38 protein-coding genes are annotated in these 48897 nt (G+C 44.0%); 29 read left to right on the forward strand and 9 right to left on the reverse strand.

The features are described 5' to 3' along the window. Window positions 1-238: 238 nt before the first annotated feature. Entirely contained in the window at window positions 239-595 is a 357-nt protein-coding gene (locus tag AB4135_RS20070) for a TraR/DksA C4-type zinc finger protein (protein WP_371995203.1), read from the reverse strand. Window positions 596-710: 115 nt separating this feature from the next. Beyond that, the gene (locus AB4135_RS20075; RefSeq protein ID WP_371995204.1) at window positions 711-1667 is read right to left on the reverse strand and encodes a tRNA-dihydrouridine synthase; all 957 of its coding nucleotides are present in this window, start codon (window positions 1665-1667) and stop codon (window positions 711-713) included. 382 nt (window positions 1668-2049) lie between these two features. Here AB4135_RS20075 and AB4135_RS20080 point away from each other — a divergent pair, with 382 nt between their 5' ends. The 14 genes from AB4135_RS20080 to AB4135_RS20145 all read left to right on the forward strand — a co-directional run bounded on the left by AB4135_RS20080 (window position 2050) and on the right by AB4135_RS20145 (window position 16404). Next, the gene (locus AB4135_RS20080; RefSeq protein ID WP_371995205.1) at window positions 2050-2487 is read left to right on the forward strand and encodes a hypothetical protein; all 438 of its coding nucleotides are present in this window, start codon (window positions 2050-2052) and stop codon (window positions 2485-2487) included. A gap of 79 nt (window positions 2488-2566) precedes the next feature. Further along, the gene (locus AB4135_RS20085; protein ID WP_371995206.1) at window positions 2567-3403 is read left to right on the forward strand and encodes a DUF692 domain-containing protein; all 837 of its coding nucleotides are present in this window, start codon (window positions 2567-2569) and stop codon (window positions 3401-3403) included. Next, window positions 3403-4161, forward strand: a complete 759-nt coding sequence (locus AB4135_RS20090; RefSeq protein ID WP_371995207.1) for a DUF2063 domain-containing protein — start codon at window positions 3403-3405, stop codon at window positions 4159-4161. Before AB4135_RS20085 ends, AB4135_RS20090 begins: the two co-directional genes overlap by 1 nt. 59 nt (window positions 4162-4220) lie before the next feature. After that, a complete protein-coding gene (locus tag AB4135_RS20095) occupies window positions 4221-4370 on the forward strand; it encodes a hypothetical protein (RefSeq protein ID WP_020911861.1) in 150 nt (49 codons plus the stop codon). A 70-nt stretch (window positions 4371-4440) separates the two neighbouring features. Beyond that, a complete protein-coding gene (locus tag AB4135_RS20100; protein WP_371995208.1) occupies window positions 4441-4809 on the forward strand; it encodes a YbaN family protein in 369 nt (122 codons plus the stop codon). A 250-nt stretch (window positions 4810-5059) separates the two neighbouring features. Continuing rightward, entirely contained in the window at window positions 5060-5611 is a 552-nt protein-coding gene (gene apt, locus AB4135_RS20105) for an adenine phosphoribosyltransferase (RefSeq protein ID WP_371995209.1), read from the forward strand. Window positions 5612-5762: 151 nt separating this feature from the next. After that, window positions 5763-8582, forward strand: a complete 2820-nt coding sequence (dnaX, locus tag AB4135_RS20110; protein ID WP_371995210.1) for a DNA polymerase III subunit gamma/tau — start codon at window positions 5763-5765, stop codon at window positions 8580-8582. Between the two features lie 100 nt (window positions 8583-8682). After that, window positions 8683-9012: a YbaB/EbfC family nucleoid-associated protein gene (locus AB4135_RS20115; RefSeq protein WP_020911867.1), complete on the forward strand. Its 330-nt coding sequence runs from the start codon at window positions 8683-8685 to the stop codon at window positions 9010-9012. A 270-nt stretch (window positions 9013-9282) separates the two neighbouring features. Continuing rightward, window positions 9283-9882: a recombination mediator RecR gene (gene recR / locus AB4135_RS20120; protein WP_371995211.1), complete on the forward strand. Its 600-nt coding sequence runs from the start codon at window positions 9283-9285 to the stop codon at window positions 9880-9882. Window positions 9883-10053: 171 nt separating this feature from the next. Then, complete coding sequence (gene htpG / locus AB4135_RS20125; RefSeq protein WP_371995212.1) at window positions 10054-11970, forward strand: molecular chaperone HtpG; 1917 nt, start codon at window positions 10054-10056, stop codon at window positions 11968-11970. Between the two features lie 73 nt (window positions 11971-12043). Further along, complete coding sequence (locus AB4135_RS20130; RefSeq protein ID WP_371995213.1) at window positions 12044-12889, forward strand: co-chaperone YbbN; 846 nt, start codon at window positions 12044-12046, stop codon at window positions 12887-12889. A gap of 188 nt (window positions 12890-13077) precedes the next feature. Beyond that, entirely contained in the window at window positions 13078-13722 is a 645-nt protein-coding gene (gene adk / locus AB4135_RS20135; protein ID WP_371995214.1) for an adenylate kinase, read from the forward strand. A 129-nt stretch (window positions 13723-13851) separates the two neighbouring features. Beyond that, on the forward strand, window positions 13852-14847 hold the full coding sequence (gene hemH, locus AB4135_RS20140) for a ferrochelatase (protein ID WP_371995215.1): 996 nt from the start codon (window positions 13852-13854) through the stop codon (window positions 14845-14847). A 252-nt stretch (window positions 14848-15099) separates the two neighbouring features. Next, window positions 15100-16404: an inosine/guanosine kinase gene (locus tag AB4135_RS20145; protein ID WP_371995216.1), complete on the forward strand. Its 1305-nt coding sequence runs from the start codon at window positions 15100-15102 to the stop codon at window positions 16402-16404. 655 nt (window positions 16405-17059) lie between these two features. On the opposite strand, the gene AB4135_RS20150 is transcribed toward AB4135_RS20145, so the two are convergent. Then, window positions 17060-18376 (reverse strand): dicarboxylate/amino acid:cation symporter, encoded by a 1317-nt coding sequence (locus AB4135_RS20150; protein ID WP_220736281.1) that lies wholly within the window; start codon window positions 18374-18376, stop codon window positions 17060-17062. A gap of 218 nt (window positions 18377-18594) precedes the next feature. On the opposite strand from AB4135_RS20150, the gene AB4135_RS20155 reads away from it, so the two are divergent. After that, the gene (locus AB4135_RS20155) at window positions 18595-22257 is read left to right on the forward strand and encodes an invasin (RefSeq protein WP_371995217.1); all 3663 of its coding nucleotides are present in this window, start codon (window positions 18595-18597) and stop codon (window positions 22255-22257) included. A 124-nt stretch (window positions 22258-22381) separates the two neighbouring features. On the opposite strand, the gene astB is transcribed toward AB4135_RS20155, so the two are convergent. Beyond that, window positions 22382-23719: an N-succinylarginine dihydrolase gene (astB, locus tag AB4135_RS20160; protein ID WP_371995218.1), complete on the reverse strand. Its 1338-nt coding sequence runs from the start codon at window positions 23717-23719 to the stop codon at window positions 22382-22384. Window positions 23720-24053: 334 nt separating this feature from the next. Between astB and topA the strand changes: the two genes are divergently transcribed. Then, on the forward strand, window positions 24054-26747 hold the full coding sequence (gene topA, locus AB4135_RS20165) for a type I DNA topoisomerase (protein ID WP_371995219.1): 2694 nt from the start codon (window positions 24054-24056) through the stop codon (window positions 26745-26747). A 432-nt stretch (window positions 26748-27179) separates the two neighbouring features. Here the strand turns inward: topA and AB4135_RS20170 are convergent, their stop codons facing one another. Beyond that, the gene (locus AB4135_RS20170) at window positions 27180-27956 is read right to left on the reverse strand and encodes a hypothetical protein (RefSeq protein ID WP_371995220.1); all 777 of its coding nucleotides are present in this window, start codon (window positions 27954-27956) and stop codon (window positions 27180-27182) included. 226 nt (window positions 27957-28182) lie between these two features. Here AB4135_RS20170 and cysB point away from each other — a divergent pair, with 226 nt between their 5' ends. Next, window positions 28183-29157 (forward strand): HTH-type transcriptional regulator CysB, encoded by a 975-nt coding sequence (gene cysB / locus AB4135_RS20175; RefSeq protein ID WP_020911894.1) that lies wholly within the window; start codon window positions 28183-28185, stop codon window positions 29155-29157. Between the two features lie 66 nt (window positions 29158-29223). Here cysB and AB4135_RS20180 read toward each other — a convergent pair whose 3' ends face one another. After that, window positions 29224-30600 (reverse strand): L-serine ammonia-lyase, encoded by a 1377-nt coding sequence (locus tag AB4135_RS20180; RefSeq protein WP_371995221.1) that lies wholly within the window; start codon window positions 30598-30600, stop codon window positions 29224-29226. 386 nt (window positions 30601-30986) lie between these two features. Between AB4135_RS20180 and nagZ the strand changes: the two genes are divergently transcribed. The 3 genes from nagZ (at window position 30987) to AB4135_RS20195 (ending at window position 33057) form a co-directional block, all read left to right on the forward strand. Further along, the gene (nagZ, locus tag AB4135_RS20185) at window positions 30987-32000 is read left to right on the forward strand and encodes a beta-N-acetylhexosaminidase (protein WP_371995222.1); all 1014 of its coding nucleotides are present in this window, start codon (window positions 30987-30989) and stop codon (window positions 31998-32000) included. Between the two features lie 78 nt (window positions 32001-32078). Beyond that, entirely contained in the window at window positions 32079-32618 is a 540-nt protein-coding gene (ycfP, locus tag AB4135_RS20190; RefSeq protein ID WP_371995223.1) for an alpha/beta hydrolase YcfP, read from the forward strand. Between the two features lie 163 nt (window positions 32619-32781). Next, entirely contained in the window at window positions 32782-33057 is a 276-nt protein-coding gene (locus tag AB4135_RS20195) for an acylphosphatase (protein WP_371995224.1), read from the forward strand. A gap of 9 nt (window positions 33058-33066) precedes the next feature. Here AB4135_RS20195 and AB4135_RS20200 read toward each other — a convergent pair whose 3' ends face one another. From AB4135_RS20200 to AB4135_RS20210, 3 genes are all read right to left on the reverse strand, one after another. Beyond that, entirely contained in the window at window positions 33067-34080 is a 1014-nt protein-coding gene (locus AB4135_RS20200) for a peptidoglycan binding protein CsiV (RefSeq protein ID WP_371995225.1), read from the reverse strand. A 2-nt stretch (window positions 34081-34082) separates the two neighbouring features. Beyond that, window positions 34083-37556, reverse strand: coding sequence for a transcription-repair coupling factor (gene mfd / locus AB4135_RS20205; protein ID WP_371995226.1), 3474 nt, complete (start codon window positions 37554-37556; stop codon window positions 34083-34085). An 88-nt stretch (window positions 37557-37644) separates the two neighbouring features. Beyond that, window positions 37645-38229, reverse strand: a complete 585-nt coding sequence (locus AB4135_RS20210) for a hypothetical protein (RefSeq protein WP_371995227.1) — start codon at window positions 38227-38229, stop codon at window positions 37645-37647. A gap of 207 nt (window positions 38230-38436) precedes the next feature. Here AB4135_RS20210 and AB4135_RS20215 point away from each other — a divergent pair, with 207 nt between their 5' ends. From AB4135_RS20215 to AB4135_RS20255, 9 genes are all read left to right on the forward strand, one after another. Next, entirely contained in the window at window positions 38437-39660 is a 1224-nt protein-coding gene (locus tag AB4135_RS20215; protein ID WP_371995228.1) for a lipoprotein-releasing ABC transporter permease subunit, read from the forward strand. Window positions 39661-39670: 10 nt separating this feature from the next. Further along, window positions 39671-40369: a lipoprotein-releasing ABC transporter ATP-binding protein LolD gene (lolD, locus tag AB4135_RS20220; protein ID WP_371995229.1), complete on the forward strand. Its 699-nt coding sequence runs from the start codon at window positions 39671-39673 to the stop codon at window positions 40367-40369. After that, the gene (gene lolE / locus AB4135_RS20225; RefSeq protein ID WP_371995230.1) at window positions 40366-41619 is read left to right on the forward strand and encodes a lipoprotein-releasing ABC transporter permease subunit LolE; all 1254 of its coding nucleotides are present in this window, start codon (window positions 40366-40368) and stop codon (window positions 41617-41619) included. Before lolD ends, lolE begins: the two co-directional genes overlap by 4 nt. Window positions 41620-42015: 396 nt before the next feature. Then, a complete protein-coding gene (locus AB4135_RS20230; RefSeq protein WP_371995231.1) occupies window positions 42016-43137 on the forward strand; it encodes a heme-binding protein in 1122 nt (373 codons plus the stop codon). A gap of 502 nt (window positions 43138-43639) precedes the next feature. Next, on the forward strand, window positions 43640-43876 hold the full coding sequence (locus tag AB4135_RS20235) for a hypothetical protein (protein WP_371995232.1): 237 nt from the start codon (window positions 43640-43642) through the stop codon (window positions 43874-43876). A gap of 12 nt (window positions 43877-43888) precedes the next feature. Then, window positions 43889-44197 carry a hypothetical protein gene (locus tag AB4135_RS20240; protein ID WP_371995233.1) on the forward strand — a complete coding sequence of 103 codons (309 nt, stop codon included), beginning with the start codon at window positions 43889-43891 and terminating at the stop codon, window positions 44195-44197. Between the two features lie 142 nt (window positions 44198-44339). After that, window positions 44340-46820 carry a TOMM precursor leader peptide-binding protein gene (locus tag AB4135_RS20245; protein ID WP_371995234.1) on the forward strand — a complete coding sequence of 827 codons (2481 nt, stop codon included), beginning with the start codon at window positions 44340-44342 and terminating at the stop codon, window positions 46818-46820. A 74-nt stretch (window positions 46821-46894) separates the two neighbouring features. Continuing rightward, window positions 46895-47848 carry a Gfo/Idh/MocA family oxidoreductase gene (locus AB4135_RS20250; RefSeq protein WP_371995235.1) on the forward strand — a complete coding sequence of 318 codons (954 nt, stop codon included), beginning with the start codon at window positions 46895-46897 and terminating at the stop codon, window positions 47846-47848. A 357-nt stretch (window positions 47849-48205) separates the two neighbouring features. Next, window positions 48206-48829, forward strand: a complete 624-nt coding sequence (locus AB4135_RS20255) for a LysE family translocator (RefSeq protein WP_371995236.1) — start codon at window positions 48206-48208, stop codon at window positions 48827-48829. Window positions 48830-48897: the final 68 nt, after the last annotated feature.

Below are 48897 nucleotides of genomic sequence, written 5' to 3' on the forward strand. Positions count from 1 at the left end.
CTTTCGAGCTTAGTTTTTGTTCGAATTCAATGCGTTTAGGGAAAGGGTTGAGTGATGATGCTTGGCGAACTAAGTGAAAAGCGATAAATGCATTGAAACGAAGCCTTAGGGCCGCGCTTCTTAGCTATTTTTACTGGGTTATAGGTTATTTGTGTAGAATGGCTAAATCGCATAGCCTACACCTTGTTAAAATAGCTAATAAACTGCGGCAAAAACAACCATCAAAGATAAACAGCCTCTAGTGGTTTAATCTCAGTTCTTGTCGGTGCTCACGCTTGTGCAAGTTATTACAGCTTAAGCATCGCTGTTCGAGAGGATTTGCAGCTAAAAGCTCCGCTTCGATATTCTCTTCACAGTCAGAGCACACCCCATACAAACCAATTTCCAGTTGGCAACGAGCAGCGTCTAGTTGCATCAACTTGAAAAATAATGGATGGTCACATAAATGAGCTTGGGTCATTATCTCGATAAGCTCACACAGGGAATAATTATGCTGATCCATTAGCTTGGCTTGCAACTCTGGGTGCGCACCAATCTTCTGCCTTAATTCCAATTCAATATCGGAAAGGGTTTGTTTGATTTGGTTCGTACTCACGGTTCTGCCTACAATTATTGATTTCACGGTTTACCAGTCTAAACGCGTTACAATTGCAGGTAATGACTAAGATCAAATCTGCAGCCATTATTACTAATAATTACCAATTATTCTGTTAATCAAATTGTTGATGGTACAGATTGGTATTAGCTGTTTGCAGAATATTAATAATTTCTTCAGCAGTCTTAAAGATCCGAAGCTCACGAAATAGCGTATCAGCCTCAGGATATTGGCGATTGAGGTAGTTAAACCACTGTTTAATTCGAGCTGGGTAATAGGTGCTTTTGCGGCCGACAAGTTCGCGATTGGTGTATTCAAGCATCAGTGCTAATGACTGTTGCCATGTATAGGGTGTCTCGCCTTTAATACTGGCAGCCAAGTTAGGTAACGATATGGCGCCGCGACCAACCATGATGCTGTCACAACCAGTCACCTCCATACAACGACGTGCGTCATCGGCGTTCCATATCTCACCATTGGCAATCACGGGAATAGGAAGCTTGGCATTAATATCAGTGATGTACTCCCAGTAGGCCGGCGGTTTATAGCCATCAACTTTACTTCTTGCGTGTACAGCAAGCTCACTTGCACCGGCTTCATATATCGCTTGTGCATTTTCCATATAGAGTGATTTATCGTTAAAGCCAAGGCGGATTTTAGCTGTGACTGCATGTTGTTCAGGCACTGCATCGCGCATAGCCTTAACCACGTTATAGAGCTGTTCAGGGTATTGCAGCATAACTGCGCCACCATTGCTGCGATTAACCATTTTAGCGGGGCAGCCAAAATTTACATCGACACCTTTTGAGCCCATCTCGATCGCTCTAATAGCATTTTCTGCCATCCAACCAGGCTCCTGGCCAAGTAATTGCACTCTTACGGGAGTGCCGGAAACTGTCTCTCCATTGGTTTTAAGCTCAGGACAGATCCGGTAAAACACTTTTTCAGGCAACAGCTGGTCAACAACCCGCACAAATTCGGTCACCATTAAATCATAGGGATTAATGGCTGAAAGAATTTCACGCATTAAATCATCAACAACACCTTCCATAGGCGCCAAAATTACTCGCACAGAACAGTTCACTCAATAAGTTTAAAAAGGCGCTGCATTCTACATCATGCGGTCAGTGGTACCAAACGAAAGCGAGTTTTGTATGAAAGGAAATCAAAAAATAACGTACTACAACTGGGGTGTTTGTTTTGTGTGGCTCGTGTTGGTCACAAATATAGCCATTTGTTATGGTTTTTATATGCAAATTATAACGAAAACAGCCACCAAACTGTGACTAATAGATATAAACAAGGTTGCGCTATCAGCTTTTATGAGCCATAAATGTGATAGATGTATAAAAAATTGAAATTTATTTGTTGCTGTTCAGGTCTCTTTAAGCAAGCCAGCAAAATACATTGTTGGTAACCGAAATACTGTAGATTAAATCAAGAAGGAAGATATTATGAAACTAGTTAATAAGACTGCTGTAACTGTTGCTGTTGGTGCTGTTGTACTTGGAAGCTCTTTGGCTGCATCTGTTCAAGCAAGCCCATTTGGTTTTAGTGAAATGCAAGCCGGTTACCAGTTAGTTGAAGGCGAAGGTAAGTGTGGCGAAGGTAAATGCGGCGCTGACAAAAAGAAAGCCAAAGAAGGTAAGTGTGGCGAAGGTAAGTGTGGCGAAGATAAAATGAAAGCCAAAGAAGGTAAGTGTGGCGAAGGTAAATGTGGCGAAGATAAAATGAAAGCCAAAGAAGGCAAGTGCGGCGAAGGTAAATGTGGCGGTGACAAAGCTAAGTCAAAAGCCAAAGAAGGTAAGTGTGGCGAAGGTAAGTGCGGTGGCGACAAGAAAGCTAAGAAAGAAGGCAAGTGTGGTGAAGGTAAATGTGGTGGTGCTAAGTAAGCTTTCTACATAGTAAAACGGGGTCAGCGTTTGCTGGCCCTATTTGTTAATTTTAGCCAATAATTGACGGGCGAGCGGTATGACAAATAAAGGACAAGTGGGTCTTGGCTTAAGACGAGAAATGTTGGATGAATTTTGCCAAGCAGTCCCCGCTGGCATTGATTTTTTTGAAGTGGCACCTGAAAATTGGATGACGCTGGGTGGTAAGTTTGGTCGTCAATTTCGAGCATTAACCGAAAAGCATGAGTTTTATTGTCATGGTCTTTCGCTATCAATAGGTAGTCCGGCACCGCTTGATGTGCAGTTTGTCAAAAACGTCAAAAACTTTCTTGATCAACATCAGATAAAAAATTACTCAGAGCATTTGAGCTATTGTTCTGGCTCCGGGCATATGTATGACTTAATGCCAATTCCGTTTACAGGTGAAGCGGTGCGTCATGTGGCGCAGCGGGTCAAGCAAGTAGAAGATATTATTGAGCGACCACTTATTTTAGAGAATGTTTCTTTTTATGCCGCCCCAGGTGCTGAGATGTCTGAGTTAGAGTTCGTCAGGGCTGTTTTGCAAGAGGCTGATTGTAAGATGCTGCTGGACGTTAATAATATCTATGTTAATTCTATTAACCATCAATATGACGCACTTGAATATTTAAAAGCGATGCCAACGGATAGGATCCAGTATTTGCATATCGCTGGTCACTATGAAGAAGCTGAAGATTTAATGGTTGATACCCATGGTGCAGACATCATTGATCCTGTATGGAAATTGCTTGATGCGTGCCATCAATATCACGGTGTTTTTCCAACGCTTTTAGAGCGAGATTTTAATATTCCTGCGACCAGTGAGTTAATGCTTGAGATTAATCAGATCCATGACTATCAAAATCGGCATATCGCTAGTTTAAAAAGGAGTGCTTGATGAGTTTTATCGAAACCCAGCAAAGCTTCATGGATTACATTAAAGATCCATCAAACCCGTTACCAGAGGGGATAGAAGCTCGACGAATGAAAATTTATCGAGAACTTTTTTTTAATAATGTTGATGGATTTGTCTCTAATGCTTTTCCAGTATTGAAGAGTTTATACAGCGAACAAGACTGGCAGCAAAGAGTACAGCAATTTTTTGTTGGGCATGATTGTCACACACCGATATTTATTGAAATAGCTCAAGAATTTTTGCTGTTTTTACAAACTGAATATACAGCTACAGAGCAAGATCCTCCGTTTATGTTGGAGCTGGCGCACTATGAATGGCTTGAACTCGTGGTGGCAGTGGCTCAAGACAACCCTCAGCAGAAACTCATTAATGCGGCAAATACTAGCGCCATTACAGCAATGGCATTAAGTGTTTCCTCTACATCACAAATTGCCCAATATACATTCGATGTGCAGCATATTAGTGAAGATTATCGTCCTGATTCGCCCACCGAAGCACCACAGTTTTTCTGCATTTACGCTGATTTCGATGATGAAGTGAGTTTTTTACAGCTTAATCCGTTAACTGCGCAGGTGTTAGCATACATGTCGCAATTTGAGTCAGTGCAATATTCTGAGCTAATTAATTGGCTATTAGGTACTTTTACTAATATGGAACCTGAGATTTTGCAGCAAGGTTGCACAGAACTTTTACTTCAATTGAGTACTAAAGGGATTATTCGCCAGTTTATTGGTCAATAAGCTTTCTATCGGCGTGATGAAACTCTATAATGGCGCAGAAAATTGATCTAGATCAATAAATGTCGTTAACAACAGTCGTAGAGGAAGTCATGAGTCAGCCGTTTAAAGACCCATTTAACATTGTTTATTTTATTGGTTTTATCCTAGTAATGTTGTTGCCGACATTGCCAGCAAGTTTGTCTTGGTTAAAGGTGATGGGGCTAATTTAAGCTCACTTTCATTGTTGCTGAGGTATACTAGCCACTCTTTATGAGTGGCTTTTTGTTTTTAGGTGATTTGATGGCGTTAAAACGTGGTTTCTTTTTGTTGGCAGGTCTTTGCAGTTTGGCATTAGGCTTGATTGGTATTTTGTTACCTATACTGCCAACCGTGCCGTTTATATTATTGGCTGCGTACTGCTTTGCTAGGTCCAGTGATAGGCTTTATCAGTGGTTAATGACTCACCCATGGTTTTCTGAAGCGCTGCGAGATTGGCAAGCCAAGGGCGCGATTAAAAAAGGCTTAAAGAAGAAGGCATACATTGTTAGTAGCCTCAGTTTTGTTGTCAGTATCGCTATTGTACCGTTGATCTGGGTAAAAGTGATGCTGGCATGTATCGGTACAGGACTGATTGTTTACTTAAGAAGTATCCCCGAGATTGAAGATTAATCTCGTGACTGTATTGTTGCATCGTACTGAATATAAAAGTTAAATCATTACCCTATGAATAGCTTATTGTGAGGGTGAACAATAGTTGCAACAAATAGCGCTGTTAAAGGCAACACTTCTGGCGATCCATTGTTGCAACTGGCGATAAAGCGGCTTAAGCTTTATGCCGATTTTTACACTTCGATGACAATCTGCCTACGAGTAACTTTGGCATTTGTCAGCAAAACTAAATTAGATAAAGTAAATAATTATGGTAATGAATACTGACAGCTTGGCACTAATAAAGAACAGCATTAAAACCATCCCTAACTACCCTAAAGAGGGTATTTTATTTAGAGATGTGACCAGTTTATTAGAAGATCCACAAGCGTATAAACTTACAATTGGTCTTTTAGTTGAACACTATAAGGAGCAAGGTTTTACTAAAGTTGTCGGCACTGAAGCCCGTGGTTTCTTATTTGGCGCACCTTTAGCACTAGAGTTAGGTATAGGTTTTGTGCCGGTACGTAAGCCTGGCAAGCTACCAAGAGAGACTATCTCAGAAAGTTACGAGCTAGAGTATGGTCACGATGTGTTAGAAATTCACGTTGATGCCATTACCAGCGAAGACAAAGTATTGGTTGTTGATGATCTATTAGCAACAGGCGGCACCATAGAAGCGACTGTTAAGCTTATCCGTAAACTTGGCGGACAAGTTAACCATGCTGCTTTTGTTATCTCATTACCAGAGCTTGGTGGAGAGAAGCGACTCGAGACCATGGATCTTGAGTTATTGAGCTTATGTGAATTTGAAGGCGAATAATCAGCCTAATAAGCTTGGTTAAGGTGAATTAATCACCGTCAAACCGCTCCTTGGACGCTTGAGATAGCATGTAAAACCTTTGCATGCTATTGTTCAAATAAGTCGAGGAGCGTGCTCCCGTAATCATATTCATGACACGTTGGGGAGTTCCATGTCATATCAGGTGTTGGCCAGAAAGTGGCGCCCTGCCAAATTTGAGCAAATGGTTGGTCAGTCGCATGTTTTACATGCATTAACCAATGCGCTCACTCAGCAAAGATTGCACCATGCTTATCTATTTTCTGGCACACGCGGGGTGGGTAAAACCAGTCTTGCACGTCTTTTCGCCAAAGGCTTAAATTGTGAACAAGGTGTCACAGCGACGCCGTGTGGTCAGTGTTCAGCGTGTGTAGAGATCGCAGAAGGGCGGTTTGTCGATCTTATAGAGGTTGATGCAGCGTCGCGCACCAAAGTTGATGATACCCGAGAGCTTCTTGATAATGTTCAGTATCGTCCTAGCCGTGGTCGTTACAAAGTCTACCTGATTGATGAAGTGCATATGCTGTCTCGCAGCAGTTTTAATGCACTGCTCAAAACGCTTGAAGAGCCGCCAGAGCATGTAAAGTTTCTGCTGGCGACAACCGACCCCCAACGTTTACCGGTAACGGTATTGTCGCGTTGCTTGCAGTTTAATTTGAAAAGCCTAACTCAAGACGAAATCAGTGTTCAGTTAGCCAATGTGTTAACCGCGGAATCGCTAGAGTTTGAAGCTTCAGCATTAACGCTACTAGCAAAAGCCGCCAATGGCAGTATGCGTGATGCATTGAGTTTGACCGATCAGGCAATAGCATTTGGTGCAGGGCAAGTGAAACTTGAGTTGGTGCAAACCATGCTTGGTAGCATTGATGAAAAGCAGGTTATTGCCCTGCTTGAAGCACTCGCAAAAGCTGACGTTATGGCACTGATGCAAGTCAGCGCCGGCGTATTGTCCTTTGGCGCTGAACCTGAAGAGGTATTACGCAGCTTATTAGAGCTGCTGCATCAAATTACTTTGACCCAATTTGCTCCCGCCGCGGCACAAATGTCGCTTTATAGTGAGCAGATAAAAGCATTTGCACAGCAGCTATCACCGGAGCAGGTGCAACTGTATTACCAGCTGTTACTGACTGGGCGTAAAGACTTACCTCATGCGCCAGACCCTAAATCTGGGCTAGAGATGGCACTGCTGAGAGCCGTTACATTTGTGCCAGAGCAACCTGTCAGTAAATGGGTGGCTGAAAGTCCAGCATCGATAGCTATTCCACAGGCTGCAACACCTGCAATAACACAGTCATCTGAGACTCCTGAGCCGCAAGTCAAAGCTGCGCCCACTGAAGATACTGCGGAAAAAAAAACAGTTTTAACTGCTAATAAACCCAATGTGGAACAGCCGAGCCAAGACTCTGCTGTAGCAAGTAAGCCAGAAGCTAAGTTAGCAGCCAATAAGCCTTGCACTGAGGCGCCAGTATCCAGCACGCTTGAGAGTATGAACAGCGAAATGGCGGTTATACTCAGTCAAGCACAGAGCCAAGGGTTTTCAAGCTCAGACAAATTTGAGACTAAAAACCTGAGCACAGAGCCGACCCCGAACGGCGATAAACCGTCTGATACAAAACAAGACTCAATAGAGGCTGCCTCCGGTGCAGCAACATCAAGTCATACCGCTGAGCAAATGCCAGAGTCAAGCGATACAACTTCAAGCATAAATAGTGCAGCCGTCGACAATACTAGTAATAAGTCGGAACATCAGGCTAATGCTATTCAAGATAGCCAATTTGCTGGTGAAGATGATCTTGCTGCATATTCGCAGTACGCGGGCGCATACGATACCGACATCGATAGCAATGATTTTGACTTTGCACCAGAGCAGTCCGAACCTTTAGCGCAAGAGTTCACCGACAGCAGACAAAACGTCGCGCAGTCAGCAGCAATAGTGACTTCACAAGCGCCTAGTCAGCTAACAAGTCAAACCAGCGTAGCTGCTAGCTCAGCAAGTGACGACATCCTAGATGCTGTATTAGCCGCTAGAGATTCATTACTCGACGGAATCGGTGAAGAAGATCCTCAGGAGAGTTCAGCAAAAAAGTCCGTGGCTGAGCGAAAACCTTTTGCGCCCCCAGTTAGAAAACCTAAAGCTGAACCTGAAATAGATAATAGTAATCCTGCAACAATTGGCGCTAGCAGCGATCAACCGCAGGAAAATACAGAAGCCGCGAATGTAGACAGCCAAGAGGCTATTGACAGGCCACCTTGGGAAGAACCTCACGCGCAAGATCCAACGCCTAGGTTCGAAGACGTAGCAGCAGAGAATGTTGCAGACAATGCTGTCGAAAAAACTCATGACTATGTCGTTGAAGAGATTAAGCAAACAGCTCAGCCGCAAAATGATGCACAGCAGCAGGGCGATAAGCCGTCAGTTACATCGGTTGATTCAACTTCAGTTCAGGATGTTGAGTTAAACTTACCGACACTACCCAGTGGTGAGATAACTGGTAACGATATCGACCTTAAATGGTATCGTTTCATGGCAGACCTTGAAGTGGGCGGCCGCGTCAGGCAGCTCGCGGTGAACTCTGTTTGTCACCAGTTTGAACAGCCTTTGTCATTATTGCTCAAACCGGATCAAAAGCATCTAGGTGCCGATGTGGCAATTAAGCAACTAGAAGAGGCGATGAGTAAAGCTCTGGGAGAGCCAAGTGAAGTGCGGATCTCTGTTGGAGTCGACAGCTCGCGAGAGACACCTCTTGAGGTGCGACGCCGTTTTCATAAAGAGATATTAGCGCAAGCGCATCATGGCATGATTACCGATGATAATGTGCGCTGGTTAAGCGAACATATGGGCGCACAGTTGACGCCTGACTCACTATCTTATGCGCCAGAATTACTGGTTAGTAAGGGAAAATCGATAGAATTGGTCGATATGTCGAACTTTAAGCGGTTACCTGAGTCATAATTTTACAATTGAAATTTCAGCTTTCATTGCTAATCGTTCTATATTTAGTAAGATTAGCGCAGTTTATTTGTTGTGATAAATAATAGAAGAGAATCAGAGTATGTTTGGAAAAGGCGGTATGGGCAACTTGATGAAGCAAGCCCAGCAGATGCAAGACAAAATGGCTAAAGTGCAAGAAGAGATTGCACGCATGGAAGTGACTGGCGAAGCCGGTGCTGGCCTAGTAAAAGTCACCATGACAGGTTCTCACAGTGTGCGCAAAGTCGACATTGATGCAAGCTTGCTTGAAGACGACAAAGAGATGCTAGAAGATCTTATCGCAGCTGCATGTAACGATGCTGCGCGTCGCGTTGAAGAGAATCAAAAAGACAAAATGGCTGAAGTGACTGGCGGAATGCAGCTTCCACCAGGCATGAAGATGCCGTTCTAAGGCAAAGTTTATTGGCTGCTAATTGCAGTCAAGATGTGTCTGTTGAAGTTAAGAGCCCAATTTAGATTGGGCTTTTTTGTGGTTGTTTCATAGGCGCTTGGCAATAGAGGGCACTCGCTTGCTGTGAATTTAGCTGCTGTAGCATTTTTCTATGTTAATATTCGCGACTCATTTGTTTGGGTGTGCGCAAGGCTTTAACGTCGTCAGTGTCACTTCAAAATTAATATTATTATTTTAGGCTGCTAACTGCCTTGCTATACGGAATGTTAAATGAAATTTAGTCCACTTGTTGATGAGCTCATCCAATCACTTAAATGCCTTCCGGGCGTGGGGCCTAAATCTGCGCAGCGTATGGCGTTTCAGCTGTTAGAGCGTGACCGCAAAGCGGGCGCTAAACTGGCCGAATCATTAGGACGTGCGATGTCGGAAGTGGGTCACTGCCAGTCTTGTCGTACATTCACCGAAGAGACCTATTGCCCAATTTGTGTTAGCACTAAACGCGGTCATTCTAGTGTGATTTGTGTGGTGGAAACGCCCGCTGATGTATTGGCTATTGAGGCGGGAGGGCATTATTCTGGGCGCTATTTTGTCTTGCTTGGGCATTTGTCGCCGCTTGATGGCGTTGGTCCTGAAGAGTTAGGGCTAGAGTTATTAGAAAATCACTTAGCGTCAGGGGATGTCAGCGAATTAATTTTGGCGACAAATCCAACCGTTGAAGGTGACGCGACCGCGCACTATATTGCCGATATGGCAAAGAATCATCAGCTTGCCGTGAGCCGCATTGCCCATGGGGTGCCGGTTGGCGGCGAGCTTGAATATGTAGATAGCACCACTTTGGCGCTATCTTTTAATGGACGCTTGCCGATCTAGTCCGTGTTTACGATGCATGTCGTCTTTTTGAAATCCAGTTAATGGCAACGCCTTAGCTGGTTTTTTTTTGCGCAATTGAAATCAATGATCCGCTTTCCCCTTGAAAAGCCATTTTATAGCCCCATTTCTAGTACAAGCTCAACTTAAACCGAATTTTAAAGGGAACATTTTATGTCACAACAAGAGACACATGGCTTTCAAACTGAAGTCAAACAACTACTACATTTGATGATCCACTCTTTGTATTCAAACAAAGAAATTTTCCTACGCGAATTAGTTTCTAACGCTGCCGATGCGGCGGACAAGCTACGTTATGAAGCACTAACCAATAACGACCTCTATGAAGGTGAAGGCGAGCTACGTGTTCGCATCAGTGCTGATAAAGAAAAAGGCACGGTGACCATTTCTGATAATGGGATCGGTATGACCCGTGACGGTGTCATTGAACACTTAGGTACGATTGCTAAATCAGGCACTGCGGATTTCTTCAAAAACCTATCTGGCGATGATTCAAAAGACTCGCAATTAATTGGTCAGTTTGGTGTTGGTTTCTACTCAGCTTTTATCGTTGCTGATAAAGTAACTGTTCGCACCCGTGCAGCCGGTCATAGCAGTGATGAAGGTGTGTTGTGGGAGTCTGCTGGTGAAGGTGACTTCACGGTTGAGACTATCTCTAAGCAGAGCCGTGGAACTGAAATTACCCTGCATCTTCGTGACGATGAAAAAGAGTTTGCAGATGATTACCGTCTACGCTCTATTGTGACTAAGTATTCAGATCATATCTCTGTAGCGGTTGAGATGTTTGAAGAGGGTACGCCTGCAGTTGAAGCAACTGAAGACAGTAAAGCTGTTGCTGCAACCGAAGGCAGCTGGAAGCCAATGAACAAGGCGACTGCACTTTGGACTCGTAACAAGAGCGACGTATCTGACGAAGAGTACCAAGAATTTTATAAGCATATTTCTCACGATTATACCGATCCACTATTGTGGAGCCACAACCGTGTTGAAGGTAAGCAAGAATACACTAGCTTGCTTTATATCCCTGCTAAAGCGCCATTTGATATGTGGAACCGTGACCGTAAGCATGGCCTAAAACTGTTTGTACAACGTGTATTCGTGATGGATGACGCTGAACAGTTTATGCCTAGCTACCTGCGCTTTGTGCAAGGTTTAATCGACTCAAATGATCTGCCACTTAACGTGTCCCGTGAAATTTTGCAGGACAACAAGGTGACGACATCACTGCGCACAGCCGTGACTAAACGTGTACTGGGCATGCTAGAAAAACTGGCTAAGAATGATGCTGAAAAGTACCTGTCTTTCTGGGCTGAATTTGGCCAAGTATTGAAAGAAGGTCCTGCTGAAGATTTCGCTAACAAAGAACGTGTTGCAGGTTTACTGCGCTTTGCATCTACGCATACAGGGGAAGCGACTCCAAGTGTTTCACTCGCTGACTACATTGAGCGTATGCAAGAAGGGCAAACTAAGATCTACTACATCGTAGCAGATAGCCATGAAGCGGCGGCAAATAGCCCGCACTTAGAAGTGCTTCGTAAGAAAGGCATTGAAGTGTTGTTAATGTCAGAGCGCATCGATGAGTGGCTAATTAACCACCTTACCGAGTTTGATGGTAAGCAGATGCATTCAGTGACTCGTGGCGATTTGGAACTTGGTGAGCTTGAAGATGCTGGCGAGAAAGAAGCGCAAGAAAAGCTGGAAACAGAATCTGAAGGCCTAGTTAAGCGCGTTAAAGACAGCTTAGGTGATAAAGTCTCAGAGGTTAAGGTGACAACGCGTCTCACTGATACTCCTGCGTGTGTTGTCGCTGGTGAAGGCGAAATGTCGACACAAATGATCAAGCTTATGCAAGCGGCAGGTCAAGACGTGCCAGAGCCTAAGCCGACATTTGAGCTGAATCCTGAGCATCCACTGGTTGCCCGTCTTAATGATGAGCAAGATGAACAAGCATTTGCACAATGGTCAGATCTATTGTTGCAACAAGCATTGTTGTCAGAAAAAGGCAGCCTTGCCGACCCATCAGCATTTATTAAGCTGATGAACCAAATGCTGCTTTCTAGCGTTAAGTAACAGCACGCTATAATTAGAGAGGCAGTCAATCTGCCTCTTTTTTTATGGATCTTTTAAGGGCTAGGGGAAAGTGATGCAAAATATTCTAGAACTGACTAAAGAAAACATTCAGCAAGTTGTCGATGCTTCGATGGAGCAGGTTATTGTGCTGGCATTTTGGGCGAGCCAAAACCCTGAAAGTTTAGCATTAATGCAAACGTTGGAAACGCTGTCGCAACAGCAGGCAGGTCGTTTTGTGCTTGCAAAAGTTAACTGCGAAGCTGAAATGGAGATTGCCAACTATTTCCAGATCCAAAACTTGCCAACCACCTTAGTGTTACATGAAGGTAAACCGGTAGATGGCTTTGCGGGTGTGCAAGATGCAGCGCAGATAAGCGAAATGCTTGATAAACATCTTCCAGCCGAGTGGCAGTTAAAGCTCAATCAAGCACGGGTATTTTTATCAGAGCAAAATGCCATTGCTGCTTTGCCACTGTTAAAAGATGCCTATGCCGAGCAAGCGATTGCTGAGATAGCGCTGGCGTTAGCGGATGTTTACTTATCGCTTGGCGCGCTTGAAGATGCCAAAGCCTTGCTCGATAGTGTCGGCCTTGCCGATCAAGACAGCTACTACCAAAGCTTAAAGGCAAAGTTAGCATTGGCACTTGATGCTGCTGATACGCCGGAGATCAGGAAGCTACAAGCAGACTTCGACCAAGCACCAAATGACATGGCGACATTGCTTGAGCTTGCAAAAGCACTGCACCAAGCAAAACGTAATGATGAAGCGCTAGAGCTGCTGTTTACGCCTCTGCAAAAAGATGTGGCTGCGTTAGATGGCAAGGTCAAAGGATTATTTTTAGAGATCTTAACCGCACTAGGGCAGGGAAACAGTCTAGCTAATCAGTATCGACGTAAACTTTACACCTTACTTTACTGATAAAGGTCAATATCACGACTTATTTGCGCTGACTGAGGCTAAAGTCGAAGGTAAATCGCTTCAAAATGGCGGCTATTTATGCGAAAATCGCCGCCCTAAACATAATAATACCAATCGCGTGACCACACTTTAGACATTTGTCTGCGTTAGAGGTTGGTATAACAATGCGAAATAAGAGGAAGATTGAGATGCGCATTATGCTATTAGGTGCCCCTGGTGCCGGTAAAGGTACCCAAGCCCAATTCATCATGGAAAAGTACGGTATTCCTCAAATTTCAACGGGTGACATGCTGCGCGCTGCAGTAAAAGCGGGCACACCACTTGGCTTAGAAGCTAAAAAAGTGATGGACGCAGGTCAACTGGTTTCTGACGAGTTAATTATTGGCCTTGTGAAAGAGCGTGTTGCACAAGATGATTGCGCTAAAGGTTTCCTACTTGATGGTTTCCCACGCACAATTCCGCAAGCTGATGCGATGGCTGCTGGTGGCATTGCTATCGATCACGTTGTTGAAATTGACGTGCCAGACGAAGAGATTGTTAAGCGAATGGGCGGCCGTCGTGTTCACCCTGGTTCTGGTCGTGTTTATCATATTGTTTTCAATCAACCAAAGGTTGAAGGTAAAGATGATGTAACCGGTGAAGATCTGGCTATTCGTCCAGATGACGAAGAAACAACAGTACGCAAGCGTCTAGATATTTACCATGAGCAAACTAAGCCATTGGTTGAATACTACGGTAAAGTTGCAGCTAAAGGCGAAGCGACATACAACAAGTTCGACGGTACACAAACCGTTGCTAAAGTTAGCGAAGAGATCGTTGCTGCACTTAGCTAAATTTACACAAAATTCTAATGTGTTTATGAGCTAGTTCTCATATTTAATAAAGCCCATGTAAGTGGGCTTTTTTTATGCTTTTTCCAATGATAGCCTGACGCAGAATATCTTGGTTAAAAGAGAGAAAACGTGAACCACACAGCCTCCCCATTCGGTGTTTTATTGGTTAACCTTGGCACGCCTGATTCCCCAACCGCGCCAGATGTTAAAAAGTTCCTAAAGCAGTTTCTTAGCGACCCCCGAGTTGTCGATATCTCTCCTTGGATCTGGAAACCGATCCTCAATGGCATCATTTTAAATACCCGCCCAGCCAAAGTCGCCAAACTTTATGAGTCTATCTGGTGGGATAACGGTTCACCGTTGATGGTGATCAGCCAGCAACAACGCGACAAATTAGCGCAATCTTTACAAACGAATTTGGGTTTCAATGTACCTGTTGAACTTGGCATGAGCTACGGTAATCCTTCGTTAGAATCAGGCCTTAATAAGCTAAAAGCCCAAGGCGTGAGTAAGATTTTTGTGTTGCCATTGTATGCACAGTACTCTTGCTCAACCGTTGCACCAGTATTTGACGCGATTAGCGATCTGCATAAAGCTAAGCGCGATTTCCCAGAGCTACGGATCAACAAAGAATACTATGCACACCCGGCATATATTGCCGCGCTAGCTGAGTCAGTCAAACAACATTGGACGGATAAAGGCCGAGGCGATGTATTGCTCATGTCCTTTCACGGCGTGCCAGTTCGTTATGTGACGGAAGGTGATCCCTATCAAATGCAGTGTCAGAGAACTGCTGAGCTGCTAGCCGAGTCATTAGGTTTAACGGCTGAGCAATGGCGGATCTGTTTCCAGTCGCAATTTGGTAAAGAGGAATGGCTAACACCAGCAACGGATCAATTACTGGAGTCACTACCTGGTCAGGGGATTAAATCCGTTGATATTATGTGTCCGGCATTTTCATCAGACTGCTTAGAAACACTGGAAGAGATCTCGCAGGAGGGTAAAGATAGTTTCATATCAGCGGGCGGAGAGCGCTACGAATTTATTGGCTGTTTAAATGATTCAGACGGCCATATTGAACTATTACAGCAAATAGTTAAGCAACAAACCTTAGGTTGGTGCTAAATTTAATGGCTAGTCAGTGATTTCAACTGGCGAAAGAGGCTGGGTATGGTAGAATTCCCCGCCTTTTTTGTCTCTGCTTATGATTTAGCACTTAGCGTGTGTGGTCATGGTTAATTTGTGAGACACGTTAGCATTTTAGGCTGCTAGAATTTTAAAACCATGAGTTATTTGTTAAAGCTAAGCGCAATAACTTGTGATTACTTACCCGTATAATTATCTTTTGCATGGATGCCGAATGAAAGAGAGCTCAATATGAAGTTTCCAGGTCAGCGTAAGTCTAAACATTATTTTCCAGTTAAAAACCGTGATCCGCTATTAGCACAGTTGATCCAGCAGCCTCAGCCAATTTCTACTTATGTGTCTGGTATCGACCAAACATTAGTAGATATTGAAGCCAAAGTGGAAGATGAGTTACTCAGTCGCTATGAGTTACCCAAGGGTAATTCGACTTTGATAGATGATGACAAGGCACATGCTTTGTATAACGAATTAAAAGATCGTGAACTTGTCAGTGACGAGTTTGCGGGTGGAACTATCGGTAACACAGTACACAATTACTCAATTTTAGCCGATGACCGTTCTGTCCTGTTTGGCGTTATGAGCCGAAACATCGAGATTGGTAGCTACGCCTATCGCTACCTTTGCAACACGTCATCAAAAGTCGACTTGAACCAACTGCAGCCTGTTGCTGGACCTATTGGCCGTTGTTTCACTTTGATTTCAGAATGCGGCGAGCGCACTTTTGCTATCAGCAAAGGCTCCATGGATAAACTGACACCAGAGTATATCGATAAAGATATTGTTCAAGGTGGTTCAGCGCTGATCTTAACGGCATATTTAATGCGCGCCAGTGGTGAAGACAAAATCACCGAAGCCGCGATGAAAGCAATTGAATACGCTAAAGCGGCTGAAGTACCAGTAGTCCTTACTTTAGGTACGCGTTTCTTAATTGAAGAAGATCCTAAATGGTGGCAGAACTTTATTGCTGAGCACGTTACGATTCTGGCAATGAATGAAGATGAAGGCGAAGCATTAACGGGCTTTAAAGATCCGCTACAAGCCTGTGAAGCGGCTTTAGAGTGGTGTGACATGGTGTTAACTACGGCAGGGCCTTTAGGGCTTTATACCGCAGGTTACACTGAAGACTCTGAAAAGCGTGAAACCAGTCATACCTTGCTACCTGGCGCTATTCCTGAGTTTAACCGCTATGAGTTTTCTAGACCTAAGCTGAAAGCTGATTGTGAGTCGCCGCTTAAAGTGTACGCGCATATTTCACCGTATATGGGCGGACCTGAAAAAATCCGTAACACTAATGGTGCTGGAGACGGAGCATTAGCGGCGTTATTGCATGATCTAGCGTCTAATCGATTCCATAAAACCAATGTGCCGGGCTCAAGTAAGCATAACCGTGACGGTCTATGCTACTCGTCATTCTCGCAAATCTGTAAGTACGCTAACCGTGTCGCTTATGAAGTACTGGCGCAGCACAGCCCAAGATTATCACGCGGCTTACCAGAGCGTGAAGATAGCCTAGAAGAGTCATACTGGGAAAGATAATTACAGCACCTTTTAAGCGGGCTGTGAGAGAAGCATAACTTGATTATCAAGTTATGCTTTTTTTTCGCTACAATTAGTATGTTGCTCAATCAAGCTCTGCCTTATACCAATCAGTATAAAGATTTGATCGCTCCGCGAGAGTTTCGCGGCTTTGAGGTAAGGGCATTAAATACTCCTCGGTAACTGCTCCTGCGTTACTCTCGATAATTGCTCCTGCATTATTCTACCTTCGACCATCCTTGGCCTCGTACCTCCTATATCTGACCTCCAAGGAGGGAATGCCTTAAGCATGTCAGGAACATGCTAGGTCATGTGGTTCGCAATAAAGGAAGGACATAGTTATTCTAAGTTCAAGTTCATTAACGCAGCATCAAAGCCGCTAAAACTCGCCTGTAAGGAGTGTTTTTGGCTTGCTACTTCGGTGTTGAATAAACTTATTAGGGAACAACCATTGTGTCATTACTTACTTTGGATTGACTGCCTTGAATTAGCGTGCCAAAAACACTCTGAGTAGATCAACTTCTTATACTGATTGGTATTACTGGTAAAGGCGGATGAAATGGTAGTCGTCAACAAAAATCAATGCTTACAGCGCTGCTAAGAATCGGCAATAAAAAAGGCGCCATCGAGGCGCCTTTCTCATGCTAAATCAATATTACTTTTCTTCAGCATGCACCTGAGCGTTAAAGCCTGGTGCAACTTTACCTGCTTGAGTGTCGTTGAAAACCTTTTCATCAAACTCATTTTCAGATTTAGCAATCACCACGGTAGCAACCGTATCACCAGTAACATTCACTGCAGTACGTACCATGTCGAGTAGTCTATCCACACCAATAATTAGTGCGATACCTTCTACTGGAAGGCCCACTTGGTTTAGTACCATTGCCAGCATGATAAGACCTACACCAGGCACACCCGCGGTACCGATTGAAGCAAGAGTTGCAGTTACTACGACCATCGCATAATCAGTAATGGTCAATTCAATACCAAATACCTGTGCAATAAATACCGTTGCTACACCTTGCATAATCGCGGTGCCATCCATGTTGATGGTCGCACCAAGAGGCAGAGTGAATGAAGCAATCTTATTATCGACACCCATACGATGCTCAGCTGTTTCAATCGTTACCGGTAAGGTTGCGTTTGAACTTGCGGTGCTGAATGCAAATAACTGTACGTCACGAATTTTACGAATAAAGGTAAATGGACTTAAACCAGAGAATACTTTCAGTAGTGTTGGGTACACAATAAAGGCATGGATAAGTAATACTCCCAAAACCACAAAGAAGTATTGCACCACACTACCAAAGGTTTCCATGCCGAGCGTTAATGCCAGTTTTGCCATCAAAGCAAATACACCGTAAGGCGCAAGTTGCATGATTAGCGTAACAACGCGCATGATAACTTCGTTAAGGTCTGTAAATAGCGCAGCAACGCGTTTTCCACGCTCACCAATATGTGAGATAGCAAAACCAAAAATAACCGCAAATATGATGATTTGAAGCATGTTGCCTTCACTCATCGCCTGCAGCGGGTTAGTTGGTACGATATTAATGATCACATCGGCCAAGCTTGGCGCCTGTTTAGCATCAAAATGCATGCTCTCAGTTACCAAGGTCGCGTGACCTGGATGAACAGCAATCGCGATGAGGATCGCCATTGAAAGTGCTATTGCGGTGGTAAAAAGATAGAACGCGATGGTTTTGCCACCGAGTCGACCCAACTTAGAGGGTTCGCTTAACGAACATGTACCACAAACTAGCGATACAAATACCAAGGGGACAACTAACATTTTCAAACTTGAGATGAAGATAGTACCGATGACATTGAGAAAGCCTTCGGTGATGTAATCTTTGATGAATTCACTTTCAGGGAAAAGATTACGAAGAAGTAACCCAAGAACAATACCCGAGAACATGCCGAGTAAAATTTTACTCGTCAACCCAAGCTTTTTTGATTTCGTAGCAGACATAGTGCTTCCTGTATAATTTTTATGCTTTTCAATTTGCGCATTAAAGCCTAGCAAGAAAGAGCCCCAGTTGAAATGGGGTTAAAGTTAAAGTTTTTGATGAAATTTAGAAATTTACTACCTTTCGTGGTAGATAAGTTGCCAGTAAATTGTGTAGTGTTGTCATCTAGGTAATCAGATAATTACCAGATATTATAATCAGAGTAACAGGGAGTCTGACAATGAAGTCAGCTTATAGTGTTTTTATTGCGTTAATATGGTCGCTTTTTCTTGTTGGTTGTGGAGGCGGTGGAAGTATATCCACTGATCCAGATAAACCAATTCCTGAGCCAGTCGATGAGATTTCAGTCGCATTGGTTATTTCACATACAAAAATAAATGCCGAAAGTCCGGCTGAAATAACTGCAACCGCTAAAAGTAGCTTAAATGGCCTTTTAGCAAACACCTTAGTCACTTTTACATTAAGTGATTCTACTCTTGGCGCATTTGACCCTGCAACGGGTACAGTACTTACAAATAGTGATGGCATTGCGACTATTGAGCTTGCCACATTAAACGTAAAGGGTGCAGGAACAGTATCTGCAAGTGTTTTGGGTATGACCGAATCACAAACACCTGTTGGTTTCGAAATGGAAGGCGATGGTGGAGACGCTGAAAATGGTAATCTGTTAACTTTAGTGCTGACGGATAGTAATGGCGTAGAAATTAACAAAATCAGTCAGGCACAGCCTGGGACTGTACATGCGACCTACACTAATGCTTCAAATGAAGCGATAACTAATCAGGTCGTCACTTTCACTTCTTCGCTAGGTCAGCTCTCACCTGAATCAGGAACAGCTTTGACCAATGAAAATGGGGTCGCATCTTTATCTATAACGGCCGGACAAGTCGAGGGTGCAGCTAATATCACTGCAACTGTGGGTGAATTAACCCAAATGCTAGGCTTCACAACAGAAGGCGATGAAGTCATTGTTAAACCTATCGATGCTTATGGGCTTTCTTTAACTATTGTTGACTCATCGAATGCGGAACTAAGGGAAATTTCTAATTCTACGCCTGGGCAAGTTATCGCGACATTAACCCAAGACGGTCAAAATGCATCTTTTGAAACAATAGCTTTTAAAGTTACGGGTGAAGGAAATATTAACCCTTCTTCTGGGTCCGCATTGACTAATACAAGTGGCAATGCGGTGGTTAACTTAATCACTGGAGCGGTTGCTGGAGCTGGTACTATTACCGCAACATTCTCTTTAGACCAAGAATCTATCGATGTGGAGTACAACTATAGTGTTGTTGGTGATGCACCTGGTGGGGATGGAGAAGAAAATACACTTGCTATTACATTAACAAATAGCACCACAGGTGCTACGACTCATGCGATTAGTTCCGCTGAACCAGGCAGAGTGAATGTAATACTTACAGATAAAGATGGTGCACCTATTACTGGCAAAGTGATTAGTTTTAGCAGTACGCTGGGCTCATTTTTGCCGAGCAACGGTACAGCTTTAACCGATTCCATAGGCGGTGCTTCCATATTGCTTTCTGCGGGCAGCATTGAAGGTGCGGGGGAAGTCACAGCGGTTTATGGTGATATTCTTGCCAAAGTAGGTTTTCAAACTGCTGGTGATGAAATTGATCCAGTAGAAGCAAGTCCTGAGATTGCGTTTAATATCTATGATTGTAATAACGCAGTTGGCTGGGATAAAACGCTTAAAAACTTTGAAGTGTGTGAAGTCACAGACAATATTACTAATGATAGCCCAGGCATTATTGGTGCGATTGTTACACGTTCTGGTAGTACTCAACCTTTACAACAAATATTAGTATCAACAGGCACGACTCTTGGTGCTATTAGCCCTGCATCGGGCACTGCAATTACCAATGCAGACGGTAAAGCTGTACTTGACCTCTATGCTAATGGTGATGTCGGTGCTGGTGAAGTGTCTTTAAAAGTCCAGGAGGTTACTAGTACTAAAGCATTTGAGATTGGTCGAGTTGATATAAGCCTAACGATAACGACTGAAGTTGGAGCTAATATTATTCCCGCAGGCGGTTCAACGATTGTTGAAGTAACAGTGTTTAATCCTGACGGCAGTCTATCAACAGGGCAACCTTTTCAGCTTGAGTTTACCTCTGAGTGTGTTGCTGCCAACACTGCATTTATCGATTCTCCCGTAGTCACTAATGCTGGCAAAGGTTTTGCTACATATCGTGCAGCGGGTTGTGAAGGGGCTGATTCTATCACTGTAACAGCAGTTACTGGTGGCAGTAGTGTGACAGCCTCCACTAGTGTTACTGTTGATTCAGTTTCTGTTGGAGCTATTCAATATGTATCTTCAACGCCTAAACTATTGGCGTTACGAGGTACTGGCGGTATTACTGGTGCAGGTTCAAGAAGTGAAACATCTGTCGTTAGCTTTAAATTACTCGATGAATCTAATCAACCAGCACCAAACGAACTTGTCTGTTTTGAACTAAGCAGTGATGTCGGTTCGATGACATTAACCCCATCACCATTGGCTGGTGACTATGTTAAATGTAGTAATATGCCTCAGGTTGGTGATGCAGAGTATCCTGCTGATATAACCTTACCGAATAAATATGCGGTTGGTTATACCAATGCTGCTGGCGAAGTTTCTGCTACAGTTCACTCTGGTGATGTACCTACATCGGTTAAAGTATTTGCTCTATGGTCAGAGAGCAATAGCAGCGGTCACAACGCAATTATTTCAAATACCTCAGATGAGTTGGCGGTTACCACAGGAATTGCTGACAATGATAGCTTCTCGTTATCAACTAGTGTTGGTAACCCTGAAGGGTGGAACTTTGATAATGAGAAGGTTGCGGTCAATATTTTAGCAGCAGATCATTTCAATAACCTTGTACCAGCAGGAACGACAATTACCTTTAGAACCGAAGGCGGAGCTATTGATGGTTCTTGTGTTACAGGTTCAAAAGATGATGACACTCCTAATGGAGCGTGTTCTGTTGAGTGGCGTAGCCAAGATGCTAGACCATTCAGAGGGACTGCGATCATTTGTCCAAATGGAGGTTACAATGATGGCGGATCATTGTCGACAACACCACCGTGTATAGGTAATGATTATGCACAATACTTAAACGGTATAAATTCAATCATACCCGAACCTCGTCCTGGTCGAGCAACTGTCACAGCTTATGCAATCGGTGAAGAAAGCTTCGTTGACTTAAACGGTAACGGGCTGTTTGACAGTGGTGAATTCTTCTTAGATTTATCGGAAGCATTTACCGATCATAACGAAGATGGGCGTTATCGAAATAAGGCTCGATTCGTAGGTGATGCAGAACTTGGTACAGAACCGGCTGGTTCAATAAATGAAGAGTTTATCGATTATAATGCCGACCAAGAATTTAGCGAAGGTGATGATCAATACACTGGGCTGTTATGTGCTGCAGGTGCAGAAGCAGATTGCACAGATACTGGAACCGGCAACTTCCAATCTCAACTGAATGTATTCCGTAATAGTACGATTGTTATGTCTGGTAGTGAGCCTTATCTAAGATTAGTTAATATAGATGGAGTCACGGACGTTATTTCAGAAGTTTCACCAATAGATTTAGTCGCTAATAGTACTGAAACCGTGTATCTATTTGCGTCAGACCTGAATAACAATACTTTACCTTACGGCACAACCATTTCTGCTGAGACTGATAATGGTGAGCTAACAGGTACAAAAGAGTATGAAATAGGAAGTAATCGGGCAATGATGCCTGCAGTGTTTAGTTTCTCGGTGAGTAGAGAAGCTTCACCAAACCAGAAAACGAGTGGAACATTGGTTATTACAGTAAAAACACCGAAAGGTAGCCCTGTTTCAGTTTCTGTTATCGTTAACGATGCAGGTTAAGAGCAATTTATTGTTAGTTACTTTTAGTTGGTAATAAAAAAACGGTTCCCTAGGGAACCGTTTTTTTATCTAAGGTAATGCAACTTGACAGCAATCGTTCGTTTATCTTAAATCTCAGACGGATTTATCTTTGGAACTGATAAACACTGCCAAGCTTCATGATTTGCGTTAGCTCATCTAATGCGGTGCGAGATTCAATCACCAATTGTGGGTCAGCTAAATCAGCGACACTTAAACGGTCGCGATAGTGCTTATCTACCCACTGGTTAAGACGGCCAAACAGCGCGTCGTTCATCATGGTGTTTTGGTTTACCGCAGCAACTTCATCTTGATTCATCGCCACTCGTAGACGCAAACACGCGGGGCCGCCACCATTTTGCATACTCTGCTTCACATCAAAGTAGTGCACTTGCTTGATAGGCGAGCCTAACGTCACTAATTCATTTAAATAAGCATGAACCGCTGGGTTTTCTTGACAGTTTGTTGGCGCGATAATCGCCATTTCACCTGAAGGTAACGTTACGACTTGAGTATTGAACAGGTAGCTCTTAACTGCGTCCTGAATCGCCACTTTAGCGGTAGGCACTTCAACAAAATGCAGTGGTGATTCACCAAACTTACGTTTTATCTCCTCAAGCTTGGCCTGGGTATTTAAAAATGCTTGCTCATGGTAGAACAGTACATTTTGGTTACCAACAGCGATAACGTCGTTATGGAATACACCTTGATCGATGACGTCGGGGTTTTGCTGCATGTACACCGTACCGTCATCATCTAGCTGGTGAAGACGAGCAATGGCTTGTGAGGCTTCTAGGGTCTGGCGTGCAGGAAACTTTTGTGGTTTTGGTGCCGAAGGATTCGTCGCTTCTTGGCCATAAACGAATAACTCGATGCCTGCATGGCCATACTCACTACAAAGACGTGTATGGTTGGCTGCGCCCTCATCACCAAAACTAGTATGTTCTGGTAAATGTTGGTGGTGTTTGAAATAGCGGCTATCGTTAAACGTAGCTTGCAGAATATTTCCAGTAGTGACAGGCTCAATACTACGATGCAGTTTGTCGACTAAGTTTGCAGGGGTAAAATGCAGTTTACCATCGTGAGTATCGGCACTAGGTGATACTGTTGCTGCATTAGCTGTCCACATACTCGAAGCACTGCAGCATGCACGTAACAGCGCAGGAGCCTCTTTGGCGGCTTTATTTAATACTTCAGCATCAGAGCCGGTAAAACCGATTCTACGCAGTGTATGAAGGTCTGGGCGCTCTTGAGGAGCAAACATACCTTGTACTAAACCTAAGTCTGCAAGTGCTTTGGCTTTTTTGATCCCTTGTTTGGCAGCATCTTTAGGGCTAGATGTCGCGGCAGCGTTGTTTAAAGAGGCAACGTTTCCGAATGACAAACCCGCGTAATTATGTGTCGGGCCAACGAGTCCGTCGAAATTGGCTTCAAAATGCTTCATTCTTTATCCTTTAGGGTAGCTCAGGTGTTATTTCCATTCCTGAGTTGTAATTATTGAGCTCAGTATACTTAAGCTAAAAGGCTAAACAAGGTGGTGATTTTTTGTCAAAACAGTGTATTTGCATCAAAATTCACAACTAATACTTGCTTGATGACTAATAATGAAATATTAGTTTTTAAATAAGCACTAATTTTTTTCACATTTATTTCAAAAACGGTTAAAAAATGGTACTCCAGTACAAATAAAAGAGGGATTAGCTTGAAAGTCTTTCCACAACCCTCTATATATGGAGCCAATTTTCAGATTTTTGAAACTTGTTGGCGCAAATTAATCTATGGGTAAATCGCTAGTAATCGTCGAATCACCGGCCAAAGCCAAGACTATTAATAAATATCTAGGCAAAGATTTCATCGTTAAGTCGAGTGTAGGTCACATCCGTGATCTACCTACATCCTCGAGTCCAGACGCAAAGGTGGTGAGTAAAACACCTGCTGAAGTCAAGAAGATGTCTCCGGAGGAGAAGGCTGAGTATAAGAGTCTAAAAGCGAAGCAAGCTTTAGTTGCGCGCATGGGAGTAGACCCCGAAAAAGGCTGGAAGGCAAAATACCAAACGCTTCCTGGCAAAGAGAAAGTCGTAAAAGAGTTACAAACACTGGCTGAATCTGCCGACCACATCTATCTCGCAACCGATTTGGATAGAGAGGGGGAGGCGATCGCTTGGCATCTTCAGCAGGTTATTGGTGGAGATGAATCTCGCTATCAACGTGTTGTATTTAACGAAATTACTAAATCAGCCATTCAGGATGCATTTAGTCAGCCATCAGTGCTCGACACTAATATGGTTAACGCGCAGCAAGCGCGTCGATTCCTCGATCGCGTAGTTGGCTTCATGGCATCTCCGCTGTTATGGAAGAAGGTCGCCCGTGGTTTATCCGCAGGGCGAGTGCAATCCGTGGCTGTTCGACTTGTTGTTGAACGTGAGGGCGAAATTAAGGCATTCGTACCAGAAGAGTTCTGGGATGTGCACGCAGAGCTTAATACGTTGTCTGATGAACGACTTAAAATGCAAGTTGCTAAATATCAAGGCAAAGCATTTAATCCAGTCAATCAAAGCGAAGCGGATGCAGCAGTAAGTGCATTATCGCAATCAAGCTTTGTGGTTGCAGCGCGTGAAGATCGCGCGACATCAAGTAAGCCATCAGCACCATATATCACTTCAACACTGCAACAAGCGGCAAGTACGCGCTTAGGTTTTGGTGTTAAGAAGACCATGATGATGGCGCAGCGCTTATATGAAGCTGGTCATATTACCTACATGCGTACTGACTCGACTAACTTAAGTCAAGAAGCGTTAGACAATGTGCGTGAGATGATTGGCAAAGACTTTGGTGATAAGTACCTGCCTGATGCGCCTATTCGTTATGGAAGTAAAGAGGGGGCACAAGAGGCGCATGAAGCGATTCGTCCTTCAAACGTCAAAGTGACTGCTGCATCACTAAGTGATATGGAGCGCGATGCTCAGCGTTTGTATGAGCTTATTTGGCGCCAGTTTGTTTCTTGCCAGATGACTCCAGCTAAATACGATGCGACACGTTTAACCGTATCTGCAGGTGATTATGAGTTAAAAGCGAGTGGTAGAACATTACGCTTTGATGGTTGGACGCGTGTGCAAACCGCCATCAAGAAAAAGAATGAAGAAGACAACACGCTGCCGGTTGTAGCTAAAGGCGATAAAGTTGAATTGCAAGAGCTACTGCCTAAGCAACACTTTACCAAGCCGCCTGCTCGTTACAGCGAAGCCTCTTTGGTAAAAGAGCTTGAGAAACGTGGTATTGGCCGTCCATCGACTTATGCAACGATTATTTCGACTATTCAAGATCGTGGCTACGTTAAAGTCGATAACCGTCGATTCTTTGCTGAAAAGATGGGCGAGATTGTTAGTGATAGATTGGTTGGTAGCTTCCAAGATCTGATGAGTTATGACTTCACTGCAAGCATGGAGCAAACGCTCGATGATGTAGCGCAAGGTAAACTTGACTGGAAGAAAGTACTCAACGGTTTCTACAAAGACTTCACTAAACAGTTAGAAAATGCAGAGTTGCCACCTGAAGAGGGCGGCATGCGCCCGAATGAGATGGTCATCACTGACATTAAATGCCCTACCTGTGGACGCCCTATGGGGATCCGTACAGGTTCTACTGGGGTATTCTTAGGGTGTTCAGGCTATGCGCTGCCACCTAAAGAGCGTTGTAAGACGACGATGAACTTAACGCCTGGTGAAGAGGCGATAAGTGAAAGTGGTGAAGATGCTGAAACTGAAGCATTAAGAGCAAAACATCGCTGTGGTATTTGTGGCACTGCCATGGACAGCTACCTTATCGATGAGACTCGTAAATTACACATCTGTGGTAATAACCCAACTTGTGAAGGCTTTGAAGTTGAAGCGGGTCAGTTTAAGATTAAAGGCTATGAAGGCCCCATTATTGAGTGCGATCGTTGTCAAAGCGATATGGAACTTAAAAATGGCCGCTTTGGTAAGTATTTTGGTTGTACCAATTCTGAATGTAAGAATACGCGTAAACTGCTGAAAAGCGGGGAAGCGGCACCACCAAAAGAAGATCCTATCCACTTACCTGATCTTAAATGTACCAAATCAGATGCATACTTTGTATTAAGAGATGGTGCTGCGGGTATTTTCCTTGCTGCTAGCACTTTCCCTAAATCGCGTGAAACACGGGGTCCATTGGTTGAAGAGTTAGTGAAGTATCGAGAGCTGTTATGGCCTAAATACGCCTACCTCGCTGATGCCCCTGTTGCAGATGATGATGGTAACTTAGCATCAGTGCGCTTTAGTCGTAAGACCAAAGAGCAGTATGTCGCGACAGATGTTGATGGTAAAGCGACTGGTTGGACAGCTAAGTTTATTGACGGTAAGTGGGTTGCTGAAGCGAAAGCGAAGGCAAAACCTAAAGCTAAAGCAAAACCAAAAGCCAAGCCAAAGGCGAAAGCAAAACCCAAAGCTGAATAATCTGTTAGCTTTATAAGCGCAAAAAGCCCCGAACATCGGGGCTTTTTAATGTCTGCTATTTGACGAGCTGCAACGGGTTAATACCAATTCAGTAAAACAAGCAGCTTTCTTGAGAGCAGTTTAGCGGTAAGCGCACAGTTGATTTAGATTTAAGCTCATTAATATGTTATCAGCACCGCTAAAACTTGCCTGTAAGGCGTGTTGGCAGCGAATAAACTCATCAGGGAATGGTCATTATGTCAATATACACTTTGGATCAACCAGCCTTGAATGAGTTCGCCAAAAGTATTCTGAGTAGATCAACTTCTTATACTGATTGCTATTAGGTGTTTAAAAGCAATAAAAAGCCCCGAACATGTCGGGGCGTTTTAAATCTGTAATCTTGTCTTGCTCTCTAATAGCACTAGTGCCTAGATAGGTAGGGCGATCATTTTACCACTTTCGCTTAGGCTGAAATAGCACGTCAATATCATCTTCATCCTCTTTAGCCGCTGCGACTTGGGGTTGAGCCATTTTCTGTGCGCCCATGATTTCATCAAGCATGGTTTTAGCTTCATCAACTTTTTTGGCAATGAAAGGGTCATTTGGTGTTTGAGCTTTTATAGTGTGCAAGGTTGATAAAGCTTTAGTCACCATCTGCTTTGCTGAGCCATACTGTTTCATAAAACATGCAGCTCTGCCTCTTGCAAGCATCGAGTCCACGTTAATTCGAAGTTGTAGGCTATCGATACGGAGCTCTTCTTGGGCAAAAGTAGTGGGCTCGACTCTGCCTTTATTATGTTCAGCTCTTAGAATAGCTTTCATTTTCTTGAGTGTTTGAACTAAGGTGAGCACTTGTCTGTCGTTGTCCGGCAGCCTGAACATCTCAATGGCGGGCGCAGATTTAGGCGTATTATTTAATGCTTCGATTTGTGCGCGCAAATCAAATAAACGACGTTCGTAGTCATTCTTTTGCGCTGGAGCCAAAGAGGCTGCGATAACAAGTGCCTCTTCAATTCTCTTATACAGTATTAATACAATGTTACTGGAGCAGGGGATAAGACCTGTGTTTGAAAGCACACCTTCAGTTTCATCAATGATCGCTCTTTGTCGAGCAAGCTCTGTGCGCCTTTCGGCCTCTACACGGGCCTTTTGTTGTTGAATGATGCTAATGCCAATAATAAGTAGTAGCAATACACCGATCAAAACAAAGACGGAAACGATTATCATAAAGGGTCCAGATATTTTTTAATGCTTTTAATGCTACTATAAATCAACATTCTAGGATAGTAATCTTCATCATGGTTTGATGATTATCAGTTCGCAGAGTTGGACAAATGTGCTATATTCCATTTGATTAAATTATTTCGTTGTACTATAACGAATAATTATACTTAAATGTGTAAATGCTTATTTATTCAAAGATCTGTAAGCCTACCAAAGAGAAGGACTAAAGATGAAGTTGCAGCAACTAAGATATATTGCAGAGGTGGTTAACCATAACCTCAATGTTTCTGCTACCGCGGAGAATCTCTATACTTCTCAACCGGGTATTAGTAAACAAGTGCGTATGCTTGAAGATGAACTCGGTATTCAGATTTTTGGACGTAGCGGTAAACATCTCACCCATGTTACCCCTGCAGGTCTGCAAGTGATTAGTATTGCAAATGACATTTTAGGTAAAGTAGAAAGCATTAAAAAAGTGGCTGAAGAGTATACTAAGCCTGATCAAGGTGAACTCAATATTGCCACGACAGATACGCAAGCACGTTATGCATTGCCTCATATTATTCAAGGCTTTATTGACCGATATCCTAAAGTCAATTTGCATATGCATCAGGGCACACCATCGCAAATTAGTGAGTTAGCTGCCCGTGGCGATGCTGACTTTGCCATTGCAACGGAAGCTATGCACCTTTATAACGACTTAATTATGTTGCCGTGTTACCACTGGAACCGCTCTATTGTGGTTACCCGTGACCATCCACTGGCCTCACGAAGCCATATTAGCATTGAAGATCTTGGCCGATTCCCGTTAGTCACTTATGTATTTGGTTTCGATCGCGCCTCAGAGATTGAGAAATCATTTAATCGCGCAGGATTAGAGCCAAGAGTGGTGTTTAGTGCAACGAGTGCCGACGTGCTAAAAACCTATGTCAGACTCGGCCTAGGTGTCGGTGTTATCGCTTCAATGGCAATTGATGAGCATATGGATAAAGACTTGGTCGCTATCGATGCCAGCCATTTGTTTGCCCACAGTACCACTAAAATTGGTTTCCGGAAGGGTAATTTCTTAAGAACTTACATGTACGATTTTATCGAAAATTTTGCTCCGCACCTGACTCGTACTGTGGTTGAAAAAGCTGTTGCGCTCAGAGATGCTCAGCAGATTGAAGCTATGTTTGAAGATATCCAATTACCGGTTAGGTAGTCGCTATTAACTGGCAATAAAAAACCTCGCGAATGCGAGGTTTTTTTATGGAAAACTATAGCGGGTTTAACACTCTACGATATTCACAGCCAAACCGCCTTTGGCAGTTTCTTTATATTTGCTGCGCATATCTTTACCGGTATCCATCATGGTCTTAATGACTTTATCTAAAGACACCTTATGGTTACCGTCGCCGCGCATGGCCATACGTGAGGCATTAATCGCTTTTACCGCACCCATAGCATTACGTTCAATGCATGGGACTTGCACTAAGCCACCTACAGGGTCACAGGTTAGGCCTAGGTTATGCTCCATACCAATTTCTGCAGCGTTTTCTACGTGTTCGACTGTGCCACCCATGATTTCAGTTAAAGCGGCGGCAGCCATTGAACAAGCAACACCCACTTCGCCTTGGCAACCAACCTCAGCACCTGAAATTGAAGCGTTCTTCTTGTAAAGGATCCCGATAGCGGCTGCAGTTAATAGGTAACGACAACAGACGTCCATATCGACCTCCTGTACAAACATGTCGTAGTAGCAGAGTACCGCAGGAATAATGCCTGCTGCACCGTTAGTCGGTGCGGTAACAACACGGTCACCTGCAGCATTTTGCTCATTGACCGACAATGCAAACAGATCGACCCAATCCATAGCAGTTAGAGGGTCAACAACATTTTTTCCTTCAGCTTTTAGTCGGCGATAAAGTGACGGCGCGCGACGTCGTAGCTTAAGGCCACCAGGTAAAATACCCTCTTTTTGATAACCGCGTTCTACACAGGTTTTCATGGTCTGCCAAATTTCCCACAGCTGCTGCTGTATGGCATCTGTGTCGGCAATACTTAGCTCATTTGCCATCATTAATGATGAGATGCTAAAGCCATTTTCGGTACACAATTCAAGTAATTGTTGTGCAGAATCAAAATCATAAGGGGCAGACTTAATCGGTGCTGCAGGGGAGGCATCCTGCGCTTTAATTTCGTCTTCATCTAAAATGAAACCGCCACCCACTGAATAATAGGTGCGCTCATAGATACATTTGCCTTCGGCATAAGCATAAAGAGTCATTGCATTGGCATGTGCTGGCAGACTTTTACGTCTATGGTAGGTAATGCCATTAGCACGAGAAAATAGCACTTCGCGGCCATTGTTCAGTATTAGCTTTTCATCATTACTGACGTTTTCTAAAATGGCGTCAATCTTATCGGTATCGACGGTATCTGGTGCTTCTCCCATCAAACCTAAGATCACAGCTTTACCTGTACCGTGGCCTTTACCGGTTTGCCCTAACGAGCCAAAAAGCTCTGAACGCATCTCATCTGTTACGTCATAAAGCCCCTGCTTGGTGAGATCTTCAATAAATATGTTGCCCGCTTTCATCGGACCTACAGTGTGTGAACTTGATGGACCAATGCCTATCTTGAACATGTCGAATACACTAATCATGCTAAAACCTTTACTCTCGTTGTTATTGTTTTAACCAATTTGACTGAGATTATTGCTGCGTGCCAATTGAGAACATCGATGTTTTTGTCGATTAATCGGCGCAAAAAACTTAAGCTTAATGCTAATCTTAGTCGCTGGTACAGATTGGTGTAAAAAGTATCCCATACTTTCGCGTTATATCTAGCATTAGATTTTTTACACTGATGATAAAATCATTAGATAAACTAATTTTACGATTTTGCTTTTAGTTTACGCTGTCGCGTTTTGAGTTTTTATGTAAATCTATAATAAACAATGACATACCAGTGGGTTGCTGACACTTTGATCGGGTTTTTAACTAAGCTGTTCTGTATATATATTACGATTGATAATTATTTTGAGGTTATATGAGTTATTTGATGTTAGATGTTGAATCAACTGTTTTGAGTGATGCAGAACGAGAGCAGCTGTCTCATCCAATGATTGGTGGCCTTATCTTGTTTAGCCGTAATTACGCTAATCGAAGCCAACTTATACAGCTAGTGCAGTCAATCAGGGCAGTTCGCGCAGACATCTTAATTGCTGTCGACCAAGAGGGCGGTCGAGTGCAACGTTTTAGAGATGACTTTACTATTTTACCCGCTATGGGAGATATATTACCTGCAGCGCAAGGAGATCTCGCGTTGGCAAGGTCCTGGGCTACAGAGCTGGGTTTTTTAATGGCGATAGAGTTGCTCGCTGTCGATATTGATTTGAGCTTTGCACCAGTACTTGATCTAAATGGTGTTAGCCAAGTCATTGGTAAGCGTAGCTTTAGCAGCAATAGAGTTGAAGTCGAACAGTTAGCGAGTGCATTTATAAAAGGTATGGAGCAAGCAGGCATGGCCAGTGTAGGCAAACACTTTCCAGGCCACGGCAGTGTTGAGGCAGATTCCCATATCGCTAAACCTGTTGATTTAAGAAGTAAAGAACAGATATTTGCTAACGATATGCAACCATTTAAACAGCTTATCGCTAAAGAAAGTTTACAAGGGATCATGCCTGCGCATGTTGTCTATCCTAATGTAGACGCTAATCCTGCTGGTTTTTCACAATATTGGCTACAGGAGGTTCTGCGCAAAGAGCTAGGCTTTAACGGTGTGATTTTTTCTGATGATCTTGGAATGAAAGGTGCCGCGGTTGCCGGTGGTTATTGTGAGCGAGCACAAGCTGCTATTGATGCGGGTTGTAATATGATTTTGGTCTGTAATGACAGTGCTGGTGCGACGGCAGTGCTCAATGGCGTTAATTGGCCAAAAGTGGAACTACAAGTCACGGCAAATTTGTTAAAGCCTGATTTTGCGGTGGTGGTTAATGCTTTACAAAATAGCGAACGTTGGGAAAAAGCAAAAGAAATAGCGGCTCAAATTTTAGAAAGTTGACTCAGCGCAACGAATTATCCTACTTAGCTTGGTAGGTTAACTATCATTAGTATACTCGCATAAACAATGGAGCGATATATGATCCTGTATTTACACGGATTTGATGCTACGAGTCCAGGTAATCACGACAAAATGCGCCAATTGCAGTTTATTGACCAAGATGTACGTTTGGTGAGCTACAGTACCCAGCACCCTAAGAATGATATGCAATATCTGCTCAATGAAGTGAGTAAGCATATAACAACCTCTGATGATGAGTCACCACTGATTATAGGTGTTGGCCTAGGTGCATTTTGGGCCGAGAGAATTGGTTTTTTAAATGGTATAAAGTCAGTGTTGATTAACCCTAATTTGACGCCTGAGCATAATATGGGTGACAAAATTGATCGCCCCGAAGAGTATGCTGATATCGCCAACAAATGTGTTGATGATTTTCGAGGTCTCAATCGCGATAAAGCACTTTGTATTTTGGCGCGAAACGACGAAGTTAATAACAATGTTGCTGTCGCTAGTTGTTTGCAAGATTACTACAGTGTGGTGTGGGATGAAGAGCAGACCCATAAATTTATTTCATTAGCGACTCAGCTCAAAAAGATCCAGGCCTTCAAGTCTTCTTAACACTTTTTATGTGTGGCTTTCTAGCCTACTAAGCCATCAGGTTTGGTGGGCTTTTTATTGTGCCAAACACTTTGCTCATTTGGCTCGTATGCGCTAAGTTGTTAAAAGTAGTTGAAGTAACTTAACTTCTTCAAAGGACGAAACTCTGGGGCGGGTGCTAACTATGAAGCGTGTCATCATTAAGATCACAGGAAAGGTGCAAGGTGTCTCTTTTCGTCAAAGTACACTTGCGCAGGCTACGTCGCTTGGGCTAACCGGTTATGTGAGTAATCTGACGGATGGCTCGGTGCAGGTACTTGCTCAAGGAAGCTATCCAGCAGTGGATAAACTCATTAGCTGGTGTGAAACTGGCGCGCCGATGGCAAGCGTTGATAATGTTTATGTTGAGGATGACGAGGCAGACGATATCTACCTCGACTTTTCGATTGTACAGCTCTAGCTTAAATGACTAGTTTAAAAGCGAGGCTTCAGTGTTGGCGTTGCTAATATACTCACTCTCTTCTTCAGTGCTTTTGGCTGTAGGATGCTCCATTTTTCTGATCTGAATGATCATCCCCATTTTTGGGTGGTCAAAATAGTGCACTTCATCACTTCTCACACGTCTATTTTGTTGCATCGGAATCGAATATAAAAACGGACTGGTAACCGAGTCTATTTCTGGCTTTGAGTCTATACCTGTTGAAGCAGGATTATCATGATGCATTAACGTTACGGTTTTTTCCCCCTCTTCACGCAGGTTAAATGCGGTTTCAATAAACAGGTAGTGTTCCAGGTAGATATTTAACGTGCCATCTAACTTCCACACAGGCTTTTGCGGCTCAGCTAAAAAACCGCTACTGATAAAATCAAACTGTGGTAGATCATCGACAACATCACTGTTTTGTAGCGGCTGACCATTTTTCTCATACTGTTCTGAAAAGTCATGGCCGGAGTATAACTTGATTGGAATGGCTCTGTTTCTTGGTAACATTGATTGCTGCCATGTCATATGCAGTAAGCTCTTGTTTCCTTTCTCGCGCTTCAAGGTTGCGATTATATCTTTAAATTGACTCTGACTCTCGGCCAGTAATACCGCGCCGTCTCCCAAATGTGCAGTTGCAGGTTCAGCTGCAGCAATGACCATCGGTATATCGGTTAAGGTTTTAACTTGGTTGCTTGAGTTAAGTTGTTCATTACAGTTGAGGCTGTCGGTTGCCCAGTCTGATGAAGTGCACCCATTGAGCCCCATATTAACGGCGGTTAGATCGGTGCTTACGAGTGGGGTAATAAAGTCGACTGTTTTACGTTGACGCGGATTGACCACTTTGTCTGACCATTGCTCTACCGTTGGTGAGTTATGTTCATACAGATAGATCTCAACCTCAAACCAGCGCTCTTCTTGGGCGCTAGCCGCAGTCGATAGGCTTGAAATGACACCCGCAGCCAGTGCAAGCACCAATTTATTTGTAGAAAGTCTAAACACGTTTATTCTCCAATGCGATGTTGAGACAACTGTTCAATTAACAGTTTAATGAGTGCAAGCCTGTCTTTGGCTGATTCAGATGGCATAGCAAATTTTAGCTTATTCGGACCATCCATTCGATATATTTGCGGTTGATTCTGTAATAAACCAATAATAAAACCAGGATCGACCTTGTTATCGTCGCCAAATTCTATGCTACCACCTTTTGCATGCATCTCGATCTTTCTTAGCCCCAGTTGTGTCGCTAAGTGTTTGTAGAGAGTCAATTCCATCAAGTTTTTGGTCGGTTCGGGTAACATGCCGAAGCGATCGATGAGCTCGACTTTTAATTCGTCGACAGCTTTTTCTGTTTTACAGTTAGCGATCCGTTTATACAGCGATAAGCGCATGTTTACATCACTAACATAATCGTCAGGTAGTAGGGCCGGGATCCGCAAATCAATTTCACTTTGCTGACGTAACATTTGATCAAGTGATGGCTCTTTACCTTCTTTAAGCAGTTTAACCGCATCCTCGAGCATCTCCATATATAGGGTAAATCCTATCTTGGATATATGACCACTTTGCTCATCGCCAAGCAGTTCTCCAGCGCCACGAATTTCTAAATCCTGGGTTGCCAGCATGAAGCCAGCCCCAAGATCTTCTAACGCGCCAATAGCTTCTAGTCGCTTACGGGCATCTTTAGTCATGCGTTTTGGATGGGGGGTCATCAAATAAGCATAAGCTTGGTGATGAGAGCGACCGACACGACCTCGTAATTGATGCAGCTGTGCCAAACCAAACTTGTCAGCGCGTTCAATCACGATGGTATTAGCCGATGGCACATCAATTCCGGTTTCAATAATGGTGGTGCAGACCAATACATTAAAGCGCTGGTGATAAAAATCAGACATCACACGTTCAAGTTCACGCTCACGCATCTGTCCGTGAGCCGTGACTACGCGCGCTTCGGGCAACAGTTCACTGATCTCTGCTGCGCGTTTCTCAATGGTTTCAACACTATTATGTAAGAAATAAACTTGACCACCACGTAATATCTCACGCAGTAGCGCCTCTCTAATCGTGGCGTCGTCATACTCTCGGACAAAGGTTTTCACAGCTAATCGTTTAGCTGGTGGCGTAGCGATAATCGACAGATCGCGCATACCCGACATGGCCATATTTAGTGTACGCGGAATAGGCGTGGCTGTGAGAGTTAAAATATCAACGTTTGCCCGCAGTGCTTTAATCTTCTCTTTTTGACGGACACCAAAACGATGCTCTTCATCGATGACCAGTAAGCCTAAGTTTTCGAATTTGGCTTCTGATTGCAATAATTTATGAGTACCGATCACAATATCGACTTTGCCGTCGGTGAGCTCTTTCATCACTTGAGTTTGTTCTTTGGCCGTTTTGAAGCGTGACATCACCTCAATTTTAAAAGGCCAATCGGCAAAGCGATCTTGAAAATTCTCAAAATGCTGCTGTGCTAGCAGGGTGGTTGGTACGAGTATTGCTACCTGTTTACCGTCGTTAACTGCCACAAAAGCGGCGCGCATAGCGACCTCTGTTTTACCAAAACCTACGTCACCACAGACCAGTCTATCCATTGCCATTGGTGTGCGCATATCATCGAGCACTGCGGTAATCGCAGTTTCTTGATCGACTGTTTCTTCAAACGGAAAACTACTGGCAAACTGGGCGTACTCTTGTTGATCTATTTTGCAGGCGTCGCCTGGGCGAGCTTGTCGACGTGCATAAACATCGAGCAGTTCTGCAGCAACATCACGAATTTTTTCAATCGCTTTGCGTTTTGCTTTGGCCCAAGTTTCATTACCGAGCTTATTTAGATTAGCCTCTTCGTCAGGGCCTACACTGTAACGGCTGATCAGGTGCAGCGAAGAAACAGGCACATAAAGCTTGTCGCCACCTGAGTATTCAAGCACTAGGTATTCAGCAACAAGTCCACCAGTATCAAGTGTTTCTAAGCCTTGATAACGGGCAACCCCGTGCTCAAGGTGAACGATGGGTTGGCCTACCTTTAGTTCTGCGAGGTTTTTAACTAATGCGTCACTGCTTATTTGGCGCTGCTTATCTCGGCGGCGTCGCTGTGATATACGTTGGCCAAAGAGTTCCGTTTCGCAGATAAGACTGAACTTACCACCGGTCTTTTTCTCAATGATACAACCTTGAGACAGTGGTGAGACAATAAGCCCCAATTTATTTTTACTGGCGGCAAACTCATTAAAGTGGCTAAACAGCTTTGGTTTTATGCCTATTTTGCCCAGTAACTCGACCAGTGCTTCACGGCGGCCTTCAGATTCTGCACTGAATAACAGCCTATCGCCTAAAGCTGCGTATTCTTCAAGGAGAGTGAGAGGTTGCTTCAGTTTATGATTAGCCGCCAGATCAGGTAATTTAACGACCTTAGCTTCAATAGCCGTACCGGAATATGGCGGCGTTTTTAATTGGAATCTAGGTAGCCCTTTAAAAGCTGCAAAGATCTGCTCAGTTAACAGGTACAATTCCTGCGGTGCTAGTAGTGGCCTGAGTGGATCAACACGCCGGTCTTCGTAGCGAGTTTCAACTTCATGCAAATGAGCTTTGGTTGCAGCTTCAATGTCGCCAAGGGTTACTAGTTGCGTTTTTGCGGGTAGATAATCAAACAGGTTAGCTGTTTCATCAAAAAATAGCGGTAGATAGTTTTCTATTCCCGCTGGCATGGTCTTCTTGCTGACCATTTGGTAGATAGAGCCCGGCTCTTTAACTAGTACTTCAAAGCGGCGGCGGTAACGCTGCCTAAAACCTTCTATTGCGGCGTCATCAGTAGGGAACTCTTTGGCGGGTAATAATCTAATTGATGCTATTTCTTGGCTAGAACGTTGAGTTTCCGGATCAAAGTGGCGGATCGATTCAACTTCATCATCGAATAGTTCAATGCGAAATGGTTGATTTGACCCCATGGGGAAAATATCAATAATTGAGCCGCGTACTGCAAACTCTCCGTGCTCATAGACTTGTTCAACACTGTGATAGCCGGTGTTAATTAATTGCTCTCTGACGTCGTGCAGCTGATAGTTATCGCCTTTTTCTAAAATCAGTACATTGCCACTTAAAAATGATTGAGGTGGCAACTTGACCATTAAAGTACTGATAGGAACGATAACCACACTTTGCTGTGCTTGTGGGATCCTCGACAGCGCTTCTAAACGCTGAGAAACCAAATCTTGGTGAGGCGAGAAGCTGTCATAGGGCAGGGTTTCTCTGTCAGGGAATAGCCATATAGCAAGATCAGTATCACTAAGCAGATAGCTTAACTCAGATTCCAGTGCAATAGCACTGGGAGTATCGGCTGTGACAACAAGCGTAACGGCTTGATGTTGTTTAGCGATATTCGCGATAGTTAGCGCTTGAGCAGCGCCACCAAGAGTACACAGCGTTTGTGCAAGTTTTGCACTCTTGACCGCTGGTGGAGTCAATACAGAAAAAGCATTCATCAAGGCGAGGGAAACATGTCCAATAACAGCAAAGTTGCTTGGTATTGTAGTGGCTTGCTGTCGCTCTGGCTAGCTAAAACTATTTAGATTAAGGGGCTAGCTTTCGTAATTTTAGTTGTTTCTGTTGCAAACTTAAGCTTGCTTTGACCAACTGCTCGACATCAGCATCTTTGATGACGGAAAATGCTAGCTGAGCACTAAAGCTCTGAGGTGCAGTCTCATCTTCATTGTTGATGAGACTGCAACTTTGGACTTTCGCGAAACAGATTAATGCCACCAATTCATCTTTAATCTGCAAACTGACCTTAAAATCACTGCCAAGAGGGAGCTCTTTACTGCTGGTAACGGTAATTGAGCTGCCGCCGAAATGGCTGCCAGCATAACGGTCACCGTCATACTCCTCTTTACCAATTACATGTTGTAATACCATATCTATTTTACGCGACTGTAATTTTAAGAACTCTACAACCGTTTTGGCGTCATCATCAAGATGACGTAACTGCAACAAGCAGTCCGATTCTAGTGATTTAATATCACTAATAAGCTGTAAACTCGGCGGTAACATTAAGCTAAGCTGTGCAACCGTTGGTAGAGGCAAATTATTATCCCAGGCTTGTAAATAGGCATCAAATGGATGATTAATACTAAAATAGGCGCTAGAGTCGTTTAACAATGGTGTTGCCTCTTGTTTTTAGGGGGCGAATACCCCTATTATCGTGCGCATCTTTATGATTTAGCAAGGTTAGAGATTCAATTGCCTTGGCTTAGTTTATTGATAGAGTATCGCTGAGCAATATTGGTTGAGCTGATTGATGTGTTTACATCAATGTATTCAACCTGATTGGCATCAGATTAGATTTGATTTTATTTGGAATTTTTAATGAATCTTTCATTATCATTTTTTATTGGCTATCGCTATTGGCGTGCTAGAAAGGCTAATGCCTTTGCCTCTTTCATTACCATATTCTCAGTATCTGGTATTTTACTGGGGGTTGCAGCACTTATTGTGGTGAGCTCGGTGATGAATGGCCTTGAAGGGCAACTCAAGAAACGTATTTTAGGCGCAGTACCGCAGTTGACGGTGCACTCTGAAATCGCACTCGATAACTGGCAGCAAGATGTGACTAACATGTCTGCGCTAAAAGGTGTGCAAGGGGTTACCCCTAGCGTAAGTACCCAAGCGATGTTGCAGTCGCCGTCTAATATTGGTGCCGCGCAGATCTATGGCGTATATCCGCAGCAGGAGCAAAAACTACTTAGCTTGACGCGTAATACTTATTCCGGTGATTTTGATGCGCTCGTTGCGGGGAAATACCGTATTATTTTGGGCGCTGAACTGGCGCGTAAACTGGATGTAGTCGTCGGTAATCAAATTCGTGTATTGAGTGGCGATGGTGTGGTCTACACCCCTTTAGGCCCAATACCGAGTCAGCGTAAATTTACAGTGGCAGGTGTTTTTGAGATGGGTTCTCAAGTCGATGCGAGTGTCGCCTACATGCATCATGACGATGCACAGCGCTTGATGCGCCAAACTCCAGGACAAGTGAAACAACTGCGTGTTTATTTAGACGATCCGTTTCAGGCCTCTAGCATTGCGCCAAGTGTACAAAGTTATTTCTCCCATGAAGTTACAACGACAGACTGGCATGATTCCTATGGGCACCTGTTTGGTGCGGTCAAAATGGAAAAGAATATGATGTCTTTAATGTTGAGTCTGATTATTGCCGTTGCTGCATTTAATATTGTCTCGGCTTTAGTGATGATGGTGGTTGATAAAACCACCGATGTGGCGGTGTTAAAAACCCAAGGCTTAACGACTTCAAGTGTGATGGGTATTTTTATGATCCAAGGATCATTAAATGCCATCATTGGCCTGCTTACCGGCGTGGCTGCTGGTGTACTGCTGACGCTTAATTTAAATGAAATCACCAATATATTGGGGATTTCCATTCTTGGTGCTGGACAGAACCTGCCGGTACAGCTCGAGTTAAATCAACTCAGTTGGATAGTCATTGGTACGCTTATCATGACTTTATTAGCCACCATTTACCCGGCCTTAAGAGCTGCCAATGTTCAGCCTGCGAGTACCCTTAGACATGAATAGCGAGTCAACAATGAATTCAGAATTATTGCTCCAAGTTAGCAATGTCAGTAAGCACTACACTGATGGTGCGGTTGAAACTCAAGTGTTACATAGCGTTAATATTGAGGTTTACAAAGGTGAGCAACTGGCGATAGTTGGAAGTTCTGGCTCCGGAAAGAGTACATTACTGCATATTATGGGCACACTGGATAAGCCTAGTAGTGGCAGTGTGGTCATGCTCGATGAAGATCTTTATAAACTATCGAGTAAACGCCAAGCTCACGTACGTAATAGTAATATTGGTTTTATCTATCAGTTTCATCATCTATTACCTGAATTTAGCGCCTTGGAAAATGTCTCGATGCCGGCACTTATTCAAGGTAAAAAGCGTAAAGAGGTAGAGAATAAGGCCACAGCATTACTAGAAAGAGTTGGCCTTGGGCATCGTTTAGCACATACGCCGGCAGAGATGTCTGGTGGTGAGCGTCAGCGTGTAGCCATTGCCCGTGCATTGATCAATGATCCCAAGTTGGTTCTTGCCGATGAACCTACAGGGAATCTTGACGCCAATAGCGGTGAAGCTGTTTACGAATTGATTACTGAACTTGCTGCACAGTTAGGAACTGCATTTGTGGTGGTGACTCATGATCAAGACCTTGCTGCTAGAATGGATAGACAACTGCATATGAAAGATGGCCATTTGGTGAATGCTGAGGAGCTCGCTGGATGAAAAGCCTGTTAGCGATGCGGATCGGCTGGCGCTTTTATTTAGCACGCCAGTCAAACCGCTTTATCAACTTTATTTCGTTTGCATCAACCGCGGGAATAGCGCTTGGTGTTGCAGTCTTGATCATCGCTTTATCGGCAATGAATGGTTTTGAAAAAGAGCTGGAAGGTAGGCTGTTAGGTGTTGTCTCTCATGGTGAGTTAGCGGGGGTTAACGAACCAATACAAAATTGGCCGAGCATCATTGCTGATGCCAGTAAGGTGCCGGGGATCGTCGCCGCGGCTCCCTTTGTGCGGATGCAAGGTCTGATTCAAAAGCCTGGCGGATTTCAAGGTTTGACGGTGCTTGGTATCGATGGAGAGCTCGAGGGCAAGGTCTCTAATATTCGCGACTTTATGTCTGAGCAGAGCTGGAACAGCCTGCAGGATGAAAACAAAAACAATATTGTACTTGGTAAAGGGTTAGCAGACAGTTTAGATGTAGCGGTAGGGCAATCCATTAGCCTATATATGCCCAATAACAGCAAACAAGCTCAGAATAAGATTGCTGCAGCTAAGAGCCAACGTTTTGTTGTTTCGGGGATCTTTGAACTTGGTGGTGAACTAGATACTTCCACTGCTTATGTACCTATGGCTTATGCTGCTAATTTACTTAAGCTAGGGCAGGGCGTTTCTGGTATTAGGATCAAGGCGAGTAATGTATTTCAAGCGCCAATGTTGATCCGAGATCTAGGTTTTAGTCAGCAGCAATATGTCTACATTACTGACTGGACGCGAACTCAGGGGCATCTATACCAAGATATACAACTTGTCAGAATGGTGATGTATCTTGTCTTGGCATTAGTGATTGCTGTGGCCTGTTTCAATATAGTCTCCACCTTAGTGATGGCTGTAAGAGATAAACAGTCTGAAATTGCGATTTTATTGACCATGGGCATGAAAAAAAGCGCGGTGATGCTAATCTTTATTGTGCAGGGTGCATTAAACGGTTTGCTGGGCTGTGTCATAGGTACCGTTTTAGGCGTTACCGTTGCGCTCAACTTGAGTGATATTGCCGCAGGAATAGAGTCTTTATTAGGTATCCAGCTGCTATCTGCAGATGTTTATTTTATTGATTTCTTGCCTTCGCAATTGGTGGCTAATGATGTGGTAGTGGTGGTGTCACTCGCTTTTGTGATGAGTTTAATCGCTACGCTTTACCCGGCTTGGAAAGCAAGCCAAACACCGCCAGCAAGTGCATTAGCAGGACGATAATGGCAGTTTTTCTGCAAAAGTATTAGCGATAAATTAATTCTTTAGTATTAGAGTGAATGCAGCTGTGTTCACTCGCTATCTTCAGCCTATCTTACTTAAACCTTACGTTAACCTTACCCTTTTTTAGGGGGGGTGATAAATGCCTTGTTGCCACTGGCTTGTGCAGTCTTTACGATGCCATTTTTTCGTCTATTGTAATACTCTTGACACCGCTTAAACCACCCCAAAAACCTATCCTTTTTTATGCTTTATTATCCTAATAAAGTGCTATTTTTATGCTAGAACTGCTGTGCTAGTTTTTTTAGACACCCAAATCAAAGTCTGTTTGCTGCTTTGCCTAATGGCAAGGAATGGAAGCCTTGGTTTGGTTAACTAATAAAGCATGGAGCAAAGACAATGAACGCAAAGCCAGATTTGGAACAGTTAGATTTGAGTGTTCAACAACTATCAACTGTAGTTGCCGAACTTGAAAACCAGTGTCCTGTAACGCCACAAATAACCGCTGACACTACAGCGCGAGGTTGCCCCGTCACTCAATGCAGTGAGGTTAATCCGGCTACTCGCCAGTGTGCGGTTAACTCTCCCGCACCCTCTCCATTTGTACCCGATTATGACATTCCACTGCTGGCACCGGGTGGTGGCGATACCAACCCTAAAATATTAGGAAAACTAGGCCCATTGGCGGGTTTAATTGGTACCTGGGTTAGCCAGCGTTTTAGCGGCTTTAATGTCATGCCGATCCCTCAAGTGACGGCCCCAAATGGTTTTATTTTGAAAAACCATAGCTATTATGAAGTGATGACCTTCAGCGCAATACAAGGTAAGGTGGCCAACCGCGGTGGCGAGTTTGAACAAGATGCTTATACGATATTTTATGAGCAAAGGGTTTTTTTCGCTGATGGGCCACAGGCCAATGAGTTAGTTCATGCTGAAAATGGCTCTTGGTTGCATCAAGTCACCGCCCCCCAGGGGCAAAATGCGCTTAATACCGCGCCCTATATCCCGACTCCGCCAGCGCCAAATCCAATCCCGTTTCAAAACCCAACAACTGCAATTGTTAAGCAAGTGTCGGTGCCCCATGGTAATTCGATTTTGGCTCTAGGCAGCGCGGATAAAATATATAAGGCACCGACAATTCCAGTCGCAAGTTGTTTACCTATTGATGTTCCCTGTGGTTTTAATGTCAATTATGGGGTTAACAGCCCAAACAACCCTAATATCAATCCAAATATTGTGTTAGATGTCGCACTGCAGGAGTTGGCAGATAAAGGCGTAAATGTGATTAATACCACTATACTTTCGGTCGATAGCAGTAACAGCGGTGCTATCGCCAATACGCCATTTATGAAGAATCACTCTGACGTACTTGAATTTAGCACCACATATTGGCTAGAGCTGTTATCTAACGGACAGCAGCAACTGCAATACACCCAGAATATCTCCCTAGACCTGCCCATAGGCGGTAAAAAATACAAGTTCCCACATATTACCGCAAATACTTTAATCAAAGTTAAATAGCACCTTACATACTGATTTTTAATCCATTTTCAAGTTAAACATCGAGCACTAATTTGAGTTCGAGGAGGTTGCTTATCCTCGATTCAAACAGCGTTTTCGAGCGGCCATTGCGAGAGCTTTGAGTGCTCGAAGCGTTCAACTGTCTCGAATTAATTTTTGAGACCATCTGTTAGCAATTTCTATGCTATTAATTTAGCTTCAAGGAATGAAAAATGAGTGAGAAAACGATAAAGGAACTTCAGCTTCAGGTGACGGAATTAACGTCCAAAGTGAAAGAGTTGGAAGTTCAATGCAGTCAACCAACCTCTGCAGATAAATGCGTGGTCTGCGCCGCAACGGAATGTGCGGTGTGTGATAGTGGTCAATCAGTGCGTAAGTGCGATAACTGCTTGCCTTGTATTATTAACTTCTGTGCACCGTGCACTGTGAGTTGCTGTGCACAATGTGAGCAAAATGCGGCTTACTGCTGCTTGACCTGTCAGCCAAATGAAAAGTGCGTCACTTGTCAGCCAAATCTGCAATGCGTCACCTGTGCACCGGGGCCGGTTTATTACTGTGTACCGTGTCAGCCGACGCAATGCGTTACCTGCTCAGCAGGCCCGGTTGCGCAGTGTGTCACTTGCCAGCCAAATCTGCAGTGTGCGCCTTGCTACTACTGCGTACCTTGTCAGCCGACCATACTGTGCGCGCCATGCCAACCTACTGCTCAGTGTACGACCTGTTTCTCTGGTCCGGTTGAATTATGTGCGCCATGTCAGCCCTGTCAACTGTGTGCACCGTGCGGACCGGTTCCGGTTTGCCTCTGTACGCCGTGTCAGCCAGCAGTGCAGTGCGTCACGTGCTCACCAAGCCCGGTTACTTATTGCGTTCAGTGTCAGCCTACGCCATGTGCGACAGGCTTGCAGTGCGTAACCTGTGCGCCAAGCCCGGTTGCATATTGCGTTCAGTGTCAGCCTACGCCATGTGCAATAGGTTTGCAGTGCGTAACCTGTGCACCAAGCCCAGTGACTTACTGTGTACAGTGCCAACCCGCATCAAACCTGCAATGTGTTACCTGTAGACCTTGTGATCCTGGCTACCAGTGCGCAAGTTCACCAGTAACATTTTGTTTGTTGAGTGCAACCAGCTAACCAAAGTTTAATTATGTAAAGCAAACAACTCTAGTCGAGTGCTAGGGTTGTTTGGATTAAAGGAATAACAAGATGAATACTCTTTTGCTATCACCAGCGGCGACCATCACTCCCAATGTTCATGGGGTGTTATTGCAGTCAGATCTGGGCGATTTTCAACTGCACGGCAAAGATGTCAGTGACTTTATAACCACAATCGTGCCGTTATTACAGGGGGATAATACCGAGCAAGCGGTGTGCGAAAAACTGCCTGATTATAGTGAAAGTAGTGTCAGATCCGTCATTGCCTTGCTCAAGCAAAAAGGCTTGCTGGAGGAGGTAGAAGCCAATAGCCAGTTTGCGCCACCGTGGGCAATGCATCAACGATTTATGAATGCTTGGTCAAGTAAAGCAGCACCTGAAAATGGCTTACAAGATAAAAAAATATTAGTGATTGGCTTGGAGCCTTGGTCGGTAAAAATGGTTGATGAACTCGCCTATTCTGGCGTTGGCCATATTCATATTATCGACAATGATCTTGTCACTGCCGACGACATTTTGTGTCACCGTGACTTTGGTAGTCAAAGCCTTAAACAGCGGCGTGCAGATGTGTTAGAAACGATTATCGCTAAGCAAAGCCCTTGGTGCAAAATTACGACACAACGACTGTCCAAAGGCAGCAATGGAATTGATTTAACCGGTGAATTAGATTGGGACCTGGTGGTTGTTACACTCAGTAAAGAGGCAAAACACTGGCTCTATCAAATATCTAAAACACTGCATCATTATAAGCTCCCCGCGCTCTATGGCAGTTTAGACGGACTAGAGTCTTGGGTAGGTCCAGCCGTTAATTTAACCCCGTCAGCGAACGCTATTGATGCCTGCTGGAACTGCTTACGTTTGCGTCGCTTAGGCACAGAACAAACACCTGATTTGGCCCATGAATTGGATAAGAGTGCTAACAATAGCCAACAAACAAGCCGTGCACGCAGCATGCTGAGCCCAATGGCAGCATTAACAGGGCATCAGCTGACGATGGAAGTGATAAAGCTACTGTCGGGCTACATCCAAACGGATCTGGTGGGTAAAGTAAACGTGCAAAACCTAGTCACCAACCAGTCTGAATCCCATAAAATAATCCCCGTACCTTGGTGTAAAGTGTGTGGTTATGATCACCAATCTGCAACAGCACATACCTCGCTTGTTAAAGCGCAGCAACTGAAACGGGCTGGAATGCAAGTGGGCGCAATGAGCGCTGTCTCCGCCCATCAAATTGAACTGACTAATCCATTGAACATGATGCATAGCGTTGATGATGTTACGGCGCTCTTTGAAGGTTGGGTTGATGACAAAACCGGTATTATACGACAGTTAACTGGTCACTCTGCCCAGTTACCCGACTTTCCAGTAACAGCCTCCGCCAGTGTCTCTAATTTCACCGCTGGCCAATATGATCCAAGAGCAGTAGGGCAAGTGGGATCAGGAAAAGGGCTTGATGGTGTATCTGCTCATATTAGTGCGATTGGTGAGGCCATCGAGCGCTACTCTGCGGCAAGATACCGCCTTGAAGACTGCCATTATGCATCGATTAGCCAGCTGTCTGGTGCTTACCTCGATCCGAACGACTTAGTCTTGTATTCGAAGAAACAGTATCACTCGCCGCAATTTCCATTTTCTCGTTGGAACAAAAAACGCAAAATTCACTGGAGCAAAGGCGTCTATTTAGGCGGACAGGAACCGGTATGGGTGCCCTCCTTAGTGAGCTACTTTAACTTTAGCTGCCCCTATGAGGAGCAGTTTAGCCAAGTGTCCTCCAACGGATTAGCAGCAGGGCAAGACAATGATGATGCAGGCATAAGAGCAACCTACGAGCTGATAGAGCGCGATGCGATGATGTTAACTTGGTACGCCAAGCAACCTTGTCAACGATTAAAGCTTGATGCGGTTAATCACGGCAAGATGCGAGTGATGCTGGATGAACTCTCTGAAATGGGAATGGAATTGGAGCTCTACCTGCTCGATGTCGGCATTCATGTGCCAACAGTGGTGTGTTTAGCCTTCGGTGACGGGGTGCGCACTCCGGCAGTATCTGTGGCGCTGGCATGCCATGGCGATATTCAAGTGGCAATGAAAAAAGCCGTGTTAGAGCAGGGTCATGTGATGCCGTACTTATGCCATTTGATGCGAACGGGCGCGAAAGTACCACAACATGTGAGCGAGGTACAAAGCCTCGAAGACCATGCCGCCTACTATTTTAAACTTGATAAGCGCTCAGCTTTCGATTTTATGCGTCAACCGATAGAACAGGCATTGAATGTCGACCAGTGGCACTACCCAATCGTTAAAGATTCAAGTGATCTTAACCAAAGGTTACTTGATGCCGGCGTTGAGGTTGCCATCGTTGATGTTACCTCTCCAGATGTTGCACTTAGTCCCTTCAGAGTTGCCAGAGCGGTAGGTAAGCATATGCAACCTATACATTTTGGTGAACAGTTTAAGCGTGTAGATAACCCTCGTTTAAAACGACTTCTTGGCGGCAAGAGCGTCAATATGGATCCCCATCCAATTGCATAATGGCCATTAACAATGCTGCAAGCATGGCAATACCTCGCTTGCAGATGAACACTTTTTACATCAAGGAAGAACCGATGAAAGTACTAGTATGCGGTACCAACTATGGCGCGACTTATATCCGAGCATTAGCCAGCGCGCCACAGAATTTAAGCTTAGCGGCAATTTTGTCGACGGGTAGTCAGCGCTCAATGGAGTATGCGGCGCAGCTGCAGGTGCCGCACTTTACCCAAATAGAGCAGCTCCCAGCAGGTAGTGTTGATATAGCCTGTATTGCCGTTGCAGGAGAGGCCGGACAGCAGCTCGCGGTGCAGTGTTTAAATAGAGGGATCCATGTGTTGTGTGAACACCCAGTCGGTGAAGAGTTTGTCAGCTATGCCTTAGGACTAGCAGCGAAAAATAGCTGTCGATTCCATGTTAATGCTCATTTTGCTGATTTGGCCGCGCCGCAGGCTTTCTACCAAGCCATTTCAGTCGCCTCACAGCAAGGACCCTGTATGCATTTTGACCTCAATGTTAATCTGCGCACCCTTTATTCAGGGCTAGATTTGTTAGGCAGAGCCTTAGGTTCTCTATCGAGCATTGAGCTTGTCCCTAAGGCTTCAAATCCAAAGGGCAAAGGACTATTTGAAACACTGCAGCTAACAGGGGCTGAATTTTCAGTGTCGTTGTTATGCCAAAACTTTGCCTCTGAGCATGATGATGGCAGCGCGACCTTGCTCAACCACCGCCTTAGCGCCACATTCCCCCACGGTAACTTACTGCTTTGTGAAACTGCAGGGCCTGTTTACTGGTTTCCATCACCGGTTTCAATGTCAGCAGAAACTTGGCAAAGCTACTTGCCAGTGCAGGTCGAACTGAGTAATCAGTATCTGCTCATGCAGCAACGAGACGCAGCCAATATCACTGCGTTAAATAAGTTAATTGCCAGTATTACTGAGCCAAATGCAGTGGTTGAACAGCAGCCGGAATATTTGCTTGGTTTAGCACGACTCTGGGAGTACACGCTGGCGGCATTACAGGGGGAGTGATTGTTGCATTGCTATACCTCCTAATAGTGCTGTAATTATATACAGTATTATTAGGTTTTCTAAAAAATCAAAACAACCCAGAATGTCGAATTCACGGTTTACTATTGCAGGCAGTAATAAATATGCGTAAATTCAGTTACATAAAAGTGTCCGTTCTTTAAGTATTGAGATAACCGGAAAGCAAAGTGTGCAACTCACTTTTGCCAGAAAGAGTATTGGATACAATTTTTCACTTTAATGAGTAATTATTTGCTTTAAAGGGGTTTTCAAGGTTACATTCAGTGCACGCTTTCCCAGAATGGTTTGGCAAAACGCGCACGCCGTATATTAAAATGTTAGCTACCTAGGGAGAACTTGGTGCAATTCGAAAATTGGTTTATGTTTTGTTCTATCGCTTTATTGGCGACTGCTACACCAGGTCCTGCGGCATTAGTCGTTTCAATAAATAGCCTTTCTTTTGGTTTTAAAAAATCTCTGATTACTATTTTAGGTAATGTTACTGGGCTGTTTATTATGTCAACATTTTCGGTACTTGGGTTAAGTGCTGTTGTTTTGCATTCTACGATGGCATTTACTGTTATAAAAATATTTGGGGCAGCTTATCTGGTTTATTTAGGTTTTAAGCTCTGGGTAAATGGTGTTGGTAATATAGAGGTAGGCTCAACAAAAACAGCTAAATGTAGTTCTTTAAATCTATATACACAAGGAGTTTTAGTTGCATTAACAAATCCCAAAGCAGTTATTTTTACTACAGCATTGTTTCCTCAGTTTATTGTGGCTAATGACCCCCTTATGTACCAGTTTTCTATTTTAGTTTTAAGTTTCATGTTGTTATCATTTTTTTGTTTGTCTTCATATGCACTTGTAGCGCAGCGTGCTAAATCACGCACAATAAATACTCAGGTACAAAATTTACTCGGCAAAATATTTGGCACAACATTTATTGGTGCAGGATGTATGCTTGCAGCTACGTCAGAGTAATCGGTAGCTAATCGGGTAGTCGGAGGTATCTAGCCTCCAACCCCCACACATGCGGCTCCGCACAGGGC

Source organism: Shewanella sp. 10N.286.54.B9 (assembly GCF_041468565.1).
Classification (GTDB): Bacteria; Pseudomonadota; Gammaproteobacteria; order Enterobacterales; family Shewanellaceae; genus Shewanella.

Excerpts from the sequence above, each read along its gene's own strand:
- AB4135_RS20170 (WP_371995220.1), bottom strand. The coding sequence starts at position 27,956 with ATGATAATCGTTTCCGTCTTTGTTTTGATCGGTGTATTGCTACTACTT.
- AB4135_RS20215 (WP_371995228.1), top strand. The coding sequence starts at position 38,437 with ATGAATCTTTCATTATCATTTTTTATTGGCTATCGCTATTGGCGTGCT.
- apt (WP_371995209.1), top strand. The coding sequence starts at position 5,060 with ATGGTAATGAATACTGACAGCTTGGCACTAATAAAGAACAGCATTAAA.
- AB4135_RS20115 (WP_020911867.1), top strand. The coding sequence starts at position 8,683 with ATGTTTGGAAAAGGCGGTATGGGCAACTTGATGAAGCAAGCCCAGCAG.
- AB4135_RS20090 (WP_371995207.1), top strand. The coding sequence starts at position 3,403 with ATGAGTTTTATCGAAACCCAGCAAAGCTTCATGGATTACATTAAAGAT.
- lolE (WP_371995230.1), top strand. The coding sequence starts at position 40,366 with ATGAAAAGCCTGTTAGCGATGCGGATCGGCTGGCGCTTTTATTTAGCA.
- topA (WP_371995219.1), top strand. The coding sequence starts at position 24,054 with ATGGGTAAATCGCTAGTAATCGTCGAATCACCGGCCAAAGCCAAGACT.
- AB4135_RS20245 (WP_371995234.1), top strand. The coding sequence starts at position 44,340 with ATGAATACTCTTTTGCTATCACCAGCGGCGACCATCACTCCCAATGTT.
- dnaX (WP_371995210.1), top strand. The coding sequence starts at position 5,763 with ATGTCATATCAGGTGTTGGCCAGAAAGTGGCGCCCTGCCAAATTTGAG.
- mfd (WP_371995226.1), bottom strand. The coding sequence starts at position 37,556 with ATGAATGCTTTTTCTGTATTGACTCCACCAGCGGTCAAGAGTGCAAAA.
- nagZ (WP_371995222.1), top strand. The coding sequence starts at position 30,987 with ATGAGTTATTTGATGTTAGATGTTGAATCAACTGTTTTGAGTGATGCA.
- adk (WP_371995214.1), top strand. The coding sequence starts at position 13,078 with ATGCGCATTATGCTATTAGGTGCCCCTGGTGCCGGTAAAGGTACCCAA.
- ycfP (WP_371995223.1), top strand. The coding sequence starts at position 32,079 with ATGATCCTGTATTTACACGGATTTGATGCTACGAGTCCAGGTAATCAC.
- AB4135_RS20150 (WP_220736281.1), bottom strand. The coding sequence starts at position 18,376 with ATGTCTGCTACGAAATCAAAAAAGCTTGGGTTGACGAGTAAAATTTTA.
- AB4135_RS20080 (WP_371995205.1), top strand. The coding sequence starts at position 2,050 with ATGAAACTAGTTAATAAGACTGCTGTAACTGTTGCTGTTGGTGCTGTT.
- AB4135_RS20095 (WP_020911861.1), top strand. The coding sequence starts at position 4,221 with ATGTCGTTAACAACAGTCGTAGAGGAAGTCATGAGTCAGCCGTTTAAA.
- AB4135_RS20155 (WP_371995217.1), top strand. The coding sequence starts at position 18,595 with ATGAAGTCAGCTTATAGTGTTTTTATTGCGTTAATATGGTCGCTTTTT.
- AB4135_RS20100 (WP_371995208.1), top strand. The coding sequence starts at position 4,441 with ATGGCGTTAAAACGTGGTTTCTTTTTGTTGGCAGGTCTTTGCAGTTTG.
- AB4135_RS20195 (WP_371995224.1), top strand. The coding sequence starts at position 32,782 with ATGAAGCGTGTCATCATTAAGATCACAGGAAAGGTGCAAGGTGTCTCT.
- AB4135_RS20145 (WP_371995216.1), top strand. The coding sequence starts at position 15,100 with ATGAAGTTTCCAGGTCAGCGTAAGTCTAAACATTATTTTCCAGTTAAA.
- AB4135_RS20180 (WP_371995221.1), bottom strand. The coding sequence starts at position 30,600 with ATGATTAGTGTATTCGACATGTTCAAGATAGGCATTGGTCCATCAAGT.
- recR (WP_371995211.1), top strand. The coding sequence starts at position 9,283 with ATGAAATTTAGTCCACTTGTTGATGAGCTCATCCAATCACTTAAATGC.
- astB (WP_371995218.1), bottom strand. The coding sequence starts at position 23,719 with ATGAAGCATTTTGAAGCCAATTTCGACGGACTCGTTGGCCCGACACAT.
- htpG (WP_371995212.1), top strand. The coding sequence starts at position 10,054 with ATGTCACAACAAGAGACACATGGCTTTCAAACTGAAGTCAAACAACTA.
- AB4135_RS20240 (WP_371995233.1), top strand. The coding sequence starts at position 43,889 with ATGTCAGCCCTGTCAACTGTGTGCACCGTGCGGACCGGTTCCGGTTTG.
- AB4135_RS20130 (WP_371995213.1), top strand. The coding sequence starts at position 12,044 with ATGCAAAATATTCTAGAACTGACTAAAGAAAACATTCAGCAAGTTGTC.
- lolD (WP_371995229.1), top strand. The coding sequence starts at position 39,671 with ATGAATTCAGAATTATTGCTCCAAGTTAGCAATGTCAGTAAGCACTAC.
- AB4135_RS20085 (WP_371995206.1), top strand. The coding sequence starts at position 2,567 with ATGACAAATAAAGGACAAGTGGGTCTTGGCTTAAGACGAGAAATGTTG.
- cysB (WP_020911894.1), top strand. The coding sequence starts at position 28,183 with ATGAAGTTGCAGCAACTAAGATATATTGCAGAGGTGGTTAACCATAAC.
- AB4135_RS20250 (WP_371995235.1), top strand. The coding sequence starts at position 46,895 with ATGAAAGTACTAGTATGCGGTACCAACTATGGCGCGACTTATATCCGA.
- AB4135_RS20230 (WP_371995231.1), top strand. The coding sequence starts at position 42,016 with ATGAACGCAAAGCCAGATTTGGAACAGTTAGATTTGAGTGTTCAACAA.